General features: G+C 71.8%; 55 protein-coding genes and 1 pseudogene (2 of these 56 cut by a window edge). 27 read left to right on the top strand and 29 right to left on the bottom strand.

Annotation, left to right across the window (positions count from 1 at the left end; all coding sequences use genetic code 11):
* Window positions 1–724: the start of a 1-deoxy-D-xylulose-5-phosphate synthase gene (locus SXIM_RS03085; protein WP_030727829.1), read on the bottom strand. It extends 1,088 nt beyond the left edge of the window; the window shows 724 of its 1,812 coding nt (coding positions 1–724); the start codon lies at window positions 722–724; its stop codon lies beyond the left edge, outside the window.
* Between the two features lie 11 nt (window positions 725–735).
* On the bottom strand, window positions 736–1,737 hold the full coding sequence (locus tag SXIM_RS03080) for a 4-hydroxy-3-methylbut-2-enyl diphosphate reductase (protein WP_030727826.1): 1,002 nt from the start codon (window positions 1,735–1,737) through the stop codon (window positions 736–738).
* A 208-nt stretch (window positions 1,738–1,945) separates the two neighbouring features.
* Between SXIM_RS03080 and SXIM_RS03075 the strand changes: the two genes are divergently transcribed.
* The 3 genes from SXIM_RS03075 to SXIM_RS03065 all read left to right on the top strand — a co-directional run bounded on the left by SXIM_RS03075 (window position 1,946) and on the right by SXIM_RS03065 (window position 4,125).
* Window positions 1,946–2,767 carry an IclR family transcriptional regulator gene (locus SXIM_RS03075; protein ID WP_234306763.1) on the top strand — a complete coding sequence of 274 codons (822 nt, stop codon included), beginning with the start codon at window positions 1,946–1,948 and terminating at the stop codon, window positions 2,765–2,767.
* 64 nt (window positions 2,768–2,831) lie between these two features.
* Window positions 2,832–3,311, top strand: a complete 480-nt coding sequence (locus SXIM_RS03070; protein ID WP_030727821.1) for an RNA polymerase sigma factor — start codon at window positions 2,832–2,834, stop codon at window positions 3,309–3,311.
* A complete protein-coding gene (locus tag SXIM_RS03065; RefSeq protein ID WP_053116074.1) occupies window positions 3,295–4,125 on the top strand; it encodes a DUF4232 domain-containing protein in 831 nt (276 codons plus the stop codon). The genes SXIM_RS03070 and SXIM_RS03065 overlap by 17 nt, the downstream gene beginning before the upstream one ends.
* Before the next feature lie 14 nt (window positions 4,126–4,139).
* Here the strand turns inward: SXIM_RS03065 and SXIM_RS03060 are convergent, their stop codons facing one another.
* From SXIM_RS03060 to SXIM_RS03050, 3 genes are all read right to left on the bottom strand, one after another.
* Window positions 4,140–4,811 (bottom strand): peptidoglycan recognition protein family protein, encoded by a 672-nt coding sequence (locus tag SXIM_RS03060; protein WP_030727815.1) that lies wholly within the window; start codon window positions 4,809–4,811, stop codon window positions 4,140–4,142.
* Between the two features lie 87 nt (window positions 4,812–4,898).
* The gene (locus SXIM_RS03055) at window positions 4,899–5,822 is read right to left on the bottom strand and encodes a lysozyme (protein WP_030727812.1); all 924 of its coding nucleotides are present in this window, start codon (window positions 5,820–5,822) and stop codon (window positions 4,899–4,901) included.
* A 383-nt stretch (window positions 5,823–6,205) separates the two neighbouring features.
* A complete protein-coding gene (locus tag SXIM_RS03050) occupies window positions 6,206–6,745 on the bottom strand; it encodes a hypothetical protein (RefSeq protein WP_030727809.1) in 540 nt (179 codons plus the stop codon).
* A gap of 250 nt (window positions 6,746–6,995) precedes the next feature.
* Between SXIM_RS03050 and SXIM_RS03045 the strand changes: the two genes are divergently transcribed.
* A complete protein-coding gene (locus tag SXIM_RS03045) occupies window positions 6,996–8,282 on the top strand; it encodes an MFS transporter (RefSeq protein ID WP_030727807.1) in 1,287 nt (428 codons plus the stop codon).
* Here the strand turns inward: SXIM_RS03045 and SXIM_RS03040 are convergent.
* Both SXIM_RS03040 and SXIM_RS03035 read right to left on the bottom strand, forming a co-directional pair.
* A pseudogene (locus tag SXIM_RS03040) lies at window positions 8,221–8,801 on the bottom strand (NADAR family protein). The gene SXIM_RS03045 and the pseudogene SXIM_RS03040 sit on opposite strands and share 62 nt — an antisense overlap.
* A 41-nt stretch (window positions 8,802–8,842) precedes the next feature.
* A complete protein-coding gene (locus tag SXIM_RS03035) occupies window positions 8,843–10,027 on the bottom strand; it encodes a DUF5925 domain-containing protein (protein ID WP_376048291.1) in 1,185 nt (394 codons plus the stop codon).
* A 178-nt stretch (window positions 10,028–10,205) separates the two neighbouring features.
* Between SXIM_RS03035 and SXIM_RS03030 the strand changes: the two genes are divergently transcribed.
* The gene (locus SXIM_RS03030) at window positions 10,206–10,472 is read left to right on the top strand and encodes a hypothetical protein (protein WP_043176938.1); all 267 of its coding nucleotides are present in this window, start codon (window positions 10,206–10,208) and stop codon (window positions 10,470–10,472) included.
* Between the two features lie 43 nt (window positions 10,473–10,515).
* Here the strand turns inward: SXIM_RS03030 and SXIM_RS03025 are convergent, their stop codons facing one another.
* The 4 genes from SXIM_RS03025 to SXIM_RS03010 form a co-directional block, all read right to left on the bottom strand.
* On the bottom strand, window positions 10,516–11,271 hold the full coding sequence (locus tag SXIM_RS03025; RefSeq protein ID WP_030727798.1) for a GntR family transcriptional regulator: 756 nt from the start codon (window positions 11,269–11,271) through the stop codon (window positions 10,516–10,518).
* A gap of 24 nt (window positions 11,272–11,295) precedes the next feature.
* Window positions 11,296–12,618 (bottom strand): homogentisate 1,2-dioxygenase, encoded by a 1,323-nt coding sequence (gene hmgA / locus SXIM_RS03020; protein WP_046722873.1) that lies wholly within the window; start codon window positions 12,616–12,618, stop codon window positions 11,296–11,298.
* 107 nt (window positions 12,619–12,725) lie between these two features.
* Complete coding sequence (locus tag SXIM_RS03015) at window positions 12,726–14,087, bottom strand: NsdA family TPR-like regulatory protein (protein WP_053116073.1); 1,362 nt, start codon at window positions 14,085–14,087, stop codon at window positions 12,726–12,728.
* 163 nt (window positions 14,088–14,250) lie between these two features.
* Window positions 14,251–14,715, bottom strand: a complete 465-nt coding sequence (locus tag SXIM_RS03010; protein ID WP_030727788.1) for a MaoC family dehydratase — start codon at window positions 14,713–14,715, stop codon at window positions 14,251–14,253.
* 139 nt (window positions 14,716–14,854) lie between these two features.
* On the opposite strand from SXIM_RS03010, the gene SXIM_RS03005 reads away from it, so the two are divergent.
* The 3 genes from SXIM_RS03005 to SXIM_RS02995 all read left to right on the top strand — a co-directional run bounded on the left by SXIM_RS03005 (window position 14,855) and on the right by SXIM_RS02995 (window position 18,871).
* Window positions 14,855–15,991: a PQQ-dependent sugar dehydrogenase gene (locus SXIM_RS03005; protein ID WP_246156827.1), complete on the top strand. Its 1,137-nt coding sequence runs from the start codon at window positions 14,855–14,857 to the stop codon at window positions 15,989–15,991.
* An 86-nt stretch (window positions 15,992–16,077) separates the two neighbouring features.
* Window positions 16,078–17,730, top strand: coding sequence for an FAD-binding dehydrogenase (locus SXIM_RS03000; protein ID WP_030727782.1), 1,653 nt, complete (start codon window positions 16,078–16,080; stop codon window positions 17,728–17,730).
* Window positions 17,731–17,749: 19 nt separating this feature from the next.
* Window positions 17,750–18,871 carry a DUF2330 domain-containing protein gene (locus tag SXIM_RS02995; protein ID WP_046722871.1) on the top strand — a complete coding sequence of 374 codons (1,122 nt, stop codon included), beginning with the start codon at window positions 17,750–17,752 and terminating at the stop codon, window positions 18,869–18,871.
* Between the two features lie 123 nt (window positions 18,872–18,994).
* Here SXIM_RS02995 and SXIM_RS02990 read toward each other — a convergent pair whose 3' ends face one another.
* Entirely contained in the window at window positions 18,995–19,447 is a 453-nt protein-coding gene (locus tag SXIM_RS02990) for a MarR family winged helix-turn-helix transcriptional regulator (protein WP_043176936.1), read from the bottom strand.
* A gap of 55 nt (window positions 19,448–19,502) precedes the next feature.
* Between SXIM_RS02990 and SXIM_RS02985 the strand changes: the two genes are divergently transcribed.
* From SXIM_RS02985 to urtE, 6 genes are all read left to right on the top strand, one after another.
* Complete coding sequence (locus tag SXIM_RS02985) at window positions 19,503–20,597, top strand: substrate-binding domain-containing protein (RefSeq protein WP_046722869.1); 1,095 nt, start codon at window positions 19,503–19,505, stop codon at window positions 20,595–20,597.
* A 156-nt stretch (window positions 20,598–20,753) separates the two neighbouring features.
* A complete protein-coding gene (urtA, locus tag SXIM_RS02980) occupies window positions 20,754–22,004 on the top strand; it encodes an urea ABC transporter substrate-binding protein (protein ID WP_046722868.1) in 1,251 nt (416 codons plus the stop codon).
* Window positions 22,001–22,897, top strand: coding sequence for an urea ABC transporter permease subunit UrtB (gene urtB, locus SXIM_RS02975; protein WP_030727767.1), 897 nt, complete (start codon window positions 22,001–22,003; stop codon window positions 22,895–22,897). The genes urtA and urtB overlap by 4 nt, the downstream gene beginning before the upstream one ends.
* Entirely contained in the window at window positions 22,894–23,955 is a 1,062-nt protein-coding gene (gene urtC / locus SXIM_RS02970) for an urea ABC transporter permease subunit UrtC (RefSeq protein ID WP_043176935.1), read from the top strand. The genes urtB and urtC overlap by 4 nt, the downstream gene beginning before the upstream one ends.
* On the top strand, window positions 23,952–24,710 hold the full coding sequence (gene urtD / locus SXIM_RS02965) for an urea ABC transporter ATP-binding protein UrtD (RefSeq protein WP_030727763.1): 759 nt from the start codon (window positions 23,952–23,954) through the stop codon (window positions 24,708–24,710). The genes urtC and urtD overlap by 4 nt, the downstream gene beginning before the upstream one ends.
* The gene (gene urtE / locus SXIM_RS02960) at window positions 24,710–25,402 is read left to right on the top strand and encodes an urea ABC transporter ATP-binding subunit UrtE (protein WP_030727761.1); all 693 of its coding nucleotides are present in this window, start codon (window positions 24,710–24,712) and stop codon (window positions 25,400–25,402) included. Before urtD ends, urtE begins: the two co-directional genes overlap by 1 nt.
* A 38-nt stretch (window positions 25,403–25,440) precedes the next feature.
* On the opposite strand, the gene SXIM_RS02955 is transcribed toward urtE, so the two are convergent.
* A complete protein-coding gene (locus SXIM_RS02955) occupies window positions 25,441–27,240 on the bottom strand; it encodes a VanW family protein (RefSeq protein ID WP_046722867.1) in 1,800 nt (599 codons plus the stop codon).
* An 84-nt stretch (window positions 27,241–27,324) separates the two neighbouring features.
* Window positions 27,325–27,804: an ATP-binding protein gene (locus tag SXIM_RS28475; RefSeq protein WP_078846822.1), complete on the bottom strand. Its 480-nt coding sequence runs from the start codon at window positions 27,802–27,804 to the stop codon at window positions 27,325–27,327.
* A 207-nt stretch (window positions 27,805–28,011) separates the two neighbouring features.
* Here SXIM_RS28475 and SXIM_RS02945 point away from each other — a divergent pair, with 207 nt between their 5' ends.
* A complete protein-coding gene (locus SXIM_RS02945; protein WP_030727754.1) occupies window positions 28,012–28,869 on the top strand; it encodes a helix-turn-helix domain-containing protein in 858 nt (285 codons plus the stop codon).
* A 3-nt stretch (window positions 28,870–28,872) separates the two neighbouring features.
* Window positions 28,873–29,130: a DUF397 domain-containing protein gene (locus SXIM_RS02940; RefSeq protein ID WP_030727752.1), complete on the top strand. Its 258-nt coding sequence runs from the start codon at window positions 28,873–28,875 to the stop codon at window positions 29,128–29,130.
* Between the two features lie 134 nt (window positions 29,131–29,264).
* Here the strand turns inward: SXIM_RS02940 and SXIM_RS02935 are convergent, their stop codons facing one another.
* From SXIM_RS02935 to SXIM_RS02925, 3 genes are all read right to left on the bottom strand, one after another.
* Window positions 29,265–29,975, bottom strand: a complete 711-nt coding sequence (locus SXIM_RS02935) for an SDR family NAD(P)-dependent oxidoreductase (RefSeq protein ID WP_030727749.1) — start codon at window positions 29,973–29,975, stop codon at window positions 29,265–29,267.
* A 68-nt stretch (window positions 29,976–30,043) separates the two neighbouring features.
* Window positions 30,044–31,336, bottom strand: a complete 1,293-nt coding sequence (locus tag SXIM_RS02930) for a flavin-containing monooxygenase (RefSeq protein WP_043176933.1) — start codon at window positions 31,334–31,336, stop codon at window positions 30,044–30,046.
* 64 nt (window positions 31,337–31,400) lie between these two features.
* Window positions 31,401–32,339, bottom strand: coding sequence for a LysR family transcriptional regulator (locus SXIM_RS02925; RefSeq protein ID WP_030727745.1), 939 nt, complete (start codon window positions 32,337–32,339; stop codon window positions 31,401–31,403).
* A gap of 144 nt (window positions 32,340–32,483) precedes the next feature.
* Here SXIM_RS02925 and nhaC point away from each other — a divergent pair, with 144 nt between their 5' ends.
* The gene (gene nhaC / locus SXIM_RS02920) at window positions 32,484–33,974 is read left to right on the top strand and encodes a Na+/H+ antiporter NhaC (protein ID WP_234306762.1); all 1,491 of its coding nucleotides are present in this window, start codon (window positions 32,484–32,486) and stop codon (window positions 33,972–33,974) included.
* Window positions 33,975–34,026: 52 nt separating this feature from the next.
* Here the strand turns inward: nhaC and SXIM_RS02915 are convergent, their stop codons facing one another.
* The 4 genes from SXIM_RS02915 to SXIM_RS02900 all read right to left on the bottom strand — a co-directional run bounded on the left by SXIM_RS02915 (window position 34,027) and on the right by SXIM_RS02900 (window position 37,908).
* Window positions 34,027–35,553 carry an MDR family MFS transporter gene (locus tag SXIM_RS02915; RefSeq protein WP_046722866.1) on the bottom strand — a complete coding sequence of 509 codons (1,527 nt, stop codon included), beginning with the start codon at window positions 35,551–35,553 and terminating at the stop codon, window positions 34,027–34,029.
* A gap of 112 nt (window positions 35,554–35,665) precedes the next feature.
* Window positions 35,666–36,118 (bottom strand): MarR family winged helix-turn-helix transcriptional regulator, encoded by a 453-nt coding sequence (locus SXIM_RS02910; protein ID WP_030727739.1) that lies wholly within the window; start codon window positions 36,116–36,118, stop codon window positions 35,666–35,668.
* 68 nt (window positions 36,119–36,186) lie between these two features.
* Window positions 36,187–37,665: a cation:proton antiporter domain-containing protein gene (locus SXIM_RS02905; protein WP_030727738.1), complete on the bottom strand. Its 1,479-nt coding sequence runs from the start codon at window positions 37,663–37,665 to the stop codon at window positions 36,187–36,189.
* 15 nt (window positions 37,666–37,680) lie between these two features.
* Window positions 37,681–37,908 (bottom strand): cation:proton antiporter regulatory subunit, encoded by a 228-nt coding sequence (locus SXIM_RS02900; protein WP_030727736.1) that lies wholly within the window; start codon window positions 37,906–37,908, stop codon window positions 37,681–37,683.
* Between the two features lie 141 nt (window positions 37,909–38,049).
* On the opposite strand from SXIM_RS02900, the gene SXIM_RS02895 reads away from it, so the two are divergent.
* The gene (locus SXIM_RS02895; protein WP_078846821.1) at window positions 38,050–40,863 is read left to right on the top strand and encodes an alpha/beta fold hydrolase; all 2,814 of its coding nucleotides are present in this window, start codon (window positions 38,050–38,052) and stop codon (window positions 40,861–40,863) included.
* Window positions 40,860–41,717: an ABC transporter permease gene (locus SXIM_RS02890; RefSeq protein ID WP_030727730.1), complete on the top strand. Its 858-nt coding sequence runs from the start codon at window positions 40,860–40,862 to the stop codon at window positions 41,715–41,717. Before SXIM_RS02895 ends, SXIM_RS02890 begins: the two co-directional genes overlap by 4 nt.
* A gap of 66 nt (window positions 41,718–41,783) precedes the next feature.
* On the opposite strand, the gene SXIM_RS02885 is transcribed toward SXIM_RS02890, so the two are convergent.
* From SXIM_RS02885 to SXIM_RS02875, 3 genes are read right to left on the bottom strand one after another with little or no spacing between them, the layout of a single operon-like run.
* Entirely contained in the window at window positions 41,784–42,167 is a 384-nt protein-coding gene (locus SXIM_RS02885; protein ID WP_046722863.1) for a hypothetical protein, read from the bottom strand.
* Complete coding sequence (locus SXIM_RS02880; RefSeq protein WP_046722862.1) at window positions 42,164–42,376, bottom strand: hypothetical protein; 213 nt, start codon at window positions 42,374–42,376, stop codon at window positions 42,164–42,166. The genes SXIM_RS02885 and SXIM_RS02880 overlap by 4 nt, the downstream gene beginning before the upstream one ends.
* On the bottom strand, window positions 42,373–42,555 hold the full coding sequence (locus tag SXIM_RS02875; protein WP_046722861.1) for a hypothetical protein: 183 nt from the start codon (window positions 42,553–42,555) through the stop codon (window positions 42,373–42,375). Before SXIM_RS02875 ends, SXIM_RS02880 begins: the two co-directional genes overlap by 4 nt.
* Before the next feature lie 286 nt (window positions 42,556–42,841).
* On the opposite strand from SXIM_RS02875, the gene SXIM_RS02870 reads away from it, so the two are divergent.
* From SXIM_RS02870 to SXIM_RS02850, 4 genes are all read left to right on the top strand, one after another.
* A complete protein-coding gene (locus SXIM_RS02870) occupies window positions 42,842–43,729 on the top strand; it encodes a helix-turn-helix domain-containing protein (protein ID WP_046722860.1) in 888 nt (295 codons plus the stop codon).
* On the top strand, window positions 43,716–43,916 hold the full coding sequence (locus SXIM_RS02865; RefSeq protein ID WP_078846820.1) for a DUF397 domain-containing protein: 201 nt from the start codon (window positions 43,716–43,718) through the stop codon (window positions 43,914–43,916). The genes SXIM_RS02870 and SXIM_RS02865 overlap by 14 nt, the downstream gene beginning before the upstream one ends.
* 148 nt (window positions 43,917–44,064) lie before the next feature.
* Window positions 44,065–44,700, top strand: a complete 636-nt coding sequence (locus tag SXIM_RS02860) for a DUF4291 domain-containing protein (protein ID WP_030727716.1) — start codon at window positions 44,065–44,067, stop codon at window positions 44,698–44,700.
* Between the two features lie 730 nt (window positions 44,701–45,430).
* Window positions 45,431–47,884: a glycoside hydrolase family 9 protein gene (locus tag SXIM_RS02850; RefSeq protein ID WP_375879114.1), complete on the top strand. Its 2,454-nt coding sequence runs from the start codon at window positions 45,431–45,433 to the stop codon at window positions 47,882–47,884.
* Window positions 47,885–47,977: 93 nt separating this feature from the next.
* Here the strand turns inward: SXIM_RS02850 and SXIM_RS02845 are convergent, their stop codons facing one another.
* Window positions 47,978–49,048, bottom strand: a complete 1,071-nt coding sequence (locus tag SXIM_RS02845) for a sporulation protein (protein WP_046722858.1) — start codon at window positions 49,046–49,048, stop codon at window positions 47,978–47,980.
* A 468-nt stretch (window positions 49,049–49,516) separates the two neighbouring features.
* Here SXIM_RS02845 and SXIM_RS02840 point away from each other — a divergent pair, with 468 nt between their 5' ends.
* Complete coding sequence (locus tag SXIM_RS02840; RefSeq protein ID WP_030727707.1) at window positions 49,517–50,713, top strand: cation:proton antiporter; 1,197 nt, start codon at window positions 49,517–49,519, stop codon at window positions 50,711–50,713.
* Between the two features lie 16 nt (window positions 50,714–50,729).
* On the opposite strand, the gene SXIM_RS02835 is transcribed toward SXIM_RS02840, so the two are convergent.
* The 4 genes from SXIM_RS02835 to SXIM_RS02820 all read right to left on the bottom strand — a co-directional run bounded on the left by SXIM_RS02835 (window position 50,730) and on the right by SXIM_RS02820 (window position 53,454).
* Window positions 50,730–51,449 carry a DedA family protein gene (locus SXIM_RS02835; protein WP_046722856.1) on the bottom strand — a complete coding sequence of 240 codons (720 nt, stop codon included), beginning with the start codon at window positions 51,447–51,449 and terminating at the stop codon, window positions 50,730–50,732.
* A gap of 127 nt (window positions 51,450–51,576) precedes the next feature.
* On the bottom strand, window positions 51,577–52,095 hold the full coding sequence (uppS, locus tag SXIM_RS02830) for a polyprenyl diphosphate synthase (protein WP_281289028.1): 519 nt from the start codon (window positions 52,093–52,095) through the stop codon (window positions 51,577–51,579).
* The gene (locus SXIM_RS02825) at window positions 52,062–52,481 is read right to left on the bottom strand and encodes an undecaprenyl diphosphate synthase family protein (RefSeq protein ID WP_053116070.1); all 420 of its coding nucleotides are present in this window, start codon (window positions 52,479–52,481) and stop codon (window positions 52,062–52,064) included. The genes uppS and SXIM_RS02825 overlap by 34 nt, the downstream gene beginning before the upstream one ends.
* Window positions 52,482–52,521: 40 nt before the next feature.
* Complete coding sequence (locus SXIM_RS02820; RefSeq protein ID WP_043176928.1) at window positions 52,522–53,454, bottom strand: LysR family transcriptional regulator; 933 nt, start codon at window positions 53,452–53,454, stop codon at window positions 52,522–52,524.
* Window positions 53,455–53,565: 111 nt separating this feature from the next.
* On the opposite strand from SXIM_RS02820, the gene SXIM_RS02815 reads away from it, so the two are divergent.
* The 3 genes in view from SXIM_RS02815 to SXIM_RS02805 are tightly spaced (at most 40 nt apart) and all read left to right on the top strand, a layout consistent with a single transcriptional unit that may run on beyond the window.
* Window positions 53,566–54,690, top strand: a complete 1,125-nt coding sequence (locus SXIM_RS02815; RefSeq protein ID WP_046722855.1) for a PrpF domain-containing protein — start codon at window positions 53,566–53,568, stop codon at window positions 54,688–54,690.
* 40 nt (window positions 54,691–54,730) lie between these two features.
* On the top strand, window positions 54,731–55,849 hold the full coding sequence (locus SXIM_RS02810) for an ABC transporter ATP-binding protein (protein ID WP_030727692.1): 1,119 nt from the start codon (window positions 54,731–54,733) through the stop codon (window positions 55,847–55,849).
* Window positions 55,846–55,917, top strand: the start of a protein-coding gene (locus tag SXIM_RS02805) for an ABC transporter permease (RefSeq protein ID WP_030727689.1). It continues 1,638 nt past the right edge of the window; only the first 72 of its 1,710 coding nucleotides appear in the window; the start codon lies at window positions 55,846–55,848; its stop codon lies off the right edge, out of view. The genes SXIM_RS02810 and SXIM_RS02805 overlap by 4 nt, the downstream gene beginning before the upstream one ends.

Raw genomic sequence — 55,917 nt, 5'->3', positions numbered from 1 at the left:
GCACCACGACCGGGCAGCCCAGCTCCACCGCCCGCCGGTACGCCTCCTCCAGCGCGGTGAGGTCATGGCCGTCCACCGGGCCGAGGTAGGCGAAGCCGAGGTTCTCGAAGAGGTTCGGGCCCTCGTGCCGGCCGCGCCGCAGCACCGCCAGATGCTCGGCCAGGCCGCCGACCGTCGGATCGTAGGAGCGCCCGTTGTCGTTGAGGACGATCACCACCGGGCGGGAGGAGCGTCCCAGGTTGTTCATCGCCTCCCAGGCCAGGCCGCCGGTCAGCGCGCCGTCGCCGATCACCGCGACCACCCGCCGGTGCTCCTCGCCCAGCAGCCGCTGGGCGCGGGCCAGACCGTCCGCGTAGGACAGCGCCGTGGAGGCGTGCGAGTTCTCCACGTGGTCATGCTCCGACTCCTGGCGCATCGGGTAACCCGACAGACCGCCGGGCGCGCGCAGGGTGCCGAAGGCGTCCCGCCGGCCGGTGAGCATCTTGTGCACATAGGCCTGGTGGCCGGTGTCGAACACGATGCGGTCGGTGGGCGAGTCGAACACCCGGTGCAGCGCGATGGTCAGTTCGACCACCCCCAGGTTGGGGCCCAGATGCCCGCCGGCCGCGGTCACCCGCGCGACGAGCAGGTCCCTGATCTCCCGCGCGAGCGCGGGCAACTGGTCCCGGTGCAGCTCCTTGAGGGACCGGGGCCCCGATACACGGTCGAGCACACTTGTCGACATGTCTCACCCACTCAGCTGGAAAGGCCGTCCGCCGGCCGGGGCGCGTCGCCGCGCACGGCCGACGGAAGATCGAAGTACACGGTCTCGCGGGCGATCTCGCGTTCCTCGACCGTGACGGGACCGTAGGCGGACAGCGCGCTGACCACCCCCTCGACGAGGGCGGGCGGGGCCGAGGCGCCGCCGGTCAGCCCGATGGTGCGCACGCCCTCCAGCCACTCGGGCCGGATGTCCTCGGCGGTGTCGATCAGTTCGGCGGGGGTGCCCGCGTACCGCGACAGCTCCACCAGGCGCACCGAGTTGGAGGAGTTCGCCGAGCCGACCACCAGGACCAGATCGGCCTCGGGGATGATTGCCTTGAGCGCGTTCTGCCGGTTGGTGGTGGCGTAGCAGATGTCCTCGGACGGCGGCTCGTACAGCAGCGGGAACCGCTCCCGCAGGGCGTCGACCACCTCGGCCGTCTCGTCGACGCCCAGCGTGGTCTGGGTCAGATAGGAGATCTGCGGGGCGTCGTCGGCCGACAGCTGCCGGACCTCCTCGGCCGTCTGGACCAGCACCATCGACTCCGGCGCCTCCCCGAGGGTGCCCTCCACCTCCTCGTGCCCGGCGTGCCCGATCAGCACCACCGTGTCGCCGCGCGCCGCGTAACGCCGCGCCTTGGCGTGCACCTTGGCGACCAGCGGGCAGGTCCCGTCGATGACGTCGAGCCCGCGCTTTTCCGCCTCCTCGCGCACGGCGGGGGAGACCCCGTGCGCCGAGAACACCACCGTCGAACCGTCCGGCACCTCCTCCAGTTCCTCGACGAAGACCGCCCCGCGCCCGGCGAGGTCATCCACGACGGAGACGTTGTGCACGATCTGCTTGCGGACATACACCGGTGCGCCCCGGGACTCCAGAGCCCGTTCGACGATCTCGATGGCCCTCTCGACACCCGCGCAGAAGGACCGTGGTCCGGCCAGCAGAATGCGACGGGTGACTCCGTTCTGCACATACTCGTCCGAGCTCACATCAGCCATGCCGGGCAGCGTAAGAAGGCCGCGACGGTGCGCTCAACGACGCTTTCCACTTTCCAGAACGGGCCTGCGGCGGGCCCGGGGAACGCTGTCACAAAGGGACCGGTCGCACGGTCCCACGGGCCACGGCACCCTCCCGATCTTGAGCGCGGCCTCCCGGTTCCGGTAGCCATGAGCGTGTTGGACGCGCTGCTGCGACGGGAGCATCACGGTGGACGGTGGACGCGAACCCCGGGCGGCCTGCGCCGGGCCGGCCGCCGGCGAGGCGGCGGACCCGGGCGCGGGCGGACTCGCGGGCGGCCCGCTGCGCAAGTCGATGGCCGTACTGGAGGCCCTGGCGGAGGCCCCCGGGCCGCTGACCCTCTCCGAACTCTCCCGCCTGGTCAACCAGCCCAAGTCGACACTCCACCGCCACATGCGGGTGCTGACCGACCTCGGCCTCGCCGTCCGCATGGAGTCCAAGTCCTACGAACTGGGCACCTATCTCTTCCAGCTGGCCTCCACCAGCGGCCCGGCCCGGCTGCACAGCCTGGGCCACACGGTCACCCCGTACCTGATCGAGCTGTTCCAGCTCACCCACAAGATCGTGAGCCTGGGGATGCTCTCCGGCACCCGGATCCAGCACGTGGGCACCCTGTACGGGCAGGAGCACGTCCGGCTCGCCACCGCGCTGCGCCGCCCCTTCCCGGCGCACTGGTCGGCGGCGGGCAAGCTGTTGCTGGCCAAGGCCATGCGCAATCCGGCGGACTTCAGCGACGGGGCACCGGCGGGCACCCGGCGCGGCGCGGCCGGCGCCGACTCGATGCGCCGCGAGTTCGAGCGGATCCGGCGCACCGGACTGTCGTACGCCAGAAGCCGCTGCGTCCCCGAACTGGTCGAACTGGCCGCCCCCGTCAGCCTGGGGCGTTCGGGCCCGATGGCCGCGGTGGTGGTCGGGGACACGGTCCACAACCGGGACCTGCGCAGCGTGGGCCGCGCCCTGCTCGACACCGTGGGCGCCATCGAGGAGAGCCTGTCCGCCGGAACCCGCTGACACCCCGCACGGGTTCGTTATGCTTCTGTGATAACCGGAGGCGGCGGTGCGGAGTCTATGGGGCGTGGACAGGGAAGCTGAGGAGTTCTTCACCGACTTCTACCCGCGGCTCGCCGGCTGGTGCCGGGGGCTGGTGGATGACGACGGCGTCGCCCATGACATCGCGTCAGAGGCGTTCACCCGCCTGTGGGCGCGGTGGCGCACCGTGGACCGGCGCGAGTCGTACCTCTTCAGCATCGCCGCCAACCTGGTCAAGGACCACTGGCGCGCACGCGAGAACGAGCGCGGCGCCGTACGCCGGCTGCTGGCCGGGCGACGCGAGCACGCCCCGGCCGCCGACCAGGGATTCGATCTGCGCAGCCTCGTGGAGGCGCTGCCCGCACGGCTGCGGGTGCCGGTCCTGCTGTATTACTACGCCGGCCTGCCGATCGCCGAGATCGCGGCCGTGCTGCACCGGCGCCCGGGCACCGTGAAGGGCGATCTGCACCAGGCACGCGAGCGGCTGCGCACCGCCTTGAGGGGACTTCATGAGATCAGCACGTGATTCCGAGCAGCCGCACGAGCCCTCCGAGATCGCCGAGGCGTTCACCACGGCCGAGCTGCGGCTGGACCCGCCGCCGGGCGCGTACGAGGAGCTGCGGCACCGCGCCGCCGCCCGGCGCAGACGCCGGCTGGTCGCGGTGACGGCGGCCGTCGTGCTGTCGGCCGGCGGGACGACGGTGGTGGCCGCGATGGCGCGCTCCGACGGGGAGCAGGGCCGGGCACCGGTGGCCGCCGAGCCTCCGCCCCGGGACGAGCAGCGCGCCGAGCCCTCGCCCGAGCCGTCCTCCGAACCCTCCGACGAGCCGGCCGCGCCGCCCACCGGGCAGGCCGAACCGGACGCCGGCGACACACCGCCCGTGGAGGAGGGGAACGAGACGGCCGGTGCGAGCACCCCCTCGGTGTGTGCCACCGAGGCGCTCGCGCTCAGCGTGGAGAACCCGAACGCCGGGGCGGGTTCGCTCATGTACACGCTGGCCTTCACCAATACCGGGGACACCGCCTGCACGCTGACCGGCTTCCCCGGGGTGTCGCTGCTGACCGCCGAGGGCGGCGAGCAGATCGGTGCCCCGGCGGTGCGCGGGCCCGAGGGCGGCGAGGCGCTCCGGGTGGAGCTGGAGCCCGGGGGCACGGCCCGCGCCGATCTGCGGCTGGCCCGGGCGGAGAACTATCCGGCCGAGGAGTGCTCGCCCGTCCCGGCCGCCGGGCTGCTGGTCTACCCGCCGGACGAGACGGACGCGCTGTTCCTGCCGCGTGAGGGTGTCACCGGCTGCACCGACGAGGCGGTCGGCCTGCTGTCGGTGACGGTGGTGTACTGACCGTGGCCGCCGGGTCAGCCCAGGGCCGCCGCCACCTCGGTACGCAGCTGGGGCAGCATGTCGTGCAGCACCCCGGGGCACAGGGTGGCGTTGAAGTCCTTGTGCCCGTACAGCTGGGTGGGCGCGATGCCGTACCGCTGGCAGGTGTAGGCGCACAGGCTGACCAGGACGTCCCACTGGGCCCGCGGCGGGGTGGCCCCGTCGTGGTAGGCGCCCTCGGTGCAGATCCCGATGCCGTCGTAGTTCTGCCCGGAGGTGTGGGCGCCGAGCACCAGTCCCTGCCCGGCGCGCAGGGTGCGCAGGCTCTCGTGGCGGCCCTCGGTGATCCAGCCGCCCCGGCTGACCACGAAGTGGTAGCCGGTGTCGGACCAGCCGTTGTCGTCCATGTGGATGTTCTGGACCCACTTGGCGTGCGCGTGGGCCTGGGCGCGGGAGTAGTCCGTGCTGTTGGGACCGGCCGCGTGGTGGACGATGATCTTGTTCGGCCGGTTGTCCAGCACCGTGATGGTGCCGGAGGCCGGCCGGGCCCCCCACACGGCCGTGCTGTCGATGTCCGGCTCCACGACGGGGCCCGACCGGGGGGCGGCGCTTGCGGTTCCGGACAGGGCGAGGGCGGTTCCACCGGCCACCAGGCCGGCCGAACCGGCCAGCAGCAGACGACGCCGCGTCAGATCGGCACCGGACATGGGATCTCCTTCGTGCTGAGCGTGCGGGGGGTGGGACACGGAACGCCCGGGGAGCCGGCCGCGCGGGCCGGCTCCCCGGAGCGGGCGCTACGGGGTGTTGTTGGCCAGCGCGAGCAGCCGGTCGCGGGAGCCGTTGAACTGGTCGCGGTCCACGTTGCCGGAGACGCCGCTCACCGAACCGGAGTCGGTGTACTGCCACACGGTGTGCACGCTGAAGCCGCCGGGCAGGGTGGGGCTGTTGGCGGTGGTCCAGTGGGCCACCCACAGCGGGCTCTGGCTCGCCATGCCGCTCCAGCTGCCGGTGCAGGTGTTCCACCAGCTCGGGGAGGTGTAGATGACCACGTCACGGCCGGTCCTGGCCTTGTACGTGTTGTAGAAGTCCTGGATCCAGGTGCGCATCTGCGTGGTGGACAGGCCGTAGCACTGGGCGCCGTACGGGTTGGACTCGATGTCCAGCACGCCGGGCAGCGTCAGGTTGTCCGCCGACCAGGCTCCGCCGTTGGAGGCGAAGAAGTTGGCCTGGGTCGCGCCGCTGGAGGAGTTCGGCAGCGCGAAGTGGTAGGTGCCCCGGATGACGCCCGCGGCGTGGGCGGCGGGGTAGTTGGTGTTGAAGCTGGGGTCGCGGTAGCTGGTCCCCTCGGTGGCCTTCATCCAGGCGAACTGGATCCCGGAGTTGCGCACCGAGGTCCAGTTGATGGAGCCCTGCCAGTGCGAGACGTCGATGCCCTGGACGCCGTCGGTCGGCGCGTACGGGGTGAACTGCGGCGCGTCGTCCGGGGTGGCGTCGCCGTGCGCCAGTTCCCCGGCGCCCATGAAGGCGGTTCCGGGGGCCAGCTCGCCCACCTCCAGGGTGGTGGGCTCGCCGGCCGGGGCGTCGGCCCCGGTGTCGGCGGCGGTCGCGGCGGTGGCGCTCAGCGGCGCGACCAGCAGAGTGAGGGAAGCGGCGAGGACACCGGCGAGGGTCAGCCGTCGCCGGCGGGATCCGGCGGTCCGGGCACGTCGGATGGACATGTACTACCTCCTGGCACAGAGATGTGGGGTGAGTGCCACAGAGCGAGTCAAACAGCCCGACGGTCATAGGGCAGGGCAGGCCGGGCCGCCGCGTCGTCGTGTGGGGGGACGTGGGGGTGTACGTTCGGCGTGTCTTGAAGTGTGCGCGCCAATAGTCACGCACACCAACCGGCGCCAGTAAAGGGAGTTCGGCGTCCCCCCGTGGACCAGTCCAGTGAAAAGGACGCTGACCTGGTGCAACGGGCGTAGACTCCGGGAACTTTCGGACTCGGAAAGTTGCTTGGTAATCGCACACGCGGTCGGACTGGCCCGGATGGGCGCACGGGAAGACCCCGGTGACATGCCGTCACCGGGGCCGGATGCGGACACTGCTGGACGGGGCGTCAGCAGCCGCCGCAGTTGTAGTAGGTCACATCCCAGTGGTTGCCCTCGCGGGCGTAGATGTTGCCCGAGCCCGACCGGTACTGGGCCGCGCCGTCCGCCCGGTTGCCGATGAAGGTGAAGCTGCCGGTGATGTAGTTGTTGATGCAGGTGTTCAGTCCGTAGTCGAGCTTGTAGCCGTTCCAGTGGCTGTAGGTGCCGCTGGCGTGCCCGGTCTCGGTGCCCCCGGTGATGTTGAGCGCGCAGCCGCTGGCCCGCTTGAGGGTCTGGGCGCCCTGGGCCGACTCCAGGTTGAGCTGGTCGAAGGACGTACAGGTGGACACGTTGCGGTTGGAGCAGCCGCCGGAGGACGACCAGGTGATGCCGACCGCCTGGAACATCGAGGTGGCCTGCGCGTGGGTGATCTTGGTGGCGTACGGCGTGACATCCGTGACCGCGGACACCGGCGCGGACACGGACGGGGACGCCGCGCCGGCGGCCGGGGCGGCGGCCAGCGCGGCACCGGTGAGGGCGAGAGCGGTGAGGACCGAACGGATTCTCATGGGTGGGGGGAACCCTCCTGCTGGGCGCCCGGATTGCGGGCGCATTTCATCAGATGACCGTGCAGGTGGTGCCCCGACATGCTGCCCCAGGTCTACGCGCGTTGGCCATGGCGTCCGGAAGACTCGGCAGGAAACTGACACGGCCGCCGGCGCCGCCCCTCCGAAACCGGGGGATCTTGCCGGTTTCCGGCGCCGCGTGACAGCCTGACCGGGCACCGGCACCACTCGAACGTCCCTGCGAGAGGACCTCATGACCAGCAGGAAGGAGCAGCCGCTCAGCGACATCCGCCGCTGGCGCGCCGGGCTCTTCGTCCTTTTCGTGATCGTCGGCGTCTCCATGTCGTCCTGGATCACCCGCACCCCCGACATCCGTGACGCCATCGGCGCCTCCACCGCCGGAATGGGCCTGGTCATCTTCGGCCTCTCGGTCGGCGCCATGACCGGAGTGCTCAGCTCGGGGCAGCTCGTCGCCCGGTTCGGCGGCCGGCCCGTCACCGCTGCCGGCATCGGCGTTCTGCTGCTCGGCCCCCTGCTGGTGGGGATCGGCGCGGCCACCGGCTCCGCCTGGCTGGTGTTCGTCGCCCTGGTGATCTTCGGCGCCGGCAGCGGCCTGATGGAGATCGCCGTCAACATCGAGGGCGCCGCCGTGGAACGGGCCCTGTCCCGCTCCGTGCTGCCCGCCCTGCACGGCTGCTTCAGCGCCGGCACCGTCGTCGGCGCCGCCACCGGCATCGCGCTGACCGCCGTCGACTTCTCCGTCGCCTGGCATCTGTGGCTGGTGACCGCCCTGTGCGCCCCGGCCGCCGCCTGGGCGGTACGGCAACTGCCGGCCGGCACCGGCCGCGAGGGCGCGGCGTCCACCGACGAGCCGCGCCTGACCAGGGCGGAACGGCTCGCGGTGTGGCGCGAGCCGCGCACCCTGATGCTGGGCGCGATCGTGCTCGGCATGGCCCTGGCCGAGGGCGCCGCCAACGACTGGCTGCCGCTGATCATGGTCGACGGCTACGAGCTGAACGCCACCACCGGCTCGCTGGTCTACACCCTGTTCGCCGCCGCCATGGCGACCGGCCGGTTCGGCGGGGAGTTCGTGCTCGCCCGGCTCGGCCGGGTCACCGTGGTCCGCGGCAGCGCCGTCCTGGCCGCCATCGGCATCCTCGTCGTCGTCTTCGCCCCGCACCCCGCGCTGGCCGCCGCCGCCGTGGTGCTGTGGGGCCTGGGCGCCTCCCTCGGCTTCCCGGTCACCCTCTCCGCCGCCGGCGACAGCCCGCACCACGCCGCCGCCCGGGTGAGCGCCGTGGCCACCATCGCCTATCTGGCCTTCCTCGCCGGGCCCCCGCTGCTGGGGCTGCTCGGTGAACACACCGGACTGCGCCACGCCATGCTCGCCGTCGCCGCCGTGGCGCTGCTCGTCAGCACCCTGGCCTCCGCCGCCCGCAGGCCGAGGACCCCGGCCGGCCCCGTACCGGCGGCTCCGGCTACGGCTGCGGAGCCCGCAGCCGCTCCCGTGCCGCCATCAGCGCGAAACCCAGCAGATTGAGCCCACGCCAGTGGGCCGGGTCCTGTGCGAGGGCATCGTCGGCCGCAAGACCGATGCCCCACACCGGGTCCACCGGGCTGGCCTCCACCAGCACCCGCTCCCCGGTGCCCAGCAGATAGGCCCCCAGCGCCGGGTGCTGCCCGAATTTGTGAACGCTGCCCTCCACCACGACGGCGAACCGCTCCGCGCGCCAGCGCTCCTCGTCGAAGCCGCGCACCGTGCGGCCCGCGGCCTTGGCGTCGCGGGGATGACCCGCGGCCAGCACCTCCGCGCGCGCCTCCTCGTCCCCGAACAGCCGCGCCTTGCCCGCCATCATCCAGTGCTCGGCGGTGGCGTAGGTCTCCCCGGCCACGGTGAACGGCGCGGGCCACCACTGGCTCAGACAGCCCGCCCCACGCTGCCGTCCCGCTGCGGCCGGTGCCCCCAGAAGTACAGGTACTTCAGCCGTTCACCGCGCGCGGCCCCGGCCGCCAGTTCCGCCGCGAGAGTCTCGCCCGGCAGCCCCGTGTTCCTCACCATGTCCCTCACCCTACGAACGGCCACTGACACCCTGTCGGCTCCTACAGATACAACCCCGCCTCCGCGCGCGAGGGCAGCGGCGCCACCGCCGTGGGCGCGGTGCCCCGGCGCAGCGCGTACAGCTCCGCCAGCGTGGCCCCGGCGCGCGGCACCCCCTCCTCGGTGCCCAGCCACGCCACCGCCTCCGGGCGGGTCAGCGGCCCCACCTCGATCCGCGCCAGACAGCGCCCGGGCCGTACCACCGCCGGATGCAGCCGCTCCAGGTCCTCGTTGGTGGTGATGCCCACCAGCACCCGGCGGCCCTGCCCCAGCAGCCCGTCGGTGAGGTTCAGCAGCCGGGACAGCGCCTGGCCCGCCGCGTCCTTCGCGCCGCCCCTGATCAGTTCGTCGCAGTCCTCCAGGATCAGCAGCCGCCAGCGGTCCCGCCGTGTCGGCTGCCCCTCCCCGGCCGGCTCCTCCTCGTACCGCAGCGCGTCCTCGCCGCCGTCCTCGTCCTCCTCGTCGTCCCCGATGACCACGTCCATCAGATAGCCGACCTCGGAGAACAGCCGCTCGGGGTCCAGCACGCAGTCCACCTGGCACCAATCCCGCCAGGAGCGGGCCAGGGTGCGCAGCGCCGAGGTCTTGCCGGTGCCCGGCGGCCCGTGGAGCAGCAGCAGCCGGCCGGCCACATCGGCGGCCGTGACCCCCATCAGGTCGTCCATGGCCCGCGCCACCGGCGCCGAGTACCCGGGGCGCACGGTCTCCCAGCTCTCCGCCGCGATCCGCCGGGTGGTACGCACCGCGCCGCGGCCACCGGGGGAGAAATGCCAGAAGCCCATGGTCACGTTCCCCGGATCGGGGTCCGGCGGCGCTTCGGCACCGGTGACCGTCTGCTTGAGGACCTGCTGCGCGAGTTCATCACTTTCGGCGATCACGGTCACCTGGGCGCCGTACGTCCAGCGCCGCGAACGCAGCATCCAGCCAGGCCCGCTCGCCAGCACGGCATAGGTGTCGTCGCCGCGCACCGTGCGGTGCACCTCGGCGCCGTCGGGGACCAGCGGGTGGTGCCTGCGCACCTTTTCCAGCCGGCGGCTGCGCGCGTACGGGAGCCGTCCCGAGGCGAATTCGCTGACCAGCAGCATGTCGACGATGTCGGCGGGCGCGGTGCTGTCGGTGATGGTGACGGGCAGGGCGGGCTCCTCTCCGGGTCGGGCGGGCGGGGGAACGGGAGTCATGCCCGCCATGATTGCCCGCGCCGGCCCGGTGCGCACCCGGATTTCTGACGCAAAAGCGCGCAAGGACGATGTTCGTCAACACCCTTGTGGGGAAAGGTGAAAGCTGGGACCGGGATACCCGCGCGCACTCGGGGGGCGTTAGGGTTACTCTGCCCGGACCGGGTGCCCTCGTACGGGTGGGAGAGTCATGGAGCAGATAACACGCGGCAGGCCCCGAGTGCCTGCGATCGATTGCGGGAGCGGCGCAAGCTCTACGCGCCTGGAACGCCATCTGAGCGTGCTGTCCGGACCTGCCGTGCCGGCGCGCGAGACCGAAGAGGCCACCACGCTGATGCGCGAGCTGACGACGCGGGATCGGCAGTCCACCAGGAACACCACCACGCGTGGTGCCCGGGTGCGGCTGTTCACCCCGCTGCGGAGGCTGCGGCGTACGCTCTTCGGCAGTCACGGCTGATACGGAACGTCACTTCCGTACCAGCCGCCTGGTCTCTCACGCGTCACTCGGGGGAGGAGTCCACCGATACGGCAAAGGAGAAGCGGTCGCCCCGGTAGTGGATGCGCGCGACATCCACGGTGCGTCCGTTCTCGTCGTACACCACCCCCGTGATGTGCAGGATCGGGCTCAGCAGCGGCACCGCGAGCAGCTGCGAGGTGGTCGGGTCGGCCAGCCGTGCCTGAACCGTGTTGGCGATCCGACCCACCGTCACTCCCGCGACGTCCCGCAGCACCCTGGTCATCGGCCAGCGTTCCAGATCCTCGGGCCGAATGCGCGCGGCGACCTCCGGGTGGAGCAAATTCTCCGCCCAGTTGGCGGCTTCTCCGCTCTCCCGGTCATACCGCAGCCGCCGGAAGGCGACGACTTCGGCGAGGCCGGGGAAGTACGGTGCCACCTCCACCGGGACCGGCACCGGGCCGTGTTCGAGCAAGGTGGTGGTCTCGCCCGACTGCTGGGCCACGATGGCGTCCACCGAGCCGAGCAGCCGTACCGGTGAACCGGGCCTGGCCGCCGGTTCGATGAAGGTGCCGCGCCGCCGGTGCCGGCTGATCAGCCCTTCCAGCTCCAGCTCCTTGAGCGCCTGCCGCATGGTGAGGACGGACACCCCGTAGTGCTCGGCGAGCTGTTCCTCGGTGGGCAGCCGCAGTGGTGCCTGCGGCGGGCGGCCGAGTATGGACGCCCGCAGCGACTGCGAGACCTGATACCACAAGGGCAGCTTGCGGTTCAGTTCGAGGGAGTCGGGGGCGAAGACGGTCACGGCGCGCTCCGGGAACTGGGGGGCTCAGGCGGTGAAGTGCCGTTGAAGACCCTCCCACACATTGTCGTATCCATGTTGCGGACGGTGCTCGCCGACCGCCGCCGCGCTCAGCGTCACCGGCCAGCGGGTCTCGAACATGAAGGCCAGGCCGTCCGCCACCTTCGCCGGTACGAGCTCGGCGGCGCTGGCCCGTTCGAAGGTCTCGCGGTCGGGACCGTGCGCCGACATCATGTTGTGCAGTGAGCCGCCGCCCGGGACGAAGCCCTCGGCCTTGGCGTCGTAGGCGCCCTCGATCAGGCCCATGTACTCGCTCATCACATTGCGGTGGAAGTACGGCGGGCGGAAGGTGTCCTCACCCACCAGCCAGCGCGGCGCGAACACCACGAAGTCGGCGTTGGCCAGGCCCGGGGTGTCCGAGGGCGAGGTCAGCACGGTGAAGATGGACGGGTCGGGGTGGTCGTAGCTGATCGAGCCGATGACGTTGAAGCGGCGCAGATCGTAGCGGTAGGGCACGTGGCTGCCGTGCCAGGCCACCACGTCCAGCGGCGAGTGGTCGTGGACGGCGGCCCACAGATGGCCGCAGAACTTGGTGATCACCTCGACCGGGCGTTCGACGTCCTCGTAGGCGGCCACCGGCGCCTCGAAGTCCCGGGCGGCGGCCAGGCCGTTGGCACCGATGGGGCCGAGCTCCGGCAGGACGAAGGGGCGGCCGTAGTTCTCGCAGACGTACCCGCGCGCCGCGCCGTCCGGCAGCTCCACCCGGAAGCGCACCCCGCGCGGGATGAGCGCGATGTGCCCGGGGCCGGCCTCCAGCACGCCGAACTCGGTGCGCAGCAGCACGGTGCCGCGCTCCGGGACGATCAGCAGTTCGCCGTCGGCGTTGCCGAACACCCGGTCCCGCATGGAGGCGTTGGCGTGGTAAAGGTGCACCGCCATCCCGGAGCGCTGCCGGATGTCCCCGTTGCCACCCAGGGTCCACAGCCCGGCGACGAAGTCGGTGCCGGCGGGCGGCTCGGGCAGCGGGTCCCAGCGCAGCCGGTTCGGGTCGGGCACCGTCTCGTCGAACGGCGTCCCGCGCAGGGCGCCCTGGCTGATCCGGGTGTACGGGGGGTGCGCCGCCGAGGGCCTGATGCGGTACAGCCAGGAGCGGCGCGAGGTGTCGCGCGGCTCGGTGAAGGCGCTGCCGCTCAGTTGCTCGGCGTACAGGCCCAGTGGGGCGCGCTGCGGGGAGTTGCGGCCGATGGGCAGTGCGCCGGGGACGGCCTCACTGGAGTGCTCGTTGCCGAATCCCGTGGAGTAGCGGATTCCGTCGCCGGCCGCCACCGTCGTTCGCTGTCCGCTGCCCATGGCGTGCTCCCGCCCATCGGTCCCGACGATCATTCCTGTGAGAGACCGTAGGAATCGAAGGGTGGCAAGTCAACTACCCGGACGGGTTCCGGTGGTGAATCCTTTGTTCAGAATCCGCCCTCCCCGGCCGGCCGCCCGGACCGCGCCAGCAGCCTGGCCACCCGTGGCCGGCCCCGGTACGGGCGCAGCACCTGCCGCATCGCGCGCAGCGCCAGCTCCACATCGCCCGAGCGCAGCCGCTCCCGGCCGGTCACGAACGCCTCCCAGGCCGCGCACGCCTCCTCCAGATGCCCCGCGCGCAGCAGGAGCCGACCGCATCTCGCCTGGGTGAGCGCGTGGCCGCGGACATCGGCGGCGGGCCGCTCGGCCGCCCCGCGGCGCAGCGCCGCCAGCGCGCCCGGCAGATCGCCGAGCGCCTCCAGCGTCAGCGCGGTCTGGTACAGCAGGCACCAGCGGGGATAGCGGTCGAACGGGCCCCCGGTCCCCGGCCCCTGCTCCTCCGCCCGCTGCCCCGCGTGCTCGGCCCGCACCAGCGCCCGGAGGGCGCCGCGCCGGTCCCCGCAGTGCGCCAGCACGACGCCCAGCTGCGCCTGGATGTACGACTGCTGCGCGGGCGGTGCCCAGCGGGCGGTACGGGCGGCGGCCTCGGCCAGCCGCAGCGCGGAGGGCAGCTGGCCCAGCCGCTGCGCCTGCCCGCTCATCGCCCGCAGCACGATGCTCCAGGTGGCCCGGTCCCCGGCCTCGCCCGCCAGCTGGTGGGCGCTGGTGAAGTACCGCTGGGCGAGCCCGTGCCGCTGGCCGTCCTCGTACATCCGGGCCAGGACGAAGGCCAGCCGGGCGGCGCCGGTGAGCAGTTCGGCGCGGGTGGCCGGGGGCCGCCCCGGTACGACCAGCAACGGGGCGACGTCCTCGGCGAGATGCAGAGCGAGCGCGCCGCGGGCGTGCCGCCCGCCGTGGGTGCGCATGGCGGTGGCGAAGAACACCGTCGCCTCGTGCAGCGCGCGGGTGGCCTCGGCGGGCGGCCCTTCCGGCACAGGCGGCCGGGGCCCGGGTACCGGCAGCGGTACCGCGGAGTCCGCCACCCGGTAGGGACGCTGCCGCAGCAGGGAGGCACGCCGTCCGCCGTCCGCGTCCGTGCGGCACAGCTGGGCGAAGCGGGGTACGGGGCCGGTCCGCCGGGCGGCCTGCGGGCCGGTGGCGGGGGGTGTCGGCCCGCCGGGGAAGCCGGCCTCGCGCACGGTGAGCGGCCGTCCGGTGCGCCGCGACAGCGCCTCGGCGATCAGCTGGGGGACGGGGTGCCGGGGCTGGGTGCCGGAGAGCCAGTGCGCGACGGCCGTGCGGTCGTAGCGCAGCGCGGTGCCGGCCTCGGCACCGACGGCGTTGACCGCGCGGGCCAGGTCCGCCTGTGTCCAGCCGGCCTCCCGCAGCAGTGCTCGCAGCTGGTCATTGGGGCCGCGCCGTTCCGTCATGCCTTCTTGGTCTCACAACCGGGGGCACGGGTGGCAGGGCGCATCGGCGCACAAGCTCGCCCGATTCTGACCCAATATCACACCATTGGGTAAGAATTTCAGTGCGATGTCACCCTTGGGGAGGAGCGTGCGACCGCGCACGGATCGCGGGAGCGGCCCGGCGTCAGAGGAAGTACCGGGTGACCGTCTCCGCCACGCACACCGGCTTGTGCCCGCCCTCGCGCTCCACCGTCACCGTGAGGGTGAGCTGCACCCCGTCCCCGGGCACCTGCACCACCTCATGGATCCCCGCCGTGCCGCGCAGCCGCGAGCCCACCGGCACCGGGGCGGGGAACCGCACCCGGTTCACTCCGTAGTTGACGGCCAGCCTGGTCCCTTCCACCCGGATCAGCCGGCGCACGAACTCGGGCAGCAGGGCCAGCGTGAGATAGCCGTGCGCGACCGTCGAGCCGAACGGGCCACCGGCCGCCCGCTCCGGATCCACATGGATCCACTGGTGATCGCCCGTCGCCTCGGCGAACAGGTCGATCCGCCGCTGGTCGACCTCCAGCCAGTCACTGGTCCCCAGGTGGGCGCCGGAGGCGCCCCGCAGTTCATCGACCGACGCAAAGATCCGCGGCTCCGCCATCCGCCCAGCATGCTGACGGCCTTCACCACTGTCAACGCCCCGGAGCCGCCGGGAGCGCCCCCATTGACGGTGCGCGCGGCCGGTGATCTGATCGGGAGCGCCGTGGGGGCTGGTTCGAACTGCCGTACTCACCAGGGACATGGGAGATGCCATGCGCGCCCACCGGGCCAGAACAACCGTTGTCACCGCCGTCGCCGCCCTCACCGTCTCACTGCTGACCGCCGGCGGTGCCTGCGCCACCGAGACCCGGGACGAGACCCCCGACGAGGCCCCCACCACCAGCGCCCCGGCCACCGGCCCCGGTCAGGCCACCCCGCCCGGCGCGTTCAGCGAGCCCGCCGGCCTCGAGGAACTGTCCGCGGGCTGGTCGATGCCCTGGGGCGCCGACTGGCTGCCGGACGGCTCCGCCCTGTACACCGAACGCGACACCCACCGCGTCGTGCATCTCGCCCCGGACGGCACCCGCACGGTCATCGGCACCGTCCCCGACGTCGTGCACGGCGGCGAGGGCGGACTGCTGGGCCTCGCCGTGTCCCCCGGCTTCGCCACCGACCGGACGCTGTACGTCTTCCACACCGCGGCGGGCGACAACCGCATCGCCCGCCTGACCTGGGACGGCGACACCCTCGGCGGCTACGAGACCATCCTCACCGGCATCGCCAAGGCGAGCATCCACAACGGCGGCCGGCTCGCCTTCGGGCCCGACGGCCACCTCTACGCCACCACCGGCGACGCCGCCGTCCCGCGACTCGCCCAGGACCCCGCCGCCCTGGAGGGCAAGATCCTGCGCATCACCACCGACGGCGACCCCGCCCCCGGCAACCCCTTCGGCACCCCCGTCTACAGCCTGGGCCACCGCAACGCCCAGGGCCTGGCCTGGGACGACGAAGGGCGCCTGTGGTCCTCCGAACTGGGCCAGAACACCTGGGACGAACTCAACCTCATCGAGCCCGGCGCCAACTACGGCTGGCCCGAGTGCGAAGGCGTGTGCGGCCGGGAGGGGTTCACCGATCCCAAGGAGACCTGGTCCACCGCGGAGGCGTCCCCCAGCGGCCTCGCCTACGCGGACGGCTCCCTCTACATGGCCGCGCTGCGCGGCCAGCGGCTGTGGCGCATCCCGGTGGAGGGCACCGACACCGGCACCCCCCAGGCGTACTACCAGGGCGAAGTCGGCCGGCAGCGCACCGTCCTCAGCACCCCCTCGGGCGACGCCCTGTGGCTGTCCACCTCCAACGGCCCCGGCGGCGACGCCGTGCACCGGGTCACCCTTCAGTAGCGGCACGCACCGAAGGTTGACGGCGGCCCGCCGGGCGCCCAAGATCTGAAGCCAGTCCGGGGCCGAGGCGATGGGGCGGGGCAGGCATGGCGTACGACGCCGACGTGATCGTGATCGGAGCCGGCCTCGCCGGGCTGGTCGCCACCGCCGAACTGGCCTCGGCCGGCCGCACGGTGATCCTGCTCGACCAGGAACCCGAGGCGTCCCTGGGCGGCCAGGCCCACTGGTCCTTCGGCGGCCTGTTCCTCGTCAACTCACCCGAGCAGCGCCGGCTGCGCATCCGCGACAGCCGCGAACTCGCCTGGCAGGACTGGCAGGGCACGGCGGGCTTCGACCGCGAGGAGGACACCTGGCCGCGCCGCTGGGCCCGCGCCTACACCGAGTTCGCCGCGGGGGAGAAGCGCGCCTGGCTGCACGGCCAGGGGGTGCGCTTCTTCCCCGTCGTCGGCTGGGCCGAGCGCGGCGGCGGCGACGCCGGCGGGCACGGCAACTCCGTACCCCGCTTCCACATCACCTGGGGCACCGGTCCCGGCCTGCTCGCCCCCTTCGAACGCCGGGTCAGGGAGGCCGCGGCCACCGGTCTGGTGGACCTGCGCTTCCGGCACCGGGTCACCGCACTGGCCACCACCGACGGCACCGTGGACACCGTCACCGGCGAGGTGCTCACCCCCGACTCCGTGCCGCGCGGAGCGGCCAGCAGCCGCGAGGTGGCCGGCGCCTTCGAACTGCGCGCCCAGGCCGTCGTCATCACCACCGGCGGCATCGGCGGCAACCCCGAACTGGTGCGCGCCCACTGGCCCCAGCGGCTGGGCACCGCCCCGCGCCGGATGCTCACCGGGGTGCCCGCGCACGTCGACGGCCTGATGCTGGGCATCGCCGAACGGGCCGGGGCGCGCCTGGTCAACCGGGACCGGATGTGGCACTACACGGAGGGCATCCACAACTGGAATCCGGTGTGGGCCCGGCACGGCGTCCGCATCCTGCCCGGACCGTCCTCGCTGTGGCTGGACGCCACCGGCAAACGGCTGCCCGTGCCGCTCTTCCCCGGCTTCGACACCCTCGGCACCCTCGAACACATCATGCGCACCGGACACGAATACACCTGGTTCGTGCTCACCCAGCGCATCATCGAGAAGGAGTTCGCCCTCTCCGGCTCCGAACAGAACCCGGACCTGACCGGCAAGAGTGTGCGCCAGGTCCTGGGACGGGCACGGTCGGGCGCCCCCGCCCCGGTGCGCGCGTTCCTGGAGCACGGCGCGGACTTCGTCGTCGCGGGCGACCCGGCCGCGCTGGCCCGCGGCATGAACGGCGTCACCGGCGACGGACTGATCGACGAGGCCCTGCTGCGCCGTGAGATCGAGGCACGTGACCGGGAGATCGGCAACCCGTTCTCCAAGGATCTCCAGCTGACCGCGGTGCACGGGGCCCGGCGCTACCTCGGCGACAAGCTCATCCGGGTGGCCGCCCCGCACCGGCTGCTCGACCCCAAGGCCGGCCCGCTGATCGCCGTCCGGCTGAACCTGCTCACCCGCAAGACGCTCGGCGGCCTGCTCACCGACCTCGGCGGCCGGGTCCTGGGCGAGGACGGCGAACCGCTGCCCGGCCTGTACGCGGCCGGCGAGGCGGCCGGCTTCGGCGGCGGCGGCATGCACGGATACCGTTCCCTGGAGGGGACGTTCCTGGGCGGCTGCCTGTTCTCCGGCCGCGCGGCCGGCCGTGCCGCCGCCCGCGCGCTGTAGGCAACACTGAGGGGGAGACATGCGTACACCGGCCCGTGCACCGGTCCTGAGCACGGCCCGCAGGTCGGTTCTGCTCGTCCTGCTGCTGCTGGCCACCCAACTGGTGGCCGTCGCCTGGCCCGCGTACGCGTGCGGCTGCGGCGGCATGGTCACCGGCCCCGGGCAGCGGCTCACGGTCGAGGAGGAGACCTCGGCGGTGCGCTGGGACGGCGAGACCGAACAGATCGTCATGAGCCTGACGGTGGGCGGGGACGCCGCCGAGGCCGCCTGGATCATGCCGGTGCCCAGCCGTGCCGAGGTCTCCCTCGGCGACCCCGGGCTGTTCGACGAACTGTGGTCGGCCGCCGCCCCCGAGTACCGCGACCGCTTCTACTTCTGGCCGCGCCCGGGTGACTGGCCGCGCGGCGAGGAGGGCGACGGCGCGATGGCGGGCGCGGCGCCCGACACGGGCGCGCCCCCCGTGGGGGTGGTCAGCCGGGACCGCCTGGGCCCCTTCGACGTGGCCCGGCTGACCGCCACCGACCCCACCGCGCTGGAGGAGTGGCTGCGGGACAACGGCTTCACCCTCCCCGCGGACATGGCCGCCGAACTCACCCCCTACGTCGAGCAGGAGTGGGAGTACGTGGCGCTGCGGCTCGCCCCGGACGCGCCCGGCGAGCAGGACGCGGTCCTGGGCGGCACCCTGGACCCCATCAGCCTCACCTTCGCCTCCGACGAACTCGTCTACCCCATGCGGCTGTCCCGGCTGGCCGAGACCGAGCAACTGCTGACCCTCTACGTCCTGTCCGCCCACCGCATGGAGCCCGCCTCCACCCTCGGCGGCGATCAGCCCGAGGTCACCTTCGCCGGACGCCTCACCCCCTCGCCCGGCCCGCTGCGCGACCTGGCGGGCGAGGACGCCTTCCTCACCGTGATCCGCCAGGAGTTCGCCCGGCCGGGACTGATCGAGGGCGACCACGTGCTGCGCCGCACGGCCGAGGACACCGAGTTCCGCAGGGTGTACTACGACGACCGGCTGCTGCACTGGTTCGGCGTCCCCGCCTGGCAGCTCACCACCGGGGCCGTGGTCGTCCTGGCCCTGGTGCCCGTGGTGTGGGCCGTGCGGCAGTGGCGGCGACGGAAGGAACCGGCCTGGAGCTGATCATTTCGCCCTGCCAGGGCTGTCCACCGCACTGACCGCGGTGGCCTTCGCCGACGAACCGCTGCCGCGCGGGGCCGCTGCCCCGGCGCACCGGCCGGCGGCCCCGGGCCAGGCGGCCCGCGCTCAGGTACCGGCCGGGAGCCGGGGGGCGGAGGAGTCCCCGACCTCTTCGAGACGGGTGATCAGGCGGGCCAGCAGGGCGCTGAGCAGTTCCTCGTCCGCGCCACCGCCCGGCAGTTCGGGGTTGTCCGCGCGCACCAGGCCGTCCAGCCGCCGCCAGTGCTCGGTGCCGCGCGGGGTCAGCGCGGCCAGCACCCGCCGCCGGTCCAGCGGGTCCACGCGACGGTGCACCAGACCGTCGTCCACCAGCTGATCCACCAGCCGGGTCAGGGTGGGCGGCGGCAGCAGCACCCGCTCGGCGATGGCCGTCATGCCGTGCCCCTCGCCGTCCGCGAGCAGCGACAGCACCCGCCAGGCGTCCACCGTGCAGCCCGTGCCCTCCAGCACGGCACGCAGCCGGCGGACCGCGAGCCGTTCGGCTCGGGTGAGCAGCGTGGCCAGATCGTCAGCGGGCATCTCGCTCCTCGGGCCGCGGGAACGACCATCCTACAAACCGCGCCATGATGGCCGGGTGACGTACCGGGAACAGCTCGCCCCCGCCGCCACCGGCACCCTCGGCGTCGCCCTGGTCGTGCCGCGGCAGGGCCCGGCCGGGATCTTCGGTCCGGGCTGCGAACTGTGCGCCCAACTCGCCGCCGAGGAGGTCAACGCGGCCGGAGGCGTCATGGGACGCGCGCTGCGGCTGGTCACCGTGGACGGCGGCGCGCCCCCGCACCGGGTGGCCGCCGAGGTGTGCGCCCTCATCGAGGCGGGCGCCGTGCAGGGTGTCACCGGCTGGCACATCTCCTCGGTGCGCCGGGCCCTGGCCCCGCTGATCGCCCACCGGGTCCCGTACGTCTACACCGCCCTGTACGAGGGCGGTGAGAACACCACCGGCGTCTACCTCACCAGCGAGACACCCGGCGGCCAGCTGCGGCCCGCCATGCGGCTGTTGGCCGCCGAACGCCGGGTGCGCCGCTGGTACGTGGTCGGCAACGACTACGTCTGGCCCCGGCACACCGCCCGGGCCGCCCACCGCTACGCCCGCGAGTCGGGGACGGTGATCTGCGGCGAGAGCTATCTTCCGCTGGGCACCGACGACTTCGCGGCGCCCCTGCGCGCGATCGAGCGCAGCGAGGCGGACGCCGTGCTGATGCTGCTGGTGGGCAGTGACGCGGTGCGGTTCAACCGGGCCTTCGGAGCCGCCGCCCTGGATCAGCGGGCGCTGCGGCTGTCCACCCTGATGGACGAGAACATGCTGGTCGCCTCCGGGGTGGCCGGCACCCGGAACCTGTCCGCGACGGCCGGCTTCTTCGGGGCACTGGCCACCGCCGACACCCTGGACTTCCACGGCCGGTACGCGGGGCGCTTCGGCCCGGCGGCCCCGGCGCCCAGCAGCCTGGGGGAGTCCTGCTACGAGGGCGTGCTGCTGCTGGCGGCGCTGATCGCGCGGGCCGGGTCCTGGGCGGTCCCGGCGATCGAGGGCACGGCGCAGGAGGTCAGTTACGAGGGCGCCCGGGGCATCCTGCGGCTGACCGGCCGTCATGTACGGCAGCGCATCTATCTCGCGGAGGCGGACGGCCTGGACTTCCGGGTGACCGCCGACCTGGACGCGTGGACCGGCTGACGGACCATTAATACTTCCGGACGGAAGTATTAATGAACGTGACATTCCCCGGAAACGGCTCCCTCCAAAGCTGTGGCATGCCCTCGCCGGGCGGCGCTGCCCGGCGGCAACTTCCGATCGTGCAGGCCCTTCCGCAAGGGCCGAGGAGGAACCGCGATGCCCACAGCCCGGGGATACCGTCTGGCCTCATGCGTTCTCGCCCTGGCCACCGCCGCCGCGCTCAGCGGCTGCGGCGCCCGTACCGGGGACGAGGACACGGCCCCAGGGGCCGCCACCATCGACACCTCGGGCGACACCATCAAGGTGGGCCTGCTCAACTCGCTCTCCGGCACCATGGCCATCAGCGAGGTGACCGTCCGCGACGCCATCCTCCTGGCCATCGAGGAGATCAACGCGGACGGCGGCGTCCTCGGCAAACAGATCGAGCCCATCGGCGAGGACGGCGCCTCCGACTGGCCCACCTTCGCCGAGAAGGCCGGCAAGCTCATCCAGCAGGACCAGGTCGCCGCCGTCTTCGGCTGCTGGACCTCGGCCAGCCGCAAGGCCGTGCTCCCCGTCTTCGAACAGCACGGCGCGCTGCTCTTCTACCCCGTGCAGTACGAGGGCCTCGAACAATCGCCCAACATCTTCTACACCGGCGCCACCACCAACCAGCAGATCGTGCCCGCCCTGGACTACCTGCGCGAACAGGGCGTCGCCTCGCTCTACCTCGTCGGCAGCGACTACGTCTTCCCCCGCACCGCCAACATGATCATCGAGGCGTACGCCGAGGCCCACGGCATCGAGATCCTCGGCGAGGACTACGCCCCCCTGGGCTCCACCGAGTTCGCCACCATCGCCAACAAGGTCGAGGCGTCCGGCGCCGACGCGGTCTTCAACACCCTCAACGGCGACAGCAACGTCTCCTTCTTCAAGGAGTACGACGCGGCCGGCCTCACCGCCGACACCATGCCCGTGCTGTCCGTCTCCATCGCCGAGGAAGAGGTCAAGGGCATCGGCACCCAGTACCTCACCGGCCAGCTGACCTCCTGGAACTACTACCAGACCACCGAGTCCCCGGCGAATGAGGCGTTCGTCGCCGCCTACCAGGCGAAGTACGGCGCCGACCGGCCCACCTCCGACCCGATGGAGGCCGCCTACACCTCCGTCCACCTGTGGAAGGAGATGGTCGAGGAGGCCGGCTCCTTCGAGGTCGCCGACGTGCGCGCCGCCGCCGACGGCATCACCTTCGACGCCCCCGAGGGCACCGTCACCGTCGACGGCGAGACCCAGCACCTCCACAAGACCAACCGCATCGGCCGCATCGAGGCCGACGGCACCATCGCCGAGATCTGGTCCTCCGATCAGCCCATCAAGCCCGACCCCTACCTCAAGGAGTACGACTGGGCCGAGGGCCTGGCCCGATGACCGTCATCCTCAGCCAGTCCTTCACCGGCATCAGCATCGGCGCCGTCCTGCTGCTGATCGCCCTCGGACTCTCCCTCACCTTCGGTCAGATGGGGGTCATCAACATGGCCCACGGGGAGTTCATCATGGCCGGCGCGTACACCACCTACGTCCTGCAACAGCACCTGACGGACGCCGGAACCTCGCTGCTGCTCGCCCTCCCGGCCGCCTTCGCGGTGGCCGGGGCCCTGGGCGTCCTCCTCGAATGGGCCCTGATCCGGCGGCTGTACACCCGCCCCCTGGACACCCTGCTCGTCACCTGGGGCGTCTCCCTGCTGCTCCAGCAGCTCGCCCGCGACATCTTCGGCGCCCCCAACGTGCAGACCAGGGCGCCCGAATGGCTCACCGGACGCATCACCCTGTTCGGCGGCGAGCACCCGCTCACCCTCTCCCACGCCCGGCTGTTCATCCTCACCCTGGCCCTGACCGCCGTCGTCGCCCTCACCCTCACCCTGCGCCGCACCCCGCTCGGCCGCCGGATCCGCGCAGTCGTCCAGCACCGCGAACTCGCCGAGGCCTCCGGCATCGCCACCGCCCGCGTCGACCGGCTCACCTTCTTCATCGGATCGGGACTGGCCGGCGTCGCGGGCGTCGCCCTCACCCTCATCGGCCCGATCGGCCCCACCATGGGCACCAACATCATCATCGACGCCTTCCTGGTGGTCGTCGTCGGCGGCATCGGCCGGCTGCGCGGCGCCGTCATCGCCGCCTTCGCCCTGGGCGTGCTGCAAGCGGTCGTCGAGTACTCCACCACCGTCTCGCTCGCCAAGGTCGCGGTGCTCATCGCCATCGTGGCCTTCCTCCAGTGGCGGCCCCAGGGCATCTCCACCGTACGCACCCGGAGCCTGGCATGACCGACACCCGATCCCGCGTCCTCACCCTGGCCGGCTTCGCGCTCACCGCCGCGCTGCTGTTCGCCGTCGCCCCCGCCGTCCTCTCCGACTTCCGGCTCTCCCTGCTCGCCCGCTACCTCTGCTTCGCCATCGTCGCCGTGGGCATCGCCCTCGCCTGGGGACGCGGCGGCATGCTCACCCTGGGCCAGGGCCTGTTCTTCGGACTGGGCGGCTACGCCATGGCCATGCACCTCAAGCTCGCCGACGCCGGGCCCGGCGCCGTGCCCGACTTCATGCTGCTGTACGGCAGCGGCGGCGAACTCCCCTGGTGGTGGGAGCCGTTCCGCAACCCGCTGTTCGCACTCGCCGCCGTGCTGGTGCTCCCGATGGCCACCGCGGCCCTCATCGGCTTCCTCGTCTTCCGACGCCGGGTGCGCGGCGCCTACTTCGCGATCCTCAGCCAGGCCCTGGCCGCCGCCTTCGCCATCCTGCTCATCGGCCAGCAGGCCACCACCGGCGGCACCAACGGACTCACCAACTTCCAGGGCTTCTTCGGCTTCGCCCTCGCCGACCCACTCAACAAGCGGATGGTGTACTTCGTCATCGCCGGAACGCTGCTCGCCGTACTGCTCATCACCCGCCAGCTGTTCCGCTCCCGCTACGGAGAACTGCTGGTCGCCGTACGGGACTCCGAGGAACGCGTCCGGTTCCTCGGCTACGACCCGGCCCGGGTCAAACTCGCCGCCTACACCCTGTCCGCCGGCATGGCCGGACTGGCCGGCGCGCTGTTCGTCCCGGCGGTCGGCATCATCTCGCCGGCGCTGATCGGCATCGTGCCCTCCATCCAGTTCGTCATCGGCGCCGCCATCGGCGGGCGCGCCTCGCTCGCCGGGGCCGCGCTCGGCGCCATCGCCGTCGCCTGGGCCCAGACCACCCTGTCCGAGGAATTCCCCGCCGCCTGGACGTACTTCCAGGCGGGCCTGTTCATCGTCGTCATCGCCTTCCTGCCCGGCGGCCTGGCCTCGCTGCGGCAACTGCTCACCCGCCGCCGCACCCGTACGGAGGGAACCCCCGCGTGAACGCGCCGCTGACCATCCGCGACCTGCGGGTCACCTTCGACGGCTTCACCGCCGTCGACGGCGTCGACCTCGACATCCGCCCCGGGGACCTGCGCTTCCTCATCGGCCCCAACGGAGCCGGCAAGACCACCCTGGTGGACGCCGTCACCGGACTCGCCCCCGCCACCGGCTCGGTCCGCTTCGGCGACCACGAACTGCTCGGCCGCCCCGTCCACCGCGTCGCCCGGCTCGGCATCGGCCGCACCTTCCAGACCGCCACCGTCTTCGAACAGCTCACCGTGCTGCAGAACCTGGACATCGCCGCCGGCGCCGGCCGGCCCGTCCGCACCCTGCTGCGGCAGCGCCGGAACATCCCCGACGAGGTGGCCGCCGCCCTGGAGACCACCGGGCTCACCGCCCACCGCGACCGGCCCGCCGGAGAACTCGCCCACGGCCAGAAACAGTGGCTGGAGATCGGCATGCTGCTGGTGCAGAACGTGCGGCTGCTGCTCCTGGACGAGCCGGTCGCCGGCATGAGCCACGCCGAACGCGAGGCGACCGGTGCCCTCCTGCGGCGCATCGCGGCCGACCGCACCGTCGTCGTCATCGAACACGACATGGACTTCCTGCGGGCCGTCGCCCGCAGCGTCACGGTGCTGCACGCGGGCCGGGTGCTCAGCGAGGGCACCGTGGCCGAGGTCCGGGCCGACCCCCGGGTCCAGGAGGTCTATCTCGGCGAGCCGGTGGTCACCGCACCGGCGGGAAGCGAGGCGTGATGCTGCGCATCGAGGAACTGGCGGCCGGCTACGACCGCAGCCGCGTCCTGCACGGCGTGTCTTTGGAGGTCCCCGAAGACGGGGTGGCCGCCGTCCTCGGCCACAACGGGGCCGGCAAGTCCACCCTGCTGCGCGCGGCGCTCGGCCTGCTGCGGCCCATGGCCGGGCGGGTGTGGTTCGAGGGCGAGGACATCACCCGGCTCCCCGCCCACCGGCGGGTACGGCGCGGCATGGCGTACGTCCCGCAGGGTCAGCAGAGCTTCCCGCAGCTGACCGCGATGGAGAACCTGCGGCTGGTCGCCGACGGCCGCGCTGACGGCCGGGCGGCGCTGGCCGAGGCGCTGGACCTCTTCCCCGCGCTGCGGACGCTGGGCACCCGCCGCGCCGGACTGCTCTCCGGCGGCCAGCGCCAGCAACTGGCCATCGCCCGCGCCCTGATCACCCGCCCCCGGCTGCTGCTGCTGGACGAGCCGACCGAGGGCATCCAGCCCTCGGTCGTCGCCGACATCCAGCGCACCGTCATCGAGCTGAGCGGCCGCGGCGGGCTTTCCGTCCTGCTCGTGGAGCAGCACGTGGGCTTCGCCCTGCGCGCCGCCCAGCGCTACTACGTCCTGGAGGCCGGCCGGATCACCTCCTCGGGCTCCGGGGAGGACGGCGCGGAGGAGACGGTGCGGGAGGCGCTGCGGGTGTGAGGACCGCGGACCGGGGCCCCGGGCCCCGGTGGGGCGGTTCAGCCCTCGCAGACCACCTCGTCGCGCGGGACGTACGTGGTGTTGTACGTCTCGCGCCCGGCCTCCGCACCGCCGTTGACGAAGATCCGGGTCACCTCCACGTCGAAGCCCTCCAGCGGCGGCTGCGGGACGCACTCGTCGCCCTCCGCCCCCTCCCGGCTGCCCGGCTCCTTCACGTTGGTGCGCGGACCGGTCTCCGAGCGGACCTCGTCGTAGCGCTTGGTACCGAGGAAGGTGATGGTCACCGAGGTGTCGGTGGAGGAGGCGAGGATGTAGATGGTGTTGCCCGAGTCGTTGAGGAAGCGCAGATCCAGGCTGCCCCAGGCGACGGTGGCCTCCCGGCCCTCCGGATAGCGCTCGATGTAGAACGAATGCGCGCCGTACTCCACCGGCTTGACCCCGGCGAAGAACATCGCGTTGAACATGGTGGTGGCCACCGCCGAGACCCCGCCGCCCTGCGCGGTGGTGTACTGGTCGTCGAGGATGATGATCCCCTCGACGAAGCCGTTCTCCTCGGTGCGTTCGCCGACCGTGCGGTTGAAGCTCCACTCGTCGCCCGGCGCCACCACCGAGCCGTTGATCAGCTCGGCGGCCCGCCCGATGTTGGTGATCCGGTACGGAGCGGCGTCGAAGTTCACGGTGAAGGAGGACATCTCCTCCACGATGCCCAGGTCCTTGTAGTTCGCCGGGCTGATGGTGGGCTCCACCTCCTCGGTGGCCACCGGCGCGGTACGGGCGGCCTCACCGGTCGCGAACAGCAGCGGCTCGACGGCCGGGCCGATGGCCTCCCGGCTGACCGTGGAACCCACGCTGCCGGGGCTCGCCGCCACCACGTCGCCGCCCTCCAGCCGCAGCGTGGCCTCCACCGGTTCGGTCTCCACCGCCGCGACCGCCGCGTCGAGACGTTCGTCGGAGCCCAGCGCCGCGCCGTCGAACTCCGGCAGCAGGGCGCCGGAGCCGTCGGCGGACAGGGTGAGGTGGTCGCCGATGAGCTCGGGGGAGATGGTCAGGGTCCGCTCGCCCGCGGTGAGCAGGACCGGGCCCGACACGGCCGGTTCGGCGAACTCCTCCAGGGCCCGCTCGATCTCCGCCGGCCCGGTGAGCGGCTCGGCGCGGGTCACCGGCAGCGGCACCGGCTGGGCGGCGTCGCCGGTGGCGGCCGGGTAGCCCTCGCGCAGCCGGCCCAGTGAGCCCTCCACGTCCAGCGCCACCCCGGCGCGCGGCTGGGTGACCTCGGGCTCCCCCTCGGCGAAGGTGATGGCGCCCTCGCGGACCGTGCTGTCGGAGTCCTCCGCCAGCTCGGTGAGCGCGGCCCGGCCCCGCTCCTCGTCCTGGTGCACCAGCAGCTCGATCTCGCCGCCGCCGCGCCCCAGGAGGCGGTCCAGCAGGGAGGGGTCGGCGGCCTGGGCGACGGTCGCCTCGAAGTCGAGCGAGAGCCCGGCCTCGGCGGGCGCCAGCTCATGGACATCGGCTTCCTGGGAGTCCGCGTCGGCGCCCTCGTCCGCTCCCTCGCCGATGACGACGGTCAGCGGCGTCTCGCCCAGCGCGCCCAGCTCACGTTCCAGCTTCTCGCGCGCCTCCTGCGCGGAGAGCCCGCCGATGTCCACCCCCTGCACGGTGGTGCCCTCGGCGATGCCGTCGCCCATCAGCAGATACCCGGTGACCCCGGCGGACACCAGCGCGAGGAACGCCACGCCGCTGATCAGCACCGGCCGGGGAACGGCCGCGAGCCGACGCCCGACGCCCCGCCGGTGCACCGTGGGTGGCTGGGCCGGCGGCGGGGGTATGGAGTACGACACGGATCTCCCCGATGGCTGCTGCGGACGGGGCCCCGGGTGAGGCCACTGACGCCAGGGACACTAGCAAAACGTCCCGGCTGCGAATCAGGGGGCGATTTCCGCCCAGACCGTACATCCGGCGCCCTGGTCGGGAGAGATCACACCCCACCGGGTGGCCATCGCGTCCAGCAGCAGCAGTCCGCGCCCGCCCTCGGCGTCCGGATCCGCCGGGCAGCAGCGCGGCGCACAGGGGTCGATGCCGGGCCCCTGGTCGGCGACCTCGATCCGCACCTGGAATCCGCGGCGCTCGATCCGGCACACGATGCGCTCGCTGTCCGTGTGCAGCAGCGCGTTGGTGACCAGCTCGGAGATCACCAGGCGCCCGGTGTCGATCAGGTCGCGCGGCACCCCCAGCCGCTCAGCCGGTGCCGTACGACCTCCCGCGCGGCGGCGACCGAGGCCGGTCGGGACGGCAGCTCGAATCTCTCTCCCGGGGGGTCCGCCAGGGGCGTGGCGGGGAGCGGGAGGGATACCGGGAGCGGCGTCGTGCGGGGGGATGAGAACACGAGCGGGTGCGCCTTCCATGGAACCGGGGCCAGCGTGAGCCGGGTCACGTGTTCACTATGAGCTCTGATGTGCGCAGAGCGCAAGGGGAGTTCTGCGATTCGCAGAACGCGAAGCGATCTCTGTCGATGCCATTACCGCTGTGGCACACTTACGCCCTGAGGGCCGGGACCGGTCGCATTGCGTACACCAACAAGGCGTGGCTGACAGGGCGCTGGAGGAGACACCGTGGCGGAAGCGCGCTCGGGGCCGACCGTGGGACAGATCGTCCTCGGTCTGCGCCTCCGGGATCTGCGTGAGCGGGCCGACTGCACCTTCGCGGACGCCGCCAAGGCGCTGAGCGTCAACACCACCACCGTGCGGCGCATGGAGAAGGCCGAGGTCGGCCTCAAACCGCTGTACGTGAAGGCGCTGCTGGAGCGGTACGGGGTCGGCGGCGCGGAGGCGGACGCCTTTCTCACCCTGGTCGAGGAGGCCAACCAGCCCGGCTGGTGGCACAACTTCCGCGACGTGCTGCCCGACTGGTTCAGCCTCTACGTCTCCCTGGAGGGCGAGGCCCGCCTCATCAGGTCCTACGAACCGCACTGCGTTCCCGGACTGCTGCAGACCCCCGCCTACGCCCGCGAGCTGCTGCGGACCGGCTTCCCGCACGGCAGCGAGGAGGAACTGGACCGCCGGGTCGCGCTGCGCATGGAGCGCGCGGATCTGCTCACCCGCACCAGGCCGCCGCTGGTGTGGGCGGTCATGGAGGAACACGTACTGCGCAGACGGCTGCCGGATCCGGCCGTCATGCGGGAGCAGATCGACCATCTGCTCAAGATCACGTCCCTGCCGAACGTGACGCTACAGATCATGCCGTTCAGTGCCGGGCCCCACCCCGGCATGTTCGGGCCCTTCCAGCTGTTCCGGTTCGAGATCCCGGAGCTGCCGGACATCATCTACACCGAGAGCCTCACCGGTGCGGTGTACCACGATGAACGCCCCGACACCATCGCCTATCTGGAGGTGCTGGACCGCATGGGCGCGCAGGCCGCGTCTGTACAGGACACCGTGGCCATCCTCGGTGAGATTCGCAAGGAGCTGTGACTCATGGGTATATCGCCCTCTCCTCCCCCCCACATCTACAACGGGATGCCCGCCAAGGAACTCGGCAACGCGGGCTGGCGCAAGCCCTGGAGCGGTACCAATGGCGGCAACTGCGTGGAAGCCATGAAACTGGCCGACGGCCGGGTGGCCCTGCGTCAGTCCACCGACCCCGAGGGCCCGGCGCTGATCTACACCCCGCACGAGATCGAGACCTTCATCCGTGGCGCCAAGCACGGCGAGGCGGACTTCCTGCTGACCTGAGCACCGGTCCCGGGGGCGCGGCCCCGGCCGCCCCCGCCGGTGAGCCCCCGGTCCGGCCCTCGCGGGGCCGGACCGGACGGCGGGCGCAGTGCCGCGGCCGCGCGGCCCCGCCGTGTTCCTGCGGGCGGCACCTGTCACCGCATGACGCTGCCGCCCGCGATCACCAGCGACTCGCCGGTCACGTAGCCGCCGTGCACCAGTGCCCACACCCAGTCGGCGATCTCCTCGGGACGGGCCACCCGCCGCAGCGGGATGTTCTGCGCCACGTCCGCCATCCGTCCGGTCGCCGCGTTGCCCGGGGTGTCCACCCAGCCCGGAGCGACGGCGTTCACCGTGATGTTGTCCGGTGCCAGCTCGATGGCGAGGGACTTGGTGAGCGAGACCACCGCCGCCTTCGACGCGCTGTACAGCAACTGCCCGGGGGAGACCGCGAAGGCGTCCACCGAGGCGAAGTTCACCACCGCGCCGCCGCCGGCCGCCGCGAGCAGCGGGGTGGTCACGGCCGTCACATTCAGCGTGCCGAGCACGTTCACGTCGAAGATCCGCCGGTACAGCTCCTCGGTGAAGTCATCGAGGCGGGTGGGCGGGTAGACGCCGGCGGCGTTGACCACGGCACGCAGCGAGGCGGTGCCCAGGGCGCCGATCAGGCCCTGCTGGAGCCCGGCCCGGTCGGTGACGTCGGCGGCCAGCGGGATGAACGACTCGCCGACCTCGCGCGCGCCCTCGGCCAGCGCGGCGGCGTCCCGGTCCACGGCCAGCACCTGCCAGCCCCCGGCGGCGAACCGCCGTGCCACCGACTGTCCCATGCCGCTGGCGGCGCCGGTCACCAGTACGGTCCTGTCCACGGTGCTCTCCCTCGCGTTCGTGTTCGTGCTCGTGTGGGTCGTCGCTGTCGTGCGCCTCGTGTCGTGGTTCACCGGATCCCCCGCGCGCGGGCGCCGCGCTCCAGGTCGTCCAGGAAGCGGTTGACCCGTCGCATCTGCTCGCTCCACACCGGCCGCAGGATGTCGATCCGGTCATCGGCGCCGAACCGGCGCTCCAGGACGTCCGGCAGCGGCCGGGCGAGCCGGCCCGAGAGCCGGTCGGTCAGCGTGATCAGCCGGGCGACCAGGCGCGACTGCGCGGAGAACACCGGGAACTGCGGCCCGCGCGGGCTCGCGAGACCGACGAAGTACAGTCCCGGCACTCCGGTCGGCACGGTCAGTCCCGCCGTGCGCAACGGTGCTCCGCCCTGCCAGGTCAGCAGCTCGGGCGGCAGGAATGGCAGGCTCACCCGGAAGCCGGTGGCCCACAGCACCGTGTCGTACTCACGCCGGGTGCCGTCCGTGAAGCGCACCGTGCGGCCCTCGATGGCCTCGATGCCGGGCCGGACCGCGATCCGGCCGTGCTGGATCCAGTACAGCAGCAGCTCGTTGACCACCGGCAGCTGCTCGTTGAGGTTCTCGGTGGCCGGGGTGGGCAGCCCCGGGTAACGCTCGGCCGTGCCCACCGAGATCTTCACCAGGGTCCTGGTCACCCGCTCGGCGAGGCGGCCCGGCAGCCGGGGGACCAGCGGCAGTTCGTTGCGCGGCCGCCCGAAGAACGTCTTGGGCTGGAACACATGGCCGTTGCGCACCGATATGTCGGTGCGCAGCCGGGCGTTGGCGGCGTCCACCGCCAGATCGCAGCCCGAGTTGCCCGAGCCGACGACCAGGACCCGCTCGCCGTCGATGTCCCCGGTGTTGCGGTACTCGCCGGAGTGCAGCGAACGGCCCGCGAAGTCGGCGGCGGCCTTGGGCAGTCTGGGGTCCCAGTGGTGGCCGTTGGCGACCACCACGGCGTCGTACGCCCGCTCCGTCCCGTCCGCCGTGCGCACCAGCCAGCCCGGGCCCTCCGGCTCGCGTTCCACCGCGGTGATCTCGGTGTCGAGGGTGATGTGCGGGCGCAGCCCTTCCCGGTCGGCGAAGTCCTCCAGGTAGTCCCGTACCTGGTCCCGGCTGGGGAAGAGCGGATAGTCGGCGGGCATCGGCGCGCCCTCGAAGCCCGAACTGCCGCGCGGTGTGATCAGGTGCAGCGCCTCGTAGTCGGTGTGCCAGTGGCCGCCCACACGCCCGGTGCGTTCGAAGCAGTCCACCTCCAGGCCCTCGGCCCGCAGCACCCGCAGCGCTTCGAGCCCGGCGGCCCCGGCGCCGATGACGCACACCCGCTGTCGGTGATTGGTTCCCATGTGCGGAGTATCACGACAGCGGCCATCTCCGGTAAATGCTTGATTTACAGCACCATCGATAGCCTCAGCCTTGGGCCAGGCCGCGCTTCGCGCGCCGCTGGAGGGCCGCGATGTGCTTGTGCGCGATCTTCATGAACATCCGGGTGGCCGGGGAGAGCGCTCCGCCGGAGCGGGTGATGAAGGCGAAGTGCTCCTCCACGGGCGGGTCCAGCTGGGCCCAGTGCAGGCGCCGCGTGTACCCCTGGGAGCGGGCCACCAGATAGGACACCAGCGAGTCGCCGACCCCGTGCGCGGCCAGCTCCACCGCGTGCGTCTGGAACTCCACCTCGGCGTACGGGCGCAGCGTCACCCCTGCCCGCTGGGCGCGTTCGGTCAGCGCCCGGCGCAGCGGGTCCTCGTCCTCCCAGCGGGCTTCGGAGAGCACCAGCGGGGCGGCGGCCAGCGCCTCGATGCCGACCGGCACCCGGGCCCGCTCCGGGTCGGCGCTGACGTACACCACGGTGTCGGTGAGGACCGGCGCTCCCACCGAGAGGCCGTGGTCCTTGATCGGCAGCTGGACCAGTCCCGCCTCCAGCTCGCCGCCGCGCACCGCGTCGGCGACCTCGGCGGAGTTCAGCCCGACCACCCGCACCAGCACCTGCGGGTACTGCTCGTGGAAGTCGCGGATGAGCGGGGTGAGCAGATACAGGTGCGCGCTGTTGAAGGCACCGAAGGAGACGGTGCCGCCGGACAGGGTGCGCACCTCGCGCACCGCCTGTCCCAGCTCGCGGACATCGGCCAGGGTGCGCTCGGCGTGCGGCAGCAGCGTACGGCCGGCGTCGGTCAGTTGCAGGCGGCGGTTGGTGCGGGTGAACAGCACCACACCCAGCGTGTGCTCCAGGCGTCTGATCTGCTCGGACAGGCTCGGCTGGGCGATGTGCAGGGCATCGGCCGCCGCGGAGAAGGAGCCATGGCTGACCGCCGCCAGAAAGTAGCTCAACTGCATCAGGGTCGGCTGTGCCATAGGTGATCCCTTGAGGAAGCGCTGTGGATTGAGACTGTGCCGGGGGCCAGGCTGCCCGTAGCGTACCGGTCTATCAAAGACACCCCACCCGTTAATTTATTGGTAACGCGTCTCCGGGTGCGGAAAGCGAAAGTGGTGCCTCTCATGAGTACGCAGACCTCCGGGGAACCGGCGACGGCGGCCACCGCGAAGGAGCCGGGATTTGCCTATGCCGCCGGTTCCGTCCTTATCGTTGTCGCCATACTTCTCGTCGGATCCCTGGGATTCGACGCGGATATCCAGCTGCTGCTGTTCATTTCCATGGTCGCGCTGGTCCCCCTGGTGATGCGTCTGGGGTACAGCTTCGATGACGCCGAGAATTTCGCATTCCGAGCGATACGCAGCGTGCTCGGTCTCATCATGATTCTGATGGCGGTGGGCGCGCTCATCGGCTCCTGGGCGGAATCCGGCACCATCCCCGCCCTCGTGCACCTGGGCCTGTCGGTGCTCTCCCCGCAGCTTTTCCTGCCCACCACGCTGCTGCTGTGCATTCTCGCGTCGATGGCCACCGGGACCTCCTGGGGCACCATCGGCACGGTCGGCGTCGCCATGATGGGGGTGGGGGAGGGGATGGGCTACCCGGTGGCGATGACCGCCGGCGCCATCGTCTGCGGCGCCTACTTCGGCGACAAGATGTCCCCGTTCTCCGACTCGACCAACCTCAACGCCGCCCTGGTGGGCACCGACCTCACCCGCCACATCCGGCATCTGACCTGGACCACCGTCCCCACCATCCTGCTGTGCGGCGGCATCTTCACGGTGCTGGGGTTCACCACCTCGCACGGCCGGGGCTCCGTCGCCGAGGCCGAGGCCATCAACGCGGCCCTGTCGGAGAACTTCTCCCTGGGCCTGCCGGCGTTCCTGCCGATCGTCGTGGTCCTGGTGCTGCTGCTGATGCGCAAACCGGCCTGGCCCTCGATCTTCGTCGGCGCGCTCGCCGGGGCCCTGGTGGCGGTGCTGTACCAGGGTGCCTCCGTCAGCGACACCCTGTCGGTTCTCTACAACGGCTTCGTCATGGAGACCGGCACCGCCACCGTCGACTCCCTGGTCTCCGGCGGCGGCGTCATGTCCATGATGGGCATGGTGGCCCTGTTCCTGTTCGCCATCGGGATGGCCGGACTGCTCACCGGCTCCGGGATGCTGCTGGCGCTGATCACCCCGACGCTGCGCTGGATCACCACACCCCGCCGGCTGATGGTGACCAGCATCTTCCTGGTGCCCGCGCTGGTGGCGCTGGGCGGCTCGTTCAGCTTCGCCGCCGTGATGTCCGGCTCGCTGCTGCTGCCGCTGTACCACAAGTTCGGCCTCGACCCCAGGAATCTCTCCCGGATCCTGGAGGACTCCGGCACCGCGAACGACCCGGTCTTCCCGTGGTCCAGCGGCGGGGTCTTCGTCGCCGGGGTGCTGGGTGTGTCCACCCTGACGTATCTGCCGTTCTACTTCTTCGTCTTCCTGTCGATGGCGTTCTCGCTGTTGTACGCGATCACCGGCTGGAAGGTGCCCCGCGCCGAGCGGTCCGGGGAGCGGGAGCCGGACGGGGAGGCGGGGGAGGGGCCGGTGTCCGCGCCCCACGCGCCCGCCGCCTCCACCCGCTGATCCAGGGGCCCGCACCCGCCACCGGACCGTCTCCTCCCGGCACCGCCGCCGCTCAGGAGGAGGCGGTCCCGCTCGCCTGCGGCGCCTGCTGGCTGCCGCGCAGCGCGACCTCCTTGATGAACAGCGTGATCACGAAGGCCAGCACCGCCGCCGGGGCGCCGAAGAGGAACACGTCCCCGACCCCGTGCCCGTACGCCGTCTCCAGCACCGCCCGCAGCGGGTCGGGGAGCTGGCTCAGGTCCGGGATGCCGCCGCCCCCGACGGCTCCATCACCGGCGTCCACGCCGAGCTGCGCCAGCCCTTCCCGGGTGTACTGACTCACCCGGTTGGCGAGCACCGCGCCCAGCGCCGCGACGCCCAGGGCGCCGCCGAAGGAACGGAAGAAGTTCACCACCGAGCTGGCCGCGCCCAGGTCGGAGGGCTGCACCTGGTTCTGCGAGGCCAGCACCAGGTTCTGCATCATCATGCCGATGCCCAGACCCAGCAGCGTCATGAAGACGGCGACCTGCCAGTACGCGGTGTCGAACCGGATGGTGCCCAGCAGCAGCATCCCGGAGCTGATCAGCAGACCGCCCGCGACCAGCCAGTTCTTCCACTGCCCGGTGCGCGAGATCATCCGCCCCGAGACGGTGGAGGAGACCGACAGACCCAGGATCATCGGGATCGTCATGACTCCCGACATGGTCGCGGACTCGCCGCGCGCCAGCTGGAAGTACTGGCTGAAGAACACCGTGCCGCTGAACATCGCGATCCCCACGAACAGGGACGCCAGCGAGGAGAGCGTGATCGTACGGTCCCGGAACAGCCGCAGCGGCATGATCGGGTCACTGGCCCGCGACTCGGCCAGCACGAACAGCAGGCCCAGCACCACCGAGCCTCCGGTCATCACGGCCGTCTGCCACGAGGCCCAGGCGTACGAGTCGCCGGCCAGCGTGATCCAGATCAGCAGCAGGGAGACGGCGCCGGACAGCAGCAGCGCGCCCAGCCAGTCGATGCGCACCTTGCGCCGGACCACCGGCAGCTTCAGCGTGCGCTGGAGCACCACCAGGGCGACCGCGGCTATCGGCACCCCGATGTAGAAGCACCAGCGCCAGCCGAGCCCCGGGGTGTCGGTGATGACCCCGCCGATCAGCGGCCCGGAGACGGTCGCGGCGGCGAAGGTGGCGCCGAAGTAACCGCCGTACCGGCCGCGCTCGCGCGGGGTGGTCATGGCGGCCATGATGATCTGCGCCAGCGCGGCGAGTCCGCCCACGCCGATGCCCTGCACCACCCGTACGCCGATCAGCGTCGCGGAGTTCTGCGAGAGCCCGGCGATCACCGAGCCGGTGATGTAGATGATCAGCGCCAGCTGGATCAGCAGCTTCTTGTTGAAGAGGTCGGCCAGCTTGCCCCACAGCGGCATGGAGGCCGTCATGGCCAGCAGGGTCGCGGTGATGACCCAGGTGTACGCGCTCTGGCCGCCGCCGAGGTCCGCGATGATGTGCGGCAGCGCGTTGGTGACGATGGTGGAGGAGAGGATGGCGGCGAACATGCCGAGCAGCAGCCCGGACAGCGCCCGCAGGATCTCCCGGTGCGTCATGGCGGCGCCCTCCGGCGCGGCCTCGGGCGGGGCGGCGGCGGGGGCGGCGTCGTGACGCGCGGGGGCAGGACGAGGTGAGGACATACGCTTCGGGTGCTTCTTCCCTGGTTGGTTACTCCGCCGGCTTGGCGCGGCAGCTGTCGAAGCTCGTCCGCAGGCGGATCAGCAGTTCAATGAGGTGTCTGACGTCGGTGTCCGACCAGTCGGCGAGATAGCGGGACAGGGCCTCGGCGTAGCGCTCGGACAGCTCGGCCAGCAGCTCCTCGCCGCTGTCGGTCACCCGCAGCAGCCGGGACCGTTTGTCGTCCGGGTCCGGCGTGCGCTCCACCCAGCCGCGCTCCACCGCGTGGGTCGCGTAGCGGCTGGCGACCGAGATGTCGACGCCGATCAGGTCGGCGAGCCCGCCCATGCGCAGTTCCCCCTTCCGCGCCAGGATCGAGATCAACGCCAGCGTCGCCGGGGGACAGTCGTGCGGCAGGGATCGCCCCATCTCCCGGTTGATCGCTCCCACGGCCCACAGATGGCGGCCCAGCTCCGCGTAGGAGCTCGTCGCATGCTCGGTCACGGATTCGACCGTACGACAAGTTGCTTGCTACATGTAAATGCTTTGGTGAAAGCTTGACCGGCGCTTCGTCAGCGCTTGGTGCCCAGCGGCGCCCGCACCAGGGTCTCGTCGATGAAACACCAGCGCCAGTCCTCACCCGGCTGCGCCGACTGGATGATCGGATGGCGCGCCCGGGCCGCGTGGGTGCTGGCGTGCCGGTGCGGGGAGTCGTCGCAGCACCCCACGTAACCGCAGGTCATGCACAGCCGCAGCGCGACCCAGTCGCTCCCGGTGGCCACGCACTCCGGGCACTCCTCGGCATCCGTCTCGGTGACCCGGATCTGATCCAGATGCGTGCAGGAGGTGCTGATCGTCTCCTCACGCACATACGTCCAGTCACGGCGCAGCAGCCAGTCCGGCATCACCCGCGCCAGATAGCGCGAACGCGCCGCGAACAGTGGACTGAGCACCGCCAGCACCAGGACGTACAGCGCCACGAACGGGCCGATCCGCGAGTCCAGGCCGGCCGCCAGCGCGAGCGTGGCCAGGATCAGCGAGAACTCGCCGCGCCCCAGCACCGTCAGCCCGATGTTGGCCGCGCCGCGCTGGTTGAAGCCGAACAGCCGCGCCGTGACGATGCCCGCGCTCAGATTGGCGACCACGGTCACCACGACGGCCAGCGCCACCGGCACCGCCACCGCGCCCAGGTGTCCGGTGTCGATGCTCAGCCCGAACGCCACGAAGAACACCGCCGCGAACACGTCCCGCAGCGGTGTCACCAGCCGCTCCACCCGCTCCCGCAGCCGCGTGCGGGAGACCACCAGACCCGTCAGCAGCGCCCCGACGGCGTCCGAGACCCCCGCCTCCTGCGAGGTCCCGGCCACCAGCACCACCAGACCGATGGTGACCACCGCCAGCACCTCGTCCTCCCGGGAGTCCAGCACCCGCCCCACCGCCCGGGCCCCGAACCGCGCCACCAGCAGCAGCCCGGCCAGCATCCCGAAGCTGATGGCGACGTCCCGGGCGATCCGGCCCGGGGTGTCACCGGCCGACAGCACGGGGGCGAGCAGCGCCAGATAGAAGGCGAGGAACAGGTCCTCCAGCACGATGATCCCCAGGATCACCGGGGTCTCCGCGTTGGTCAGCCGGTGCAGCTCGATCAGCAGCTTGGTGACGATCGCGGACGAGGAGATGCCCAGCGCCCCGGCGATCACCAGCGCCGAGGACGCGCCCCAGCCCAGCGCGAAGCCGAAGAGCAGCCCGGCCGTCATGTTCAGCCCGATGTAGCAGCCCGCCGCCACCACCAGGCGGCGCCCGCCGCCCAGCACCTCGTCCACCGGGAACTCCACGCCCAGGTGGAAGAGCAGCAGCACCAGCCCGAGCGCGGCGATCAGGGCCAGATCGTCCGGGTGGGAGATCAGTACCGGGCCCGGTGTACCGGGGCCCAGCGCGATACCCACCAGCATGTAGCAGGGCACGGACGGAAGCCCGTACCGGCGGGCCAGCCGCGCCAGCAGCCCCGCGACCAGTACGGCGGCACCCAGGCCGAGCAGATCAGCTTCCGGCACCCGCCCGCCGCCTCCTCACGACTCGAAGAAGGTCGCCGACAGCACCGCCCCGACCTTGCGGGCCTGCTCCTCCGTCAGCTCCAGGACCGCCGTCGGGTCGGCGGAGCGGGAGGTGAAGACGTACAGATCACGCATCCCGCCGGACCTGATCACCACCGAGACCCGCTCGTCCTCGCGCTCCAGATCGATGTCGTACCGCTTCCCGACCCCCGGCAGATCCGTGACGTGCACACCCTGACCCATGCCCGGCCTCCCGGAATAGCCCGTGATGATCCGTAATGTCCCCCGAGTATCACCCGGCGAATCAACCAGCAGGGGGCGGGCGGGGTCCCTCCGGGTGATCGGTTAGGTTGGTGATCCGCCCGTGGAAGGAACCCCGTGCCCATGACCCCTCCTAGGCCATGGCGGCGCGGGCGGCTGCTCGCGGGTGCCGCAGCCCTGGCCGCCGTCCTCGTCGGAGCCGGCACCTGGACCGTCGCCGCAGGGGACAGCGGGCCCCAGGTGCACCGCCAGGACCGGATGGCCCAGATGCCGGACGCGGACGGTGACTCCATAGGGATCGACACCTCCTACTTCACCTCCGGCGACCCGGGCACCCCCCGCCCCGCCGTCCTGCTGGCCCACGGCTTCGGCGGCAGCAAGCACGACCTGCGCGGCCAGGCCGAGGCACTCGCCCGCGACGGCTACGCGGTCCTCACCTGGTCCGCGCGCGGCTTCGGCGACTCCGGCGGGCAGATCGGCCTGAACGACCCCGAGGCCGAGGTCGCCGACGTCAGCCGCCTCATCGACTGGCTCGCCCAGCAGCCCGAGGTCCAGCTCGACGCCGAGGGCGACCCCCGGGTCGGCATCAGCGGCGACTCGTACGGCGGCGCCATCTCGCTGCTGGCCGCCGGGTACGACGACCGGGTCGACGCCATCGCGCCCCGCATCACCTACTGGAACCTCGCCGACGCGCTCTTCCCCGACGGCGTCTTCAAGAAGCTGTGGGCCGGGATCTTCTTCGCCACCGGCGCGAGCGAGAACGGCGCCCCCGGCTGCGGGAACTTCGCCGCCGAACTGTGCGCGATGTACGAACGCGTCGCCGTCGCCGGCGCCCCCGACGACGAGGCCACCGCGCTGCTCACCGAGCGCAGCCCCTCCGCCGTCGCCGACCGCATCGACGTCCCCGCCCTCATCGTGCAGGGCCAGCACGACTCACTCTTCCCCCTGGACCACGCCGACGCCATGGCCGAGGCCATCGAGGCCAACGGCGCCCCGGTCGCCGTCGACTGGACCTGGGCGGGACACGACGGCGGCGTCTCCGAGAGCGGCCGGGTCCAGGACCGCGTCACCGCCTGGTTCGACCACTACCTCAAGGGCGAGGAGGGCACCGACACCGGACCGGCCTTCCGGGTCACCCGCATCTCCGGCATCGACACCACCAACGGCGACACCAACCTGCGCGGCGCCGAGGCCGACACCTACCCCGGCCTGCACGGCGACCCGCGCCAGGTGGAGCTGAGCGGCGAGCCCCAGACCTTCACCAACCCGGCCGGCGGCACCCCGCCCTCGATCTCCGCCGTCCCCGGCCTCGGCTCGCTCAGCGGACTGTCCACCCTCGGCCTGGGCCTGGCCCTGGACTTCCCCGGCCAGACCGCGACCTTCGACTCCGCGCCGCTGACCGACACCGTCCGGGTCACCGGCTCGCCCGGCGTCCGCCTGCACATCGCCTCGGACGCCCCCGAGGCGGTGCTCTTCCTCAAGGTGTACGACGTCTCCCCGGACGGCAGCACCCAGTCGCTGCCCGCCCAGCTCGTCACCCCCGTGCGGGTGAGCGGCACCGACGGGGAGGGCACCACCGCCGACCTGCCGCTCCCCGCCATCGACTACCCCTTCGAAGCGGGCCACCGCATGCGGCTGGTGGTCTCCACCACCGACCTCGGCTACGCCTCCCCGGCCGCCCCCGCCGTCCACACCGTGGCCCTGGCCGGCGACCAGGCCCTGACCGTCCCCACCGCGCCGCAGGCCACCCTGCTGCCGGCCACCCTCACCTGGTGGACCTGGGGCCTGCCCCTGATCGCCGCGGCGATCGCCGCCGCCCTGCTGCTCACCGGCCGCCGCCGCACGACCGCGCCGCCGCCCGCCGGCGCGGCCCCGGCCACCGCGGCGAGCGGCACGCCGGACGGCGACGCCGGGGACGGCGACGCGACGGCGGACGCCGCGACCGGCACGCCCGCCGCACCGGTGCCCGCCCCCGCCAAGGCCGCCGACGACGCCGCGACCGGCACGCCCGCCGGCAACGAACCCGCACCGCTGCGCATCACCGGTCTCACCAAGCGCTACGCGGGCGCCAGCGACCGCTACGCCGTGCGCGACCTCGGCTTCTCGGTCGAACGCGGACAGGTCCTCGGCCTGCTCGGCCCCAACGGGGCGGGCAAGACCACCACCCTGCGCATGCTGATGGGCCTGATCACCCCCGACGCCGGGGAGATCCGGGTCTTCGGACAGCGCATCACCCCCGGCGCCCCGGTCCTCTCCCGGGTCGGCGCCTTCGTCGAGGGCGCCGGCTTCCTGCCCCATCTCTCCGGCCGCGCCAACCTCGACCTGTACTGGCGCGCCACCGGCCGCCCCACCGCCGACGCCCACGTGGCAGAGGCGCTGGAGATCGCCGGCCTCGGCGACGCCCTGGAACGGGCGGTGCGCACCTACTCGCAGGGCATGCGGCAACGGCTCGCCATCGCCCAGGCCATGCTCGGGCTGCCGGACCTGCTGATCCTCGACGAGCCCACCAACGGCCTGGACCCGCCGCAGATCCGCGAGATGCGCGAGGTGATGATCCGCTACGCGGAGGCCGGCCGCACCGTGATCGTCTCCAGCCACCTGCTGGCCGAGGTGGAACAGACCTGTACCCATCTGGTCGTCATGGACCGGGGACAGCTCGTCCAGGCGGGCCCCGTCGCCGACATCACTGGCACCGGGAACACCGTGCTGGCCACCCTCGCCCGCCCGGTGCCCGACGCCCTGACCGACAAGATCGCCGACCTGCCCGGCGTGGCCGACGTCCGGCCCACCGACGACGGTCTGCTCATCCGGCTGGACGGCATGACCTCCACCGAACTCCTTCCCGAACTCGTCCGGCTGGAGGTCCCGGTGTCGGCCATCGGCCCGCACCGCCGTCTCGAGGACGCCTTCCTCACCCTGATCGGAGGCGCGGCGTGAACGCCTCGACCGACACCGTTGTCGCCCCCGGCTACAGCCCCCGCCGCACCCTCCCGCTGCGGGTCGAGGCCGCCCGGCAACTGCGCCGCCGCCGCACCCAGGTGGTGGCGGGCATCCTGATCGCGCTGCCGTTCGTGGTGGCCATCGCCTTCGCCATCGGCGGCGGCCGTGCCGACCGTTCCGCGCCCAGCATCATGGACGTGGCGACCGTCTCCGGCCCCAACTTCGCCATCACCTGCCTCTTCCTGTCCGCCGGCTTCCTGCTGGTGCTGCCGGTGGCGCTGTTCTGCGGCGACACCGTCGCCTCGGAGGCCGGCTGGTCCTCCCTGCGCTATCTGCTGGCCGCGCCGGTGCCGCGTTCACGGCTGCTGGCCAGCAAGCTCACCGTGGCACTGCTGTTCAGCGCCGCCGCGATGGTGCTGCTGCCCCTGGTGGCGCTCGGCGTGGGAACGGCGGCGTACGGCTGGGGACCGCTCCAGCTGCCCACCGGCGGCAGCATCGCCGCGGGCGAATCGGTGGGCCGGATCGCGCTCATCACCGGCTATGTGTTCGTGAGCCAACTGGTCACCGCCGCGCTCGCGTTCTGGCTGTCCACGGTCACCGACGCCCCGCTGGGCGCGGTCGGCGGCGCCATCGGCCTCACCATCGTGGGCAACATCCTGGACGCCATCACGGCGCTCGGCGACTGGCGTGAATTCCTGCCCGCCCACTGGGCCTTCGCCTGGCTGGACGCTCTCCAGCCGCAACTGGAGTGGACCGGCATGCTCAAGGGCGCCTCGGTGTCGGTGTCCTTCGCGCTGGTGCTGTTCGCCCTCGCCTTCCGGGGCTTCCGCACCAAGGACATCGTCTCCTGAACCGGACATCGCCTCCGGAGCCGGCACCGGTCCGGGAGCGTGCGCGCTCCCGGACCGGCGGCCTTCTCAGCGCGCGGAACGCCCCGTGATGACCCGTTCCCACAACCGGCCGAGCGCCGTCCGCGGGCGCCGGTGCCGTCCGCGCCGATACCGTACGGGCCCCGGCCACGGCGTCTCATCGGCCGCCAGGTACAGGGGGACCCGTATCCCCGATCCATCCACCGGCGCGTCCGTCATGGCCTCGCCGTAGTCGATGATCGTGTGGTGCAGCCGGTCCACGCACTCCTCGCAGGCGTACAGCGGGGCGTGGTGGCCGGTGGTCCTGGCCTGTCCCAGCCACAGCACCCAGGTGTGCCGGTTCCCGCACCACAGCCAGCAGCGCCCGAGTACCCACTCCGAGCGGTCCCCCAGCCGTGGTGGGACGGGCCGGGTCCCGGCCGCCGTGATCACCGGCGTCCCCGGCCGCTCGTGCGGGTCGCGTTCAGCCGCGACCGGGAGTGCAGCGTCAGCGCCTCCCCGGTGGCGAACTCCAGCCGCCGCCCGCCCCGGGTCGTCAGCACCAGATCGACCACCACCAGCGGCCGGCCGCCGACCGAGATCACATCCCCGACCAGTACGGTCTCGGCGGTGATCTCCACCGCCTCGGGCCACCCGCTCACCGCACACCCCCACCGAGCGCCCGGCCACCGCTCTTGATGCCGAGCCCGGTCTCACTGGAAGCGTTGATGTGCCGGACCATCTCCCGCAGTTCGGCGTGATCGTCATCCTCCGGCGGCAGCTCTTCGGCCTCGTCCGGCTCCTCGCCGTCCTGTACTCGCTCCGGATTCACGGTGTGCACCAGGGTTCACCTGCCATGGATCAGCCCGGCGCAGCCGGGCACGTGCCGGCCGACGCGGAGCAGTGCGGCACCGATGGCGCGTCAAAGTGACGCGAAGTCACGGCACTTGTACACCGAGCGACGGCATCGCCAGAGTGCCGGTGCGACCATGCACGGTGCAAGACTTCGTGACGATTCATCGCGGTAATAGTCTCGAACTGATGATTCGTCTTGTATGGCGGGTACGTGACTGCTTGCATCGTGAGTGGCGGGAATCTCTCATGGCGAGTCAGTGAAGGGGCGAAGGATGGTCGCAGGGCCCACTGGATCGACGGTGCCACGACGCCAACTCGGCCGGAATCTCAGAGAACTGCGGAGTCGGGCGCGGCTCACGGTGCGTGCGGCCGCTCGCAAGCTGGAGTGGTCCGAGGCCAAGATGTGGCGCATCGAGACCGGACAAACCCCACTGCGCAGTCTCGATGTTCAGGCCATGTGCTTCGTCTACGGCGCTCCATCGGATCTCACCGAGGCACTGATGGGGCTGGCCAAGGAGACCAAGGCGCGGGGATGGTGGCATGCCTACGGTGATGTGATCCCGGAGGGATTCGACGTGTACGTCGGACTCGAAGAGGCGGCGACGCGTCTCGCTACCTACGAGAACGAGGTCGTGCCGGGGCTGCTCCAGACGGAGCGTTACGCGCGCGAGATCATCCGCGTTCACCTTCGCGGGATAAGCGAGGAGGAGCTTGAAGGCCGGGTACGCCTGCGCGTCGAGCGACAGTCGTTGCTCACCCGGGTCACCGACCCACCGGAGCTGCGTGTCGCTCTCAGCGAGGCGGTACTCCGACGGCCCATCGGCGGGGACAGTGTGATGGTCGAGCAACTGGCCCATCTCATCTACATGTCCGGACTCCCACACATCACGGTGCGCGTGGTCCCGTTCGTGGCGGGAGCCCATGCGGGACTCGTCACGGGACCTTTCGTGATTCTGCGCTTCCCCCTCAACGCTGACGGGAACGACTCGGAGCCGCCGACCGTGTACGCGGATGGCTATACGGGAGGCTTGTATCTGGACAAGCCGAGGGAAGTACAGCAGTACGAGCAGGCGTTCGAGGGAACGTGGGAGACGGCGCTCGATGAGCGGGCGTCGAGAGTGCTGATCGCTGAGGTGGCAGGGAGCTATGGACAGGGTTGATGTGCGACACGCGCAGTGGAGGAAATCCAGCTACAGCAACGGAAACGGGAACTGCGTGGAAGCGGCGTTCCTTGGTGGTCAGGTGATGGCGCGGGACAGCAAGCACGAAGGACGCGGCCCGGTTCTGATCGTCCGTGCCGGTGCCTGGTCGGCTTTCGTGTCCGGGGTCGCCGATCGCGTGGTCTGAGCGTTCTCCGGCTGCCGGTGACGCGCGCCGTGGAGGAGCCGGGCCGATGCGTCCGGCTTCCCCACGCGTGCATCGGAGGAGGCTCAACAAGCCGGCGTGCCCGGTAATTCGATGGCGTCGGTCGCCAGATGTCACCACGCTGGGCGCTGTGACCACACCCACGTACGAGATCCGCGCCCAGCACACCGCCACCACGGTCACCGTCTACCAGGCGTACGCACCGGCCATCGGCCTGCCCGCCGCCCGGGAGGGACGATTCCCCGCGACCTGGAAACGGGACCGGATGACGTGGATCAAACCGTCCTTCCTGTGGATGATGTACCGCTGCGGCTGGGGCACCAAGAACGATCAGGAGACCGTCCTCGCAGTCGAGATCACCCGCGAGGGCTTCGAGTGGGCGCTGGAGCACGCCTGCCTGTCCCACTACGCGTCCGGGATCCACCCCGACCACGCCACCTGGAAACGGCAGTTGCGCGAGACTCCGGCCCGGGTGCAGTGGGACCCCGAACGCGACCTGCGGCTGAACCCGTTGCCCCACCGTTCTCTGCAACTCGGCCTCACCGGCGAGGCCGCGCACCGTTACGCCGACGCGTGGACGGTCTCCATCACGGACGTCACCGACCTCGCGCACACCGTCCACGCCCACGTACGGGTCGGAGAGCTGGACGCGGCTCGCGCTCTGCTGCCCGAGGAACGTCCCTACCCCGTGCCCGACGGATTCCTGCGCCACCTCCGCCCCGAACTCCCGGTCGGCCCCGCCCCGGACCGCGTACCGAGCACCTGACCGCCCGCCCGCGCACGGAGGGCCCGCGCGGTCGGCGGAAGACTGAGCACGCCACATCGGCGAGGGCCGGGATTGCGTCCATCGCCGGGACATCAGTGCTGGTCGTCGCATCATCGCGTCACAGCGTGTCATGAGCGATGCGTCTATCGTGAGGGGTTCGGTACGACGCAGAGTGAGGCGGCATCATGACAGAAGTACGTTGTGACCGGTGTGACTTCGTCATCGGAATGGGCTGTGCCTGCCCGATCGACGGATCCGCGCCGAAAGAAGATCCCTCGGCCTCGCCCCGTCGGGAGTGGCGGCGCTTCCCCGTGGACACGATTCTGATCTCCCCGACACGCTACGCGCACCTTCCCGGAGCCTGTACGCACCTGACCGAGGAACTGGTGACCGCGCCTCGCTGGGGCTGGATCCCCACACCTCCGGCCGGGCTCTGGGACCGATTGAGCGACAGCTTTCCGGCGACCGCCACCGAGGGGAACACCGCCCGGCAGGCGGTACGGCGGTGCGAGGAGTGTCAGACCGCACTGACGTGACGTGGGCCGCCCCAGCAACTGCTCGATGTGGCGGCCGCGGGGCGACGGAGGATCGGTCGACCCACCGCGCAGTCTCCGCACTCGGCGCCGCGTCGGCGCGGTAGCCGGCACCCGAGCATCCCGGGGTGCCGGCCCACGACGGTGGCTGCGGGGCGGTCTTCGCGGTGGAAGCCCGGAGCGCCACGTGACGGCGCATGACGTCCCCCCGGACGCATGCGGCGCCCGCGCGACTCCTTGACGGGGCACGGGGTCGCCCCCAGGATGCATTGGGAGCGCTCCCATGGAGCTCCCACCCCCCACCCATCCGTGGAAGGACAAGAGCCGTGTCCTCAGCACCTTCCGGACGCCATCGCAGACGCCGGCTGCCCGTCATCGCCGGTGTCACCGCCCTGCTCGCCGGTTCGCTGGTCGCCGTCTCGGCCACCGCCAGCGCCGACAGCAGCCCCCACGCCCTCCAGGCCACCGGCGCCGACGAGGGACCCGAACTCATCGTCAACGGCGACTTCTCGAACGGCACCGCCCCCTGGTGGTGGACCCCGGGAAGCCCCGCCGCCGTCGTCGACGGACAGCTGTGCGCCGACGTGCCCGGCGGCACCCTGAACGCCTGGGACGCCATCATCGGGCAGGACGATCTTCCGCTCACCGAGGGCGAGACGTACGCCCTCACCTACACCGCGACCGCCTCCGCCCCGGTCGCCATCCGCAGCCTCGTCCAACTGGCCGAGGAGCCCTGGACCACCGAGCTGGCCGCCGTGGACCCCATCGGGTCCGACCCCGAGCCGGTCACCCACGTCTTCACGGCCAAGAGCGACAACACCGCCGCCCAGCTGGCCTTCCAACTCGGCGGTCACCAGCAGCCGTACACCTTCTGTCTGGACGACGTCTCGCTGCGCGGCGGCGCCGAACCCCCCGTGTACGAGCCGGACACCGGATCGCCGGTGCGCGTCAACCAGGTCGGCTACCTCACCGAAGGGCCCAAGCGGGGCACCCTGGTCAGCGACGCCACCTCACCCCTGAGCTGGTCACTGCGCGACGCGGACGGCACGGAGCGGGCCACCGGCAGCACCACTCCCGTCGGCGTCGACCCCACCTCCGAGCAGCACGTCCACACCTTCGACCTGGGGGCGTTCGCCGAACCGGGGGAGGGGTACACGGTCGCGGTCGACGGGGAGGTGAGCGAGCCGTTCGCCATCGGCGACGACCTCTACTCGACGCTGCGCACCGACGCGCTGGCGTACTTCTACCACAACCGCAGTGGCATCGAGATCGAGGCGCAGTACGTCGGGGAGCAGTACGCCCGCCCTGCCGGGCACCTGAACGAGGGCGCCAACCAGGGTGACTTCGAGGTGCCCTGCCGCCCCGGGCAGTGCGACTACACCCTGGACGCGCACGGCGGCTGGTACGACGCGGGCGACCACGGCAAGTACGTCGTCAACGGCGGTATCTCGGTGGCCCAGCTGATGTCCTCCTACGAGCGCACCCTGACCGCCGACGGCGCCGACGGCGACGCGCTGGGGGACGGCACCCTCGCCATCCCCGAGCAGGGCAACGGTGTCCCGGACATTCTGGACGAGGCGCGCTGGCAGTTGGAGTTCCTGCTGCGGATGCAGGTCCCGGCCGGTGAGCCGCTGGCCGGCATGGCGCACCACAAGCTGCACGACCGCGAGTGGACCGGCCTTCCGCTGCGTCCCGACCAGGACCCGCAGCCGCGCGAGCTGGCCCCGCCGTCCACCGCCGCCACGCTCAACCTGGCGGCAGCGGCGGCGCAGTGTGCCCGGCTGTACGCGCCCTACGACGCGGAGTTCGCCGACCGCTGCGCGAGCACGGCCACCACGGCCTGGCAGGCGGCGCTGGCGAACCCGGAGCGGTACGCCCCCCCGACCGACGGGCAGGGCGGTGGCGCGTACGAGGACTCCGACGTCCGGGACGAGTTCTACTGGGCGGCGGCCGAACTCTTCGTCACCACGGGCGAGGACAGCTACCGCCAGGCGCTGCTCGGCTCGGAGCTGCACGGTGACGTCGACGCGGTCTTCCCGCGCAACGGGCTCTCCTGGCAGTCCACGGCCGGTCTGGGCGCGCTGAGCCTGGCCACCGTGGACAGCGAGCTGCCGGCCGCCGAACTGGCGGCCGTGCGTGCTTTGCTGATCGAGGCGGCGGACGGGTTCGCGGCCGACTCGGCGGGCTCGGCGTACGGGGTGCCCTACGACTCGCCGGACGGCGGCGGTTACTTCTGGGGCTCCAACAGCCAGGTCCTCAACAACATGGTGGTGCTCGGCACCGCTTACGATCTGGCCGGCGATCCCGCCCACCGGGACGCGCTGCTGCGCGGCTTCGACTACCTGCTGGGCGCCAACCCGCTGAACCTGTCGTACGTCACCGGGTACGGCGAGCGGTACGCGCAGAACCAGCACCACCGGTTCTGGGCGAACCAGCTGAACCCCGCGCTCCCGAACCCGCCGCCCGGCAGCGTGGCCGGCGGCCCCAACCAGGAGCTCCAGGATCCGGTCGCGGAGGAGCGGCTGGCCGGCTGCGCCCCGGCGATGTGTTACATCGACCACATCGAGTCGTACGCGACCAACGAGGTCACCATCAACTGGAACGCCCCGCTGGCCTGGGTGGCGTCCTTCGCGGACGACCTGACCGGCTGATGGGCTGACCGGCCGGCTGGCGCGATCCGGCCGTCCGGGGGTGGGGGCACGGAGCGGTTCGCGCCGCCGCGTGCCCCCACCCGCCCGGCCCGCTTACTCCTCGTCGCCGCCGAAGTCCTCTTCGGCGGCTTCGACGTCTCCGCCGTCGTCGCCGTCCATCATCTCGCCGATGGCGTAGGCGCCGAGGGCGCCGACCGCGACACCGGCCGCCGCACCCGCGACGACCCCGCCCATCCCGGGCCCGGAGCGCTGCGGCTGCTGCCCCGGGTAACCGCCCTGCGGGTAGCCCTGCTGGTAGCCACCCTGCGGGTAACCCCCTTGCTGGAAGCCGCCCTGCTGGCCGCCGTACCCCATCGCGCCGCGCTGCTGCTGGCGGGTGGCCAACTGCTCGATCCAGGACGCCACCTCGGCCGTCCAGTCACGCTGCTCGGCGTCCGCGTGCGAGGCGCCGAAGCGCAGCAGGGTGTCCTGCCCGCCCTGTCCGAAGAAGCCGCCGCGCTTGTCGGCCTCCAGGACGACCTCGACGCCGGCCGGGGTGGTGAGGAATGTCACCTCGATCTCGCGCATCACGTGCGCGTACTGGGGCGACGGGTTGAGTTCGATCTCCTGGTAGAAGGGCAGGCTCTGACTGGTGCCGGGAATGTGTCCCAGCTCCAGGTCAGCGGTGCGGAAGCCGAAGCCGAGGGTGCCGAAGGCCTCCAGGATCTTCTCCTGGAGGGGCAGCGGGGCCACCCGCATCGGGTCGAGGTCGCCCTTGTCCTTGGCGCCTGACACGGACAGTTCGGTACGGACGCCGAGGACGACACCCAGCGGCTGCCCGTACAGCTCGGTGATGGGGGTCTCCCACGGGAGATGGACGGTGAAGGGGATGGAGCGCTGTTCTTCCTGGCCCAGACGGAATCCGCCGCCGACCGTGATCTGGTCGAAGGCGACGAAGCCCTCGGCGTCGCGGCCCCCGACGCCCTGGCCGTCGGCCTCGACGCGGGCGACGAGGTGGAGGGTGATGTGGTTGATGTCCGTCTCGGCGGAGCCGCCGCGCAGTTCGACCCGTCCGGTCAGGGCGCCGCCCGGCAGCACGGCGAGGCCCTGCGGCCCGCCGTCCAGGACCGTGTCCACCGTGGGGCCACCCACTCCGAGGGCTCCGAGCAGCTTCTTGAACACCATGTCGGCGTTCTCTCCTTCGTGTTGTTCATGAGGGATGGGCGTCCGTCCCCGGGGGGACTGCACATCCGGGCACGAACACAACTAACCTGCACCGCGTCGCCGTTCCCGTCGCACGGGCGCGCGGAAGTTTTCGGCCATGGTGTGTGTTTCCCTGTGTACGCGGGCCGGGCCGCCCACATCGGGGCATCCCGTGCACATGGGGTGCGATCGCCGGGTGCGGTTCGGACGTCCGTCTCTCCCTGTGAGCGTCCGATGACCCGTGACGCAGGTCACGGGAAGAAAACCAGACCAAAAAATGGTTTGGTAAGCTAACTATTAACGCTTTCTTGACGCTCACTTGACCGAGACGTCCGGACGCCCAGGAGGAGACATCCACTTGACGACGCCCGCCCGCATCGGCTTCCCGTTGCTCCCGACCGTCACACCCCCCAGGTGACGGCCATGGGACATGCTGACACTCTGCTCGCCATGGGTGGCGCCTTCGTCGCCGCCGCGGTCCTGGCTCGCCTTGGCAGCCGCATCGGATTGCCGACCATCCCGCTGTTCATCCTCGCCGGAATACTTCTCGGACCCAATACCCCCGGCTTTGTCCTGCTCGACGACCCGCACGACCTGGAGATGCTCTCCGCCCTCGGGCTGGTTCTCCTGCTGTTCTACCTCGGCCTTGAGTTCCACATGGACGACCTCAAGACCGGTGGCAAGAAGATGGCCATCGCGGGTGGGATGTATCTCGCCCTGAACGTGGGCGCGGGTCTCGCCTTCGGTTTCATGATGGGCTGGGGCACCTCGGAGGCGTTCGTCTTCGCCGGTGTCCTCGGAATCTCCTCATCCGCGATTGTCACCAAGATCCTGGTGGACCTCGGGCGCATCGGTAACCCCGAGACCAAGCCGATCCTGGGCATCATCGTGGTGGAGGACATCTTCCTCGCCCTCTACCTGGCCGCCCTGCAGCCGATCATCTCCGGGGCCGACGGCTTCGGAGAGACCGCCCTGCAGATCGGCAAGGCCTTCGCCTTCCTGCTGCTGCTCGCCCTGGCCGCCCGGTTCGGCACCAAGGTCATCGGCAAGCTGTTCGCGATCAAGGACAACGAGCTGCTCGTCATCTCGTTCCTCGGTGCGGCCGTCCTGGTGGCGGGCATCTCCGAGAAGTTCGGGGTGGCCGACGCCATCGGTGCCTTCATGGTCGGTCTGATCCTCGGCAGCACCGCTTCGGGCAGCCGGATCCGCGATCTGGTGCATCCGCTGCGGGACGCCTTCGCCGCGATCTTCTTCTTCGCCTTCGGTCTGTCCATCGACCCGGGCGACATGGGATCCGTCATCGTCCCGGTGCTGATCGCCGTCGTGATCACCGTCGCGATGAACCTGACCGCTGGTATCGTCGCGGCCCGGATCTACGGGTTCGGACCGCAACCCACGGCCAATGTGGGCACCACCTTGCTCGCCAGAGGAGAGTTCGCCCTCATCCTCGCCACCATGGCCGCCACGGCCGGGCTCGATCCCCGGCTGTCGCCCTTCATCGCCAGCTATGTACTCATCCTGGCGGTGGTCGCACCCCTGGTGGCCGGCCGCTCCCACTGGGTGGCCCGGATCCTCCCCGGCGGCCGCGCGGCCAAGGAAGAGGCCGAGCGGCAACCCGAGGAAGAGCACGCGTCAGCGGGTCGCTGACCCGCGCACGCGACGCTCAGCGTCTCGCATGGCGCCCCCGGCCATCGGCCGGGGGCGCGGTGCTTTCCGCGTCGTCGTCACCGGCACCGGCGAGCGCGGCCCCGCCCGTACGCCTGCTCGCCCTGCGGGCCCGCCACAGCTCGATCACGATCGGCAGCACCGACAGGGCCACGATGCCGATCAGCATGAACTCGATGTTGGCCCGGACGAACTCGATCTGCCCCAGTGCCGCCCCCAGCAGCGTCACACCGGCGCCCCACAGGACGCCGCCGATGACGTTGAAGAGCACGAAGACGCGGTACTCCATGCGCGCCACCCCGGCGATGATCGGGGTGAAGGTGCGCACGATCGGCACGAAACGGGCCAGGATGAGGGACTTGGGGCCGTGCTTGGCGAAGAACTCGCTCGCCTTGGCCACGTTCTCCTGCTTGAACAGCCGGGAGTCGGGCCGGTTGAACAGCGCGGGCCCGACCTTTCTGCCGAAGAGATAGCCGACCTGGTCGCCGGCCACCGCGGCGATCACGATCAGGGTGCACACCAGCCACAGCGGGTAGTGCAGGTACTGGCCGGTGGCGACCAGCAGTCCCGTGGTGAACAACAGGGAGTCACCGGGGAGAAAGAATCCGATGAGCAGACCCGACTCGGCGAAGACGATCACCAGGATGCCGATGAGGCCGAAGGTCGGGATGAGCCAGTCCGGGTCCAGCCACTGCGGCCCGAGAGCAAGAGAAACCATAAGAAGGAAACCCCTGAGGAGAAGCCCGGACACGACAGTCCTGGGCACTCGCCCCAGGCTACCAACGCATTTCCCGTCCGGCCCGATTAAGACCGGGCCGGACGGGGAAGGATGGCCGGTCGGATGTTCATCCGCCGCGCCGCTTGTGGCGATCCGCATAGATCTGTACGGCCTCCCACAGGTGCCGCCGTTCGAAATCCGGCCACAGAACCTCCATGAACACCAGCTCGGCGTGCGCGAGCTGCCACGGCAGAAAGTTGGAGGTCCGCCGCTCGCCCGAGGGCCGCAGGAACAGCTCCACGTCGCCGCTGTCGCCCTGGTACAGATGCCGCGCGACCACCGCCTCGTCGACGGCCTCCGGACGCAGCGTCCCCGCCCCGACCTGCCGCGCGATCGCCGCCACCGCGTCCACCAGCTCCGCCTGACCGCCGTAGTTCACACACAGGTCCAGGGTCAGCCGCTCATTGTCCCGGGTCAGCTCCTCGGTGGCCCGCAGTTCCCTGACGACGCCCTTCCACAGCCGCCCCGGCCGTCCCGACCAGCGCACCCGTACGCCCATGGCGTGCAGCTCGGCGCGCTGTGCCCGAGGCCGTGTCTGAGAGATAGCGCCGGTCAGGCCCGCGGCGTCTGGTGCGGTGCATCGCAAGGCGGAGGGGCTTCCTCGTAGTGGGCTACTCGGATGCCTCGACAACGCAGCGAGGTGCCGTGCCAGACGTCGCGGGCCAGGCGGGATCTCTCAGACACGGCCAGCACCTGCCCGGCGATCCGCATCAATCCGGACACCTCCTGCGGAGAGCGGCGCCAGTTCTCGGTGGAGAACCCGTAGACGAGCACCTGCTCCACCCCGACCTCCAGCGCCGCCCGCGCCAGCTCGGGCAGCCGCCCGGCCCCCGCCCGGTGCCCCTCGCTGCGGGGCAGGCCGCGCTCCCGGGCCCAGCGTCCGTTGCCGTCCATGGCGACCGCCACCCGGCGGGGCAGTAACCCGGCGGGGATGCGGGGCGGCGAGTCGGTGTGCGGTGCGGTGGCGTTCATGGCCGGGAGCGTACCGCCGGCCAGGCGGGACGGGGCGCGGTCAGCCGGCCGTCGGCCGTGCGCGGTCGCGGCGCAGGGTGTCCGCCGCCTCGTGGAAGAGGGTCTCCGCCGCCGCCTCGGCCGGGGTGGGACGGCGGTCGGCCAGCCGGGCCAGCAGGATGCGGCGGGTGGGTGCCGAGGGCTCCAGGGCGATCACCTTGATCCCCGAGCGCAGGTTCGTCAGCGCCAGACCGGGCGCCAGCGCGACGCCCAGCCCGATCGAGACCATCGCCTGCGCCTCCTGGTAGTCGTGGGCGAAGAACGCGATCGACGGCTGGAAACCGGCCGCACGGCAGCTGCGCGCCAGCACATCGGCGACCGGGTGCTCGTCGGCCCGGGTGATCCACTCCTGCGCGCTCAGCTCCGCCATGGTCACCGACGCGCGGTGCGCCAGCGGGTGCCGGTCCGAGACGATCAGCGCGGTCGCGTCCTCCAGCAGCGGGGTGAGCGCCAGCGCCGGATCGTCCACCCGGCTCCAGTCGTAGTCCCACAGCAGGGCCAGCTGGATCTCGCGGCTCTCCAGCATCGCCCGCAGCCCGTCGAGGACGGCGCTGCGCACCACCAGCCGGATGCCCGGATGGGCCTGCGCGAAGCGCCGGACCACCAGTGGCAGCAGCGAGGATCCGGCGGTCGGGAAGGAACCGATGCGCAGTTCGCCCGAGCGAAGTCCGGCGATCTCGTCGAGCTCGGCCGCCGCCGCGCCCAGCTGCCGCCCGATCCGCTGGGCGTGCCGCACCAGGGCTTCTCCCGCCGGGGTGAGGGCGACGCCCCTGGCATGGCGTTCGAGCAGCGGCTGACCGGCCTCCGACTCCAGCTTTGCGATTTGCTGCGACACCGCGGACGGGGTGAACGCCATGGCCTGCGCCGCCGCCGTCAGCGAGCCGTGCGCGGCCACTTCGGCGAGCAGCAGCATCCGCCGTACATCGAGTCTCATCGGGGCCAGCCTTAAGTTTTTCTGAAGGGGCATCCACTTTTCCGAGATTGTACTGAACCTCCCCGGCGTCCATGCTCGACATCGCTCGGACCAGGTACGGAAGGACGTCGGGTGTTGCGACTGCCAGGAACCCTCATGCGCGGCGGGACCAGCAAATGCTGGATCTTCGACGCCCGCGATCTGCCCCCCGGCGCCACGGAGGCCGGCGGGCGGCTGGAGGAGGTGCTCGCCTCGGCGTTCGGCGCCCGTGACCCGCGCCAGATCGACGGCGTCGGCGGCGCCACCTCCACGACCTCCAAGGCCGCGATCGTGCGCCCCTCCACCGAGGACGGCGTCGACGTCGAGTACCTGTTCGCCCAGGTCGGCATCGGCACCCCCGGCGTCGAGTGGGGCAGCAACTGCGGCAACTGCGCCACCGCGGTCGGCCTCTACGCCCTGCTCAACGGGCTCGCCCCCGCCACCGCGCCGCACAGCACCGTCGTGATGCGCAACCGCAACACGGGCGTCCGGCTCTCCGCCACCGTCCCCACCCCGCACGGCACCGTCCCCGAACTCGGCGCCGCGACCGTGCCCGGCTCGCTGGCCACCGGTGTCCCCGTCGGGCTCGGCTTCCGGCACCCCTCGGGGGCCAGCACCGGAGCCCTGCTGCCCACCGGCGCCCCCGTGGACACCCTCGACGGTGGAATTCCGGCCACCCTGGTCGACGCCGGCGCCCCCGCCGTCCTCGCCGACGCCGCCGCGCTCGGCGCCACGGGACTGGAGCACCCCGAGGCGTTCGCCGCCCTGGTGCCGGCCCTCGCCACCCTGCGCCGCGCCGCGGCACTGCGCATGGGCCTGGCCACCGACCGTGACCCCGTCAGCCACGCCATCCCCAAAGTGGGGGTCGTGGCGCCGCCAGGCGACTACCTCACCACGCTGGGTGACCATGTGAAGGGGTCTGATTACGATGTGGCCGTTCGCATGGTGTCCATGCACGCGCCGCACCCGGCCATCGGGCTGACCTCCGCAGTGGCCGTCGCGGCGGCGGTGCTGACGCCCGGCACGATCCCGGCGCAGCTGGCCGAAAACCGGCTGTCCGCCTCCGTCATCCGGCTGGGAACCCCGGCCGGAGTAGTGACCGCCGAAGCGGAGACCGACTCCGCCGGCACCGTCCGGCTCATCACCCTGCACCGGGCCGCCCGCCGTATCGCCACCGCTCAACTTCTCGTCCCCGCACTACTCCAGGAAAGCGTGTGAGCGGCACCGCACACGTTGTCTGGGCAGCAAAGGAGCTGTCGTGAAAGTCCAGTTGGAGAACATCACCCTCGCCTACGGCGAAGCCACCGCCATCGACGGGCTCAGCGTCACGGTCGAGGACGGCGAGTCACTGGTGCTGCTGGGGAAGTCGGGCTGCGGCAAGACCTCCACCATGCGCTGCGTGGCCGGCCTGGAGACCCCCACCCGCGGCCGGATCACCATCGGCGACACCGTCGTCTTCGACAGCGAGCGCGGCATCCGGATGGCGCCCAACAAACGCAACGTGGGCATGGTCTTCCAGTCGTACGCGGTGTGGCCGCACCGCACGATCTTCCAGAACGTCGCCTTCCCCCTCCAGCAGCAGCGGCTGCCCAAGGCCGAGATCCGCGAGCGGGTCGCCGAGGTCCTCGAACTGGTCGGCCTGACCGACTACGCCGAGCGCGGCGCCAGCCTCCTGAGCGGTGGCCAGATGCAGCGCGTCGCCCTCGCCCGCAGCCTCGTCATGCGTCCCAGCGTGCTGCTGCTCGACGAACCGCTGTCCAACCTGGACGCGCGGCTGCGCGACCGGCTGCGCGTCGAACTGCGCGACATCCAACAGCGCCTGGGCCTCACCTGCGTCTACGTCACCCACGACCAGTCCGAGGCGCTGGCCCTGGCCGACCGCATCGCACTGATGCAGGGCGGCCGCATCGTCCAGATCGACCGCCCCGAGCGGATCTACGACGCCCCGTCCTCGGCGGCCATCGCCGACTTCCTCGGCGTCTCCAACATCTTCCCCTGCGACCCGGGAACCACCGCCCCGACCGGCGCCACAGCGACCGGCACCACCACCTTCCGCCTCACCGGCCACGCCACCGAGGTCACCAGCGCCGCCCCCACCCCCGCCGGCGCCCTCACCGCCCCCCGGGCCTGCATCCGCCCCGAGGACATCCAGCTCACCCCCGAGCCCCTGACCGGCGCCAACACCTGGCCCGGCCGCGTCGACGTGGTCAGCTTCCAGGGCTCCTACGTCCGCTACCGCGTCGCCCTCAAGGACGGCCCCGACCTGGACGCCATCGTCCCGCGCCGCGGCACCTCCCTGCTGGGCGTCGGCGAACCCGTGTGGGCCACCGCCGACCCCGCCGCCATCCAGGTGCTCCCCGCGGAGGTGACCGCATGAGCGCCCTCATCGGCAGACTCCGCCGCGGCCTGCCCACCTCCGTCCTGCTGCTGGTCCTGGGCGTGCTG

Source organism: Streptomyces xiamenensis (genome assembly GCF_000993785.3).
GTDB classification, from domain to species: domain Bacteria; phylum Actinomycetota; class Actinomycetes; order Streptomycetales; family Streptomycetaceae; genus Streptomyces; species Streptomyces xiamenensis.
This window is presented reverse-complemented; position numbering and strand designations above follow the sequence as displayed.

Coding starts and splice junctions, on each gene's coding strand:
- SXIM_RS03080 (WP_030727826.1), bottom strand. CDS start 1,737: ATGGCTGATGTGAGCTCGGACGAGTATGTGCAGAACGGAGTCACCCGT.
- SXIM_RS03065 (WP_053116074.1), top strand. CDS start 3,295: ATGAGATCAGCACGTGATTCCGAGCAGCCGCACGAGCCCTCCGAGATC.
- SXIM_RS03060 (WP_030727815.1), bottom strand. CDS start 4,811: ATGTCCGGTGCCGATCTGACGCGGCGTCGTCTGCTGCTGGCCGGTTCG.
- SXIM_RS03055 (WP_030727812.1), bottom strand. CDS start 5,822: ATGTCCATCCGACGTGCCCGGACCGCCGGATCCCGCCGGCGACGGCTG.
- SXIM_RS03050 (WP_030727809.1), bottom strand. CDS start 6,745: ATGAGAATCCGTTCGGTCCTCACCGCTCTCGCCCTCACCGGTGCCGCG.
- SXIM_RS03045 (WP_030727807.1), top strand. CDS start 6,996: ATGACCAGCAGGAAGGAGCAGCCGCTCAGCGACATCCGCCGCTGGCGC.
- SXIM_RS03035 (WP_376048291.1), bottom strand. CDS start 10,027: ATGGCGGGCATGACTCCCGTTCCCCCGCCCGCCCGACCCGGAGAGGAG.
- SXIM_RS03030 (WP_043176938.1), top strand. CDS start 10,206: ATGGAGCAGATAACACGCGGCAGGCCCCGAGTGCCTGCGATCGATTGC.
- hmgA (WP_046722873.1), bottom strand. CDS start 12,618: ATGGGCAGCGGACAGCGAACGACGGTGGCGGCCGGCGACGGAATCCGC.
- SXIM_RS03015 (WP_053116073.1), bottom strand. CDS start 14,087: ATGACGGAACGGCGCGGCCCCAATGACCAGCTGCGAGCACTGCTGCGG.
- SXIM_RS03010 (WP_030727788.1), bottom strand. CDS start 14,715: ATGGCGGAGCCGCGGATCTTTGCGTCGGTCGATGAACTGCGGGGCGCC.
- SXIM_RS03005 (WP_246156827.1), top strand. CDS start 14,855: ATGGGAGATGCCATGCGCGCCCACCGGGCCAGAACAACCGTTGTCACC.
- SXIM_RS03000 (WP_030727782.1), top strand. CDS start 16,078: ATGGCGTACGACGCCGACGTGATCGTGATCGGAGCCGGCCTCGCCGGG.
- SXIM_RS02995 (WP_046722871.1), top strand. CDS start 17,750: ATGCGTACACCGGCCCGTGCACCGGTCCTGAGCACGGCCCGCAGGTCG.
- SXIM_RS02990 (WP_043176936.1), bottom strand. CDS start 19,447: ATGCCCGCTGACGATCTGGCCACGCTGCTCACCCGAGCCGAACGGCTC.
- urtA (WP_046722868.1), top strand. CDS start 20,754: ATGCCCACAGCCCGGGGATACCGTCTGGCCTCATGCGTTCTCGCCCTG.
- urtB (WP_030727767.1), top strand. CDS start 22,001: ATGACCGTCATCCTCAGCCAGTCCTTCACCGGCATCAGCATCGGCGCC.
- urtC (WP_043176935.1), top strand. CDS start 22,894: ATGACCGACACCCGATCCCGCGTCCTCACCCTGGCCGGCTTCGCGCTC.
- urtE (WP_030727761.1), top strand. CDS start 24,710: ATGCTGCGCATCGAGGAACTGGCGGCCGGCTACGACCGCAGCCGCGTC.
- SXIM_RS28475 (WP_078846822.1), bottom strand. CDS start 27,804: ATGGAAGGCGCACCCGCTCGTGTTCTCATCCCCCCGCACGACGCCGCT.
- SXIM_RS02940 (WP_030727752.1), top strand. CDS start 28,873: ATGGGTATATCGCCCTCTCCTCCCCCCCACATCTACAACGGGATGCCC.
- SXIM_RS02930 (WP_043176933.1), bottom strand. CDS start 31,336: ATGGGAACCAATCACCGACAGCGGGTGTGCGTCATCGGCGCCGGGGCC.
- SXIM_RS02925 (WP_030727745.1), bottom strand. CDS start 32,339: ATGGCACAGCCGACCCTGATGCAGTTGAGCTACTTTCTGGCGGCGGTC.
- nhaC (WP_234306762.1), top strand. CDS start 32,484: ATGAGTACGCAGACCTCCGGGGAACCGGCGACGGCGGCCACCGCGAAG.
- SXIM_RS02915 (WP_046722866.1), bottom strand. CDS start 35,553: ATGACGCACCGGGAGATCCTGCGGGCGCTGTCCGGGCTGCTGCTCGGC.
- SXIM_RS02900 (WP_030727736.1), bottom strand. CDS start 37,908: ATGGGTCAGGGTGTGCACGTCACGGATCTGCCGGGGGTCGGGAAGCGG.
- SXIM_RS02895 (WP_078846821.1), top strand. CDS start 38,050: ATGACCCCTCCTAGGCCATGGCGGCGCGGGCGGCTGCTCGCGGGTGCC.
- SXIM_RS02870 (WP_046722860.1), top strand. CDS start 42,842: ATGGTCGCAGGGCCCACTGGATCGACGGTGCCACGACGCCAACTCGGC.
- SXIM_RS02865 (WP_078846820.1), top strand. CDS start 43,716: ATGGACAGGGTTGATGTGCGACACGCGCAGTGGAGGAAATCCAGCTAC.
- SXIM_RS02850 (WP_375879114.1), top strand. CDS start 45,431: ATGACGTCCCCCCGGACGCATGCGGCGCCCGCGCGACTCCTTGACGGG.
- SXIM_RS02845 (WP_046722858.1), bottom strand. CDS start 49,048: ATGGTGTTCAAGAAGCTGCTCGGAGCCCTCGGAGTGGGTGGCCCCACG.
- SXIM_RS02840 (WP_030727707.1), top strand. CDS start 49,517: ATGGGTGGCGCCTTCGTCGCCGCCGCGGTCCTGGCTCGCCTTGGCAGC.
- SXIM_RS02835 (WP_046722856.1), bottom strand. CDS start 51,449: ATGGTTTCTCTTGCTCTCGGGCCGCAGTGGCTGGACCCGGACTGGCTC.
- SXIM_RS02825 (WP_053116070.1), bottom strand. CDS start 52,481: ATGAACGCCACCGCACCGCACACCGACTCGCCGCCCCGCATCCCCGCC.
- SXIM_RS02820 (WP_043176928.1), bottom strand. CDS start 53,454: ATGAGACTCGATGTACGGCGGATGCTGCTGCTCGCCGAAGTGGCCGCG.